General features: G+C 57.3%; 56 protein-coding genes (1 of these 56 cut by a window edge). 32 read left to right on the top strand and 24 right to left on the bottom strand.

What is annotated here, in order from left to right; translation table 11 throughout:
* The 3 genes from hrpA to AC0IXS_RS07635 all read left to right on the top strand — a co-directional run.
* On the top strand, positions 1–119 hold the final stretch of the coding sequence (gene hrpA, locus AC0IXS_RS07645; RefSeq protein ID WP_471824278.1) for an ATP-dependent RNA helicase HrpA. 3,793 nt of this gene lie to the left of the window's left edge; 119 of the gene's 3,912 nt are visible here — the last part of the coding sequence; the start codon falls outside the window, past its left edge; its stop codon occupies positions 117–119.
* A gap of 292 nt (positions 120–411) precedes the next feature.
* Positions 412–1,533: a beta-ketoacyl-ACP synthase III gene (locus AC0IXS_RS07640; RefSeq protein WP_471824276.1), complete on the top strand. Its 1,122-nt coding sequence runs from the start codon at positions 412–414 to the stop codon at positions 1,531–1,533.
* A gap of 145 nt (positions 1,534–1,678) precedes the next feature.
* Positions 1,679–2,803 carry a GNAT family N-acetyltransferase gene (locus AC0IXS_RS07635; protein ID WP_029241313.1) on the top strand — a complete coding sequence of 375 codons (1,125 nt, stop codon included), beginning with the start codon at positions 1,679–1,681 and terminating at the stop codon, positions 2,801–2,803.
* A gap of 430 nt (positions 2,804–3,233) precedes the next feature.
* Here AC0IXS_RS07635 and AC0IXS_RS07630 read toward each other — a convergent pair whose 3' ends face one another.
* The 4 genes from AC0IXS_RS07630 to AC0IXS_RS07615 form a co-directional block, all read right to left on the bottom strand.
* Positions 3,234–5,066 (bottom strand): ABC transporter ATP-binding protein, encoded by a 1,833-nt coding sequence (locus tag AC0IXS_RS07630; RefSeq protein WP_122572778.1) that lies wholly within the window; start codon positions 5,064–5,066, stop codon positions 3,234–3,236.
* A gap of 100 nt (positions 5,067–5,166) precedes the next feature.
* Positions 5,167–5,730, bottom strand: coding sequence for a peptidylprolyl isomerase (locus AC0IXS_RS07625; protein ID WP_025994791.1), 564 nt, complete (start codon positions 5,728–5,730; stop codon positions 5,167–5,169).
* 137 nt (positions 5,731–5,867) lie between these two features.
* Positions 5,868–6,656, bottom strand: coding sequence for an alpha/beta fold hydrolase (locus AC0IXS_RS07620; protein WP_057409546.1), 789 nt, complete (start codon positions 6,654–6,656; stop codon positions 5,868–5,870).
* Positions 6,657–6,670: 14 nt separating this feature from the next.
* On the bottom strand, positions 6,671–7,594 hold the full coding sequence (locus tag AC0IXS_RS07615) for a LysR family transcriptional regulator (RefSeq protein WP_004887517.1): 924 nt from the start codon (positions 7,592–7,594) through the stop codon (positions 6,671–6,673).
* A 67-nt stretch (positions 7,595–7,661) separates the two neighbouring features.
* Between AC0IXS_RS07615 and AC0IXS_RS07610 the strand changes: the two genes are divergently transcribed.
* Together AC0IXS_RS07610 and AC0IXS_RS07605 are read left to right on the top strand one after the other, a co-directional pair.
* A complete protein-coding gene (locus AC0IXS_RS07610; protein WP_057409548.1) occupies positions 7,662–7,976 on the top strand; it encodes a hypothetical protein in 315 nt (104 codons plus the stop codon).
* A gap of 140 nt (positions 7,977–8,116) precedes the next feature.
* Positions 8,117–8,716, top strand: coding sequence for an FMN-dependent NADH-azoreductase (locus AC0IXS_RS07605; RefSeq protein ID WP_057409549.1), 600 nt, complete (start codon positions 8,117–8,119; stop codon positions 8,714–8,716).
* A gap of 27 nt (positions 8,717–8,743) precedes the next feature.
* Here the strand turns inward: AC0IXS_RS07605 and AC0IXS_RS07600 are convergent, their stop codons facing one another.
* Entirely contained in the window at positions 8,744–9,478 is a 735-nt protein-coding gene (locus AC0IXS_RS07600; RefSeq protein WP_004887523.1) for an SDR family NAD(P)-dependent oxidoreductase, read from the bottom strand.
* 112 nt (positions 9,479–9,590) lie between these two features.
* Here AC0IXS_RS07600 and AC0IXS_RS07595 point away from each other — a divergent pair, with 112 nt between their 5' ends.
* Positions 9,591–10,163: a DUF1349 domain-containing protein gene (locus AC0IXS_RS07595; protein ID WP_122668364.1), complete on the top strand. Its 573-nt coding sequence runs from the start codon at positions 9,591–9,593 to the stop codon at positions 10,161–10,163.
* A 46-nt stretch (positions 10,164–10,209) separates the two neighbouring features.
* Here the strand turns inward: AC0IXS_RS07595 and AC0IXS_RS07590 are convergent, their stop codons facing one another.
* The 3 genes from AC0IXS_RS07590 to AC0IXS_RS07580 all read right to left on the bottom strand — a co-directional run bounded on the left by AC0IXS_RS07590 (position 10,210) and on the right by AC0IXS_RS07580 (position 11,397).
* Positions 10,210–10,773 carry an RNA 2'-phosphotransferase gene (locus AC0IXS_RS07590; RefSeq protein WP_471824271.1) on the bottom strand — a complete coding sequence of 188 codons (564 nt, stop codon included), beginning with the start codon at positions 10,771–10,773 and terminating at the stop codon, positions 10,210–10,212.
* 62 nt (positions 10,774–10,835) lie between these two features.
* The gene (locus AC0IXS_RS07585; RefSeq protein ID WP_057409552.1) at positions 10,836–11,144 is read right to left on the bottom strand and encodes a hypothetical protein; all 309 of its coding nucleotides are present in this window, start codon (positions 11,142–11,144) and stop codon (positions 10,836–10,838) included.
* A 13-nt stretch (positions 11,145–11,157) separates the two neighbouring features.
* On the bottom strand, positions 11,158–11,397 hold the full coding sequence (locus AC0IXS_RS07580; RefSeq protein WP_471824269.1) for a hypothetical protein: 240 nt from the start codon (positions 11,395–11,397) through the stop codon (positions 11,158–11,160).
* Positions 11,398–11,691: 294 nt separating this feature from the next.
* On the opposite strand from AC0IXS_RS07580, the gene AC0IXS_RS07575 reads away from it, so the two are divergent.
* The 19 genes from AC0IXS_RS07575 (at position 11,692) to AC0IXS_RS07485 (ending at position 34,386) form a co-directional block, all read left to right on the top strand.
* Entirely contained in the window at positions 11,692–13,353 is a 1,662-nt protein-coding gene (locus tag AC0IXS_RS07575; RefSeq protein WP_241151766.1) for a ShlB/FhaC/HecB family hemolysin secretion/activation protein, read from the top strand.
* A 23-nt stretch (positions 13,354–13,376) separates the two neighbouring features.
* A complete protein-coding gene (locus tag AC0IXS_RS07570) occupies positions 13,377–22,313 on the top strand; it encodes a two-partner secretion domain-containing protein (RefSeq protein WP_471824267.1) in 8,937 nt (2,978 codons plus the stop codon).
* Complete coding sequence (locus tag AC0IXS_RS07565) at positions 22,313–22,804, top strand: hypothetical protein (protein WP_057409785.1); 492 nt, start codon at positions 22,313–22,315, stop codon at positions 22,802–22,804. The genes AC0IXS_RS07570 and AC0IXS_RS07565 overlap by 1 nt, the downstream gene beginning before the upstream one ends.
* A 74-nt stretch (positions 22,805–22,878) precedes the next feature.
* On the top strand, positions 22,879–23,229 hold the full coding sequence (locus AC0IXS_RS07560) for a hypothetical protein (RefSeq protein ID WP_164672307.1): 351 nt from the start codon (positions 22,879–22,881) through the stop codon (positions 23,227–23,229).
* Between the two features lie 80 nt (positions 23,230–23,309).
* On the top strand, positions 23,310–23,618 hold the full coding sequence (gene tnpB, locus AC0IXS_RS07555; protein WP_056835473.1) for an IS66 family insertion sequence element accessory protein TnpB: 309 nt from the start codon (positions 23,310–23,312) through the stop codon (positions 23,616–23,618).
* Positions 23,619–24,024: 406 nt separating this feature from the next.
* Positions 24,025–25,293, top strand: a complete 1,269-nt coding sequence (ltrA, locus tag AC0IXS_RS07550; protein WP_096767612.1) for a group II intron reverse transcriptase/maturase — start codon at positions 24,025–24,027, stop codon at positions 25,291–25,293.
* 27 nt (positions 25,294–25,320) lie between these two features.
* Positions 25,321–25,530, top strand: coding sequence for an IS66 family insertion sequence element accessory protein TnpB (gene tnpB, locus AC0IXS_RS07545; protein ID WP_122460747.1), 210 nt, complete (start codon positions 25,321–25,323; stop codon positions 25,528–25,530).
* A 27-nt stretch (positions 25,531–25,557) separates the two neighbouring features.
* Positions 25,558–25,731 carry a hypothetical protein gene (locus AC0IXS_RS07540; RefSeq protein WP_471826309.1) on the top strand — a complete coding sequence of 58 codons (174 nt, stop codon included), beginning with the start codon at positions 25,558–25,560 and terminating at the stop codon, positions 25,729–25,731.
* Positions 25,728–26,759 carry a hypothetical protein gene (locus AC0IXS_RS07535; RefSeq protein WP_471824263.1) on the top strand — a complete coding sequence of 344 codons (1,032 nt, stop codon included), beginning with the start codon at positions 25,728–25,730 and terminating at the stop codon, positions 26,757–26,759. The genes AC0IXS_RS07540 and AC0IXS_RS07535 overlap by 4 nt, the downstream gene beginning before the upstream one ends.
* A 17-nt stretch (positions 26,760–26,776) precedes the next feature.
* A complete protein-coding gene (locus AC0IXS_RS07530) occupies positions 26,777–27,049 on the top strand; it encodes a CdiA family toxin C-terminal domain-containing protein (protein ID WP_471824261.1) in 273 nt (90 codons plus the stop codon).
* A 156-nt stretch (positions 27,050–27,205) separates the two neighbouring features.
* Positions 27,206–27,586, top strand: a complete 381-nt coding sequence (cdiI, locus tag AC0IXS_RS07525; RefSeq protein ID WP_471824259.1) for a ribonuclease toxin immunity protein CdiI — start codon at positions 27,206–27,208, stop codon at positions 27,584–27,586.
* A gap of 660 nt (positions 27,587–28,246) precedes the next feature.
* Positions 28,247–28,963 carry a hypothetical protein gene (locus tag AC0IXS_RS07520; protein ID WP_471824257.1) on the top strand — a complete coding sequence of 239 codons (717 nt, stop codon included), beginning with the start codon at positions 28,247–28,249 and terminating at the stop codon, positions 28,961–28,963.
* A gap of 109 nt (positions 28,964–29,072) precedes the next feature.
* Complete coding sequence (locus AC0IXS_RS07515) at positions 29,073–29,465, top strand: hypothetical protein (protein ID WP_471824255.1); 393 nt, start codon at positions 29,073–29,075, stop codon at positions 29,463–29,465.
* Between the two features lie 4 nt (positions 29,466–29,469).
* A complete protein-coding gene (locus AC0IXS_RS07510; protein WP_122689350.1) occupies positions 29,470–30,285 on the top strand; it encodes a hypothetical protein in 816 nt (271 codons plus the stop codon).
* Between the two features lie 123 nt (positions 30,286–30,408).
* Positions 30,409–30,762, top strand: coding sequence for a hypothetical protein (locus AC0IXS_RS07505; protein WP_471824253.1), 354 nt, complete (start codon positions 30,409–30,411; stop codon positions 30,760–30,762).
* A gap of 63 nt (positions 30,763–30,825) precedes the next feature.
* Positions 30,826–31,281, top strand: coding sequence for a hypothetical protein (locus tag AC0IXS_RS07500; RefSeq protein WP_471824251.1), 456 nt, complete (start codon positions 30,826–30,828; stop codon positions 31,279–31,281).
* Positions 31,282–31,775: 494 nt separating this feature from the next.
* On the top strand, positions 31,776–32,285 hold the full coding sequence (locus tag AC0IXS_RS07495; RefSeq protein ID WP_471824249.1) for a hypothetical protein: 510 nt from the start codon (positions 31,776–31,778) through the stop codon (positions 32,283–32,285).
* A gap of 1,095 nt (positions 32,286–33,380) precedes the next feature.
* Entirely contained in the window at positions 33,381–33,755 is a 375-nt protein-coding gene (locus tag AC0IXS_RS07490; RefSeq protein ID WP_471824247.1) for a hypothetical protein, read from the top strand.
* A gap of 175 nt (positions 33,756–33,930) precedes the next feature.
* On the top strand, positions 33,931–34,386 hold the full coding sequence (locus AC0IXS_RS07485; RefSeq protein ID WP_449125647.1) for a hypothetical protein: 456 nt from the start codon (positions 33,931–33,933) through the stop codon (positions 34,384–34,386).
* Between the two features lie 222 nt (positions 34,387–34,608).
* On the opposite strand, the gene AC0IXS_RS07480 is transcribed toward AC0IXS_RS07485, so the two are convergent.
* Positions 34,609–35,181, bottom strand: coding sequence for an NADAR family protein (locus tag AC0IXS_RS07480; RefSeq protein WP_449125646.1), 573 nt, complete (start codon positions 35,179–35,181; stop codon positions 34,609–34,611).
* 207 nt (positions 35,182–35,388) lie between these two features.
* On the opposite strand from AC0IXS_RS07480, the gene AC0IXS_RS07475 reads away from it, so the two are divergent.
* Positions 35,389–35,802 (top strand): hypothetical protein, encoded by a 414-nt coding sequence (locus AC0IXS_RS07475; RefSeq protein WP_235806288.1) that lies wholly within the window; start codon positions 35,389–35,391, stop codon positions 35,800–35,802.
* Positions 35,803–35,889: 87 nt separating this feature from the next.
* On the opposite strand, the gene AC0IXS_RS07470 is transcribed toward AC0IXS_RS07475, so the two are convergent.
* Entirely contained in the window at positions 35,890–37,146 is a 1,257-nt protein-coding gene (locus AC0IXS_RS07470) for a mechanosensitive ion channel family protein (RefSeq protein ID WP_449117769.1), read from the bottom strand.
* Between the two features lie 163 nt (positions 37,147–37,309).
* Between AC0IXS_RS07470 and AC0IXS_RS07465 the strand changes: the two genes are divergently transcribed.
* A complete protein-coding gene (locus tag AC0IXS_RS07465) occupies positions 37,310–38,428 on the top strand; it encodes an XAC2610-related protein (RefSeq protein ID WP_240045226.1) in 1,119 nt (372 codons plus the stop codon).
* 4 nt (positions 38,429–38,432) lie between these two features.
* On the opposite strand, the gene AC0IXS_RS07460 is transcribed toward AC0IXS_RS07465, so the two are convergent.
* Positions 38,433–39,326: a LysR family transcriptional regulator gene (locus AC0IXS_RS07460; protein WP_122413892.1), complete on the bottom strand. Its 894-nt coding sequence runs from the start codon at positions 39,324–39,326 to the stop codon at positions 38,433–38,435.
* Between the two features lie 137 nt (positions 39,327–39,463).
* Here AC0IXS_RS07460 and AC0IXS_RS07455 point away from each other — a divergent pair, with 137 nt between their 5' ends.
* Together AC0IXS_RS07455 and AC0IXS_RS07450 are read left to right on the top strand one after the other, a co-directional pair.
* A complete protein-coding gene (locus AC0IXS_RS07455) occupies positions 39,464–40,663 on the top strand; it encodes an MFS transporter (protein ID WP_122431799.1) in 1,200 nt (399 codons plus the stop codon).
* A 45-nt stretch (positions 40,664–40,708) separates the two neighbouring features.
* Complete coding sequence (locus AC0IXS_RS07450; RefSeq protein ID WP_057410355.1) at positions 40,709–41,737, top strand: alpha/beta hydrolase; 1,029 nt, start codon at positions 40,709–40,711, stop codon at positions 41,735–41,737.
* A 50-nt stretch (positions 41,738–41,787) separates the two neighbouring features.
* Here AC0IXS_RS07450 and AC0IXS_RS07445 read toward each other — a convergent pair whose 3' ends face one another.
* On the bottom strand, positions 41,788–42,276 hold the full coding sequence (locus tag AC0IXS_RS07445; protein ID WP_122667705.1) for a cyclophilin-like fold protein: 489 nt from the start codon (positions 42,274–42,276) through the stop codon (positions 41,788–41,790).
* A gap of 804 nt (positions 42,277–43,080) precedes the next feature.
* Here AC0IXS_RS07445 and AC0IXS_RS07440 point away from each other — a divergent pair.
* On the top strand, positions 43,081–43,956 hold the full coding sequence (locus tag AC0IXS_RS07440; protein WP_122572770.1) for a carboxylate/amino acid/amine transporter: 876 nt from the start codon (positions 43,081–43,083) through the stop codon (positions 43,954–43,956).
* Between the two features lie 67 nt (positions 43,957–44,023).
* Here the strand turns inward: AC0IXS_RS07440 and AC0IXS_RS07435 are convergent, their stop codons facing one another.
* The 8 genes from AC0IXS_RS07435 to AC0IXS_RS07400 all read right to left on the bottom strand — a co-directional run bounded on the left by AC0IXS_RS07435 (position 44,024) and on the right by AC0IXS_RS07400 (position 51,017).
* Entirely contained in the window at positions 44,024–44,461 is a 438-nt protein-coding gene (locus AC0IXS_RS07435; RefSeq protein ID WP_025994773.1) for a DUF3757 domain-containing protein, read from the bottom strand.
* Positions 44,462–44,693: 232 nt separating this feature from the next.
* Entirely contained in the window at positions 44,694–46,061 is a 1,368-nt protein-coding gene (locus AC0IXS_RS07430; RefSeq protein ID WP_471824242.1) for an ATP-binding protein, read from the bottom strand.
* Positions 46,058–46,720 carry a response regulator gene (locus tag AC0IXS_RS07425; RefSeq protein WP_057408066.1) on the bottom strand — a complete coding sequence of 221 codons (663 nt, stop codon included), beginning with the start codon at positions 46,718–46,720 and terminating at the stop codon, positions 46,058–46,060. Before AC0IXS_RS07425 ends, AC0IXS_RS07430 begins: the two co-directional genes overlap by 4 nt.
* A 10-nt stretch (positions 46,721–46,730) precedes the next feature.
* Positions 46,731–47,378: a tetratricopeptide repeat protein gene (locus AC0IXS_RS07420; protein ID WP_025994771.1), complete on the bottom strand. Its 648-nt coding sequence runs from the start codon at positions 47,376–47,378 to the stop codon at positions 46,731–46,733.
* Positions 47,375–48,184: an SDR family oxidoreductase gene (locus AC0IXS_RS07415; protein ID WP_069144833.1), complete on the bottom strand. Its 810-nt coding sequence runs from the start codon at positions 48,182–48,184 to the stop codon at positions 47,375–47,377. The genes AC0IXS_RS07420 and AC0IXS_RS07415 overlap by 4 nt, the downstream gene beginning before the upstream one ends.
* Positions 48,171–48,860 (bottom strand): TenA family transcriptional regulator, encoded by a 690-nt coding sequence (locus AC0IXS_RS07410; protein ID WP_058432462.1) that lies wholly within the window; start codon positions 48,858–48,860, stop codon positions 48,171–48,173. Before AC0IXS_RS07410 ends, AC0IXS_RS07415 begins: the two co-directional genes overlap by 14 nt.
* Positions 48,857–50,350, bottom strand: coding sequence for an AMP-binding protein (locus AC0IXS_RS07405; protein ID WP_122689374.1), 1,494 nt, complete (start codon positions 50,348–50,350; stop codon positions 48,857–48,859). The genes AC0IXS_RS07410 and AC0IXS_RS07405 overlap by 4 nt, the downstream gene beginning before the upstream one ends.
* Entirely contained in the window at positions 50,340–51,017 is a 678-nt protein-coding gene (locus AC0IXS_RS07400; protein ID WP_471824239.1) for a thermostable hemolysin, read from the bottom strand. Before AC0IXS_RS07400 ends, AC0IXS_RS07405 begins: the two co-directional genes overlap by 11 nt.
* Before the next feature lie 262 nt (positions 51,018–51,279).
* On the opposite strand from AC0IXS_RS07400, the gene AC0IXS_RS07395 reads away from it, so the two are divergent.
* Positions 51,280–52,617: a DEAD/DEAH box helicase gene (locus tag AC0IXS_RS07395; protein WP_122667709.1), complete on the top strand. Its 1,338-nt coding sequence runs from the start codon at positions 51,280–51,282 to the stop codon at positions 52,615–52,617.
* A gap of 505 nt (positions 52,618–53,122) precedes the next feature.
* Positions 53,123–53,497: a hypothetical protein gene (locus AC0IXS_RS07390; RefSeq protein ID WP_057408061.1), complete on the top strand. Its 375-nt coding sequence runs from the start codon at positions 53,123–53,125 to the stop codon at positions 53,495–53,497.
* Positions 53,498–53,557: 60 nt separating this feature from the next.
* On the opposite strand, the gene AC0IXS_RS07385 is transcribed toward AC0IXS_RS07390, so the two are convergent.
* From AC0IXS_RS07385 to AC0IXS_RS07370, 4 genes are all read right to left on the bottom strand, one after another.
* Positions 53,558–54,430: a DUF6279 family lipoprotein gene (locus AC0IXS_RS07385; RefSeq protein ID WP_025994765.1), complete on the bottom strand. Its 873-nt coding sequence runs from the start codon at positions 54,428–54,430 to the stop codon at positions 53,558–53,560.
* An 83-nt stretch (positions 54,431–54,513) separates the two neighbouring features.
* A complete protein-coding gene (locus AC0IXS_RS07380; protein WP_025994764.1) occupies positions 54,514–55,242 on the bottom strand; it encodes a TorF family putative porin in 729 nt (242 codons plus the stop codon).
* 147 nt (positions 55,243–55,389) lie between these two features.
* Positions 55,390–55,902 carry a hypothetical protein gene (locus tag AC0IXS_RS07375; RefSeq protein ID WP_025994763.1) on the bottom strand — a complete coding sequence of 171 codons (513 nt, stop codon included), beginning with the start codon at positions 55,900–55,902 and terminating at the stop codon, positions 55,390–55,392.
* A 168-nt stretch (positions 55,903–56,070) separates the two neighbouring features.
* Positions 56,071–56,259, bottom strand: a complete 189-nt coding sequence (locus AC0IXS_RS07370; RefSeq protein ID WP_025994762.1) for a hypothetical protein — start codon at positions 56,257–56,259, stop codon at positions 56,071–56,073.
* Positions 56,260–56,585 lie beyond the last annotated feature (326 nt).

Raw genomic sequence — 56,585 nt, 5'->3', positions numbered from 1 at the left:
CGGTCTATCGTTGGTGGATGGAGGAATATCGTGTGTCGCTGTTCGCCCAGCAGTTGGGTACGAAAATGCCGGTTTCTGACAAGCGGCTGAGCAAGCAGTGGGCGATGGTCGAAGGCTGATCCAAAGCCCGGCACCCCGTCGAAAAACTGCCTGAGCGGACTTCACAGGCGGCTAAGCGAGAAGGATCTCAGGGCCGATGTTCATTGGCCCGATAGCGCCAAAAACCGGGCGCTGTGGCACACTCCGCGTCTGTCTTCACAATGCCATGGACGCGGCTTGAGCCTTGCGCGTTTTTAGTCATGCGCATGTTTTATCTATGCATTGGTACGCTGGTCCCAGAAAAGTCTGGATTGCCGCCTACCGTGCCCTGGCAGGCCAACCCCTGCGACCTTCAATAAGAGAGGAACGACCGTGCACAACGTCGTCATCAGCGGCACAGGCCTGTACACCCCGGCCAACAGCATTTCCAACGAAGAGCTGGTGCAGTCCTTCAATGCCTATGTCAACCAGTTCAACAGCGAGAACGCTGCAGCCATCGAGCGTGGCGAGCTGGAAGCACTGAGCGAATCCAGCGCTGCGTTCATCGAAAAAGCCTCGGGCATCAAGAGCCGCTTCGTGATGGACAAGCAGGGCATCCTCGATCCCCAGCGCATGAAACCGAACCTGCCTGAGCGTTCCAACGATCAGTGGTCGATTCTGTGCGAAATGGGCGTCGCAGCGGCACAACAGGCGCTGGAACGAGCCGGCAAGACCACCGCTGACATCGACGGCGTTATCGTTGCCTGTTCCAACCTGCAGCGCGCCTACCCGGCGATCTCCATCGAGATCCAGGAAGCGCTGGGTATCGCAGGTTATGGTTTCGATATGAACGTGGCCTGCTCGTCGGCCACCTTCGGCATTCAGGCGGCGTGCAACAGCGTGCAATTGGGTCAGGCTCGCGCCATTCTGGTCATCAGCCCGGAAATCTGCACCGCCCACCTGAACTTCCGTGATCGCGACAGCCACTTCATCTTCGGTGACGGCGCAACCGCAGTCGTGGTGGAGCGTGCCGATCTGGCGACCTCGCCGTACCAGTTCGATATCGTCAGCACCCGCCTGCTGACCAAGTTCTCCAACAACATCCGCAACAACTTCGGCTTCCTCAACCGCACGTCAGATGAAGGTCAGGGTACGCCGGACAAGCTGTTCGTGCAGGAAGGCCGCAAGGTGTTCCGTGAAGTCTGTCCGATGGTGGCAGAACTGGTCGGCGCGCATCTGGACGACAACGGCCTGAACATCAGTGACGTACAGCGCTTCTGGCTGCATCAGGCCAACCTGAGCATGAACCACCTGATCGTCAAGAAACTGCTGGGCCGCGACGCCACGGTCGAAGAAGCGCCCGTGATCCTCGACACCTACGCCAACACCAGTTCGGCCGGTTCGGTCATCGCGTTCCACACCTACCAGGACGACCTGCCGAAAGGGGCGCTGGGCGTGTTGAGTTCGTTCGGTGCGGGTTATTCGATTGGCAGCGTGATCCTGCGCAAACGCTGATTACATCGGAGGTCGGCATCCAGATGCGCGGGGTGCCGACCTGTCGGTTGAAAGGCCTGATGTAGAGCGGTCTTCGATTCGCGGTCGTTTACATTCCCCCTCAATGAGTGATACTCGTCGCACGTTTACCTCCGAGGGAACCTGCATGCCGGTTCACGTCGTCGACAACCTGAGTACCGTCGCGCCTGCCCAATGGGATGCGCTTGTACCGGGCAATCAGCCGTTTCTGCGCCACGCCTTTCTGACTTCGCTGGAGGACAGCGGCAGCCTCGGGCCGCGCTCCGGGTGGCGTCCCGAACATGTGCTGCATTACGAAAACGAACAACTGGTGGCTGCGCTTCCGGCCTATCGAAAATGGCATTCCTACGGCGAATACGTGTTCGACCACGCGTGGGCCGACGCCTGCCGCCGCGCCGGCATCGCGTACTACCCCAAGCTGCTGGTGGCGGTGCCGTTCAGTCCGGTGGGTGGCTCGCGAATCTTGTCTGCGACTCCGCAGGGCGCGTCGGAGCTGGTGAGCGAGCTGCCGGCGTATTTGCAGAGCGAAGGCCTGTCGAGCGCGCACATCAACTTCACCGATCCCGCCGCCGACGCGGTGCTTGAAACCCAGGCGGGCTGGCTGTCGCGCATCGGCTGCCAGTTTCATTGGCACAACCGTGGCTATCGGGATTTTCAGGATTTTCTGGACGCGCTGAGTTCGCGCAAGCGCAAGCAGATGCGCAAGGAGCGTGAGCAGGTGGCGGGGCAGGGCATCGCCTTCGAATGGCTGGAAGGTTCGCAGATGACCGAGATTCTGTGGGACTTCGTCTACGCCTGCTATTCCAATACCTATGAGATACGTGGGCAGGCGCCGTACCTGACGCGCGAATTCTTCAGCCTGCTGGCCGAACGCATGCCCGAGTCGATCCGCGTGGTGCTGGCGCTGCAGGGCTCACGTCCGGTGGCCATGGCCTTCAGCCTGATCGGCGGCGACAGCTTTTATGGGCGTTATTGGGGCTGTCTGGCCGAGTTCGACCGCCTGCACTTCGAGACCTGTTTCTATCAAGGGATGGACTACGCGATTGCCAACGGACTGCAACGCTTCGACGCAGGTGCCCAAGGCGAGCACAAACTGATCCGCGGCTTCGAACCGCAGATCACCCGGTCATGGCACTACCTGATGCACCCCGGCCTGAAAGACGCCGTCAGCGATTTCCTCGAGCAGGAGCGGGTGGGCGTGATGGCGTATGCCGAGGAAGCGCGGGCCGCGTTGCCTTATCGGCAGGTTTGAGTCGATACCTTATCTGATCGCGCCCATGCTCCGCGCTTAGCGTTATACACAAGTCCTCTTGGAGGAATACGCTGATAATCGTTCCCACATTCCGTGGTCGCATCAAGACTCGGGTATAACGCTGAGCACAGGCATGGGCATGATCGGCGTGCCTGAGATCACTCTGATCGTTCCTCACGCTCCGCGTGGGAATGCCTCCCAGGACGCTCCGCGTCCGCTCTTGAATGTGGCGCAGATGCGCACCCAAGCTCCAGCGTTATCCACGTCATGCGCTCGGCTCACTGAGTCTTCAGTCTGTGCCATTTGTGACGCGGAGCGTCACAGGATGCATGCCCACGCGGAGCGATGGGCACGATCAGTGTTGAGGCGGACTTGTGTATAACGATGAGTGATTCGCGGGGCATGCATCCCGTGCACATTCAGCACAGAATCAATCCACCCCCACAAATCCACCTGTCTGGTGCTGCCACAGGCGTGCATACAGGCCGCCATGGGCCAGCAGTTCGGCGTGGGTGCCGGTCTCTGCGATCTGGCCTTTTTCCAGCACTACCAGCCGATCCATGCGTGCGATGGTCGAGAGGCGATGGGCGATGGCGATGACGGTCTTGCCTTCCATCAGGGTTTCCAGGCTTTCCTGAATCGCCGCTTCGACTTCCGAATCCAGCGCCGAGGTGGCTTCGTCCATGATCAGAATCGGCGCGTCCTTGAGCAGCACGCGAGTGATCGCGATGCGCTGGCGCTGCCCACCTGAAAGCTTGACCCCACGCTCGCCCACATGAGCGTCAAAACCGGTGCGGCCTTCGGAGTCCGACAGCAGTGGGATGAATTCGTCGGCCCGCGCCTTGCGGATGGCTTCCCACAATTGCTCATCCGTTGCGCCCGGATTGCCATACAGCAGGTTGTCACGGATCGAGCGGTGCAACAGCGACGTGTCCTGAGTGATCATGCCGATCTGTGCACGCAGGCTTTCCTGAGTGACATCGGCCACGTCCTGCCCGTCGATCAGGATTCTGCCGCCCTGCACGTCGTACATGCGCAGCAACAGGTTCACCAGCGTTGACTTGCCCGCGCCGGAAGGCCCGATCAGGCCAATCTTCTCACCCGGTCTGATGTCCAGATTCAGGTTGTGAATGATCCCGTTGCCATTGCCGTAGTGGAAGTCGACGCCATCGAATTTCACGCCGCCATTGGCAATCTTCAGTGGCTGCGCGGTTGGCTTGTCGTTGATCGAGACCGGTTGCGAGATGCTTTCCAGGCCATCCTGCACAGTGCCGATGTTCTCGAAGATGCCGTTGACCACCCACATGATCCAGCCGGACATGTTGACGATCCGAATTACCAGGCCGGTGGCCAGTGCGATGGCGCCTACCGAGATCATCGACTGGGTCCACAGCCACAGCGCAAGGCCTGTAGTGGTGACGATCAGGATGCCGTTCATCGTGGTGATGGTGGTGTCCATCGAGGTCACGACACGACCGGCCAACTGACTTTTCACCGTGTGATCGCGCATGGCCTCGCGAGCGTACTGCTGCTCGAAATTGGTGTGGGCGAACAGCTTGAGCGTGGTGATGTTGGTGTAGCCGTCGACGATCCGCCCCATGAGCTTGGAGCGTGCGTCCGACGAGTCCACCGAGCGCTGTTTGACCCTGGGCACGAAGTACATCAGCGCCAGAATGAACGCGAGAATCCAGCTGCCCAGCGGGATCATCAGTCGCCAGTCGGCTTCGGCGAACAGCACCATCGCACTGATCGCGTAGATCAACACATGCCAGAGCGCATCCACCGATTGCACCGCCGAGTCACGCAGCGAGTTGCCGGTCTGCATGATGCGCTGGGCGATACGCCCGGCGAAATCGTTCTGGAAGAAGTTTACGCTCTGCTTGAGCACGTAGCTGTGGTTCTGCCAGCGAATCAGGTTGGTCATGCCGGGGCTGATGGTCTGGTGCACCAGCAGGTCGTGCAGGCCGACGAAGATCGGGCGCAGCAGCAGCGTCACCACCACCATCCAGATCAGTTCCGGGCCGTGAAGACTGAAGAAGTCCCTGGGCTCGGTGGTCTGGGCCAGGTCGATGATGCGGCTGAGGTAACTGAACAGCGCCACTTCGATCAACGCGCCGATCAGACCCACCACCAGCAGGGCCGTGAACGTCGGCCAGACCTGACGCAGGTAGTAGATGTAAAACGCGAAAACGGTATTGGGCGGGGCAGGGGTGGGGGCGTCTTTGAAGATATCGATCAGCTTTTCAAAACGACGATAAAGCATTGGCTATCACACCCACTTGGCGTGGGTTCTCCCTTGATAAATAGAAGCGCTCCCGTCCGGACCGCGTGCAGCCCAAGGCTTCACGCGGTGCAGATTCCTGTCAGTCGACGCGCTTGGCGGACTTGATCAGGATCGGGTCGTTTGGCACGTTCTGCATGCCTTTCTGGTTGCCGGTCTGGACGTTGACGATCTGATCGACCACGTCCATGCCTTTGACAACTTTGCCGAACACCGCGTAGCCGTAGTCACGCACGCCGTTGTCGAGCATGGCATTGTCATTGGTGTTGATGAAGAACTGGCTGGTGGCCGAGTTCACATCCGAGGTCCGTGCCATGGCAATGGTGCCACGCACGTTATGCAGCCCGTTCTGTGCTTCGTTCTTGATCGGGTCCTTGGTCGGTTTCTGGACCATCTGCGCGGTGAAGCCGCCGCCCTGAACCATGAAGCCTGGAATCACCCGGTGGAAGATGGTGTTGCTGTAGAAGCCGCTGTCGACGTAGCCCAGGAAGTTCTGGGTGCTGATCGGTGCCTTGGCGTCTGCAAGTTCAATCTCGATGTCGCCGAAACTGGTGTTGAGCACAACGTGAGTCGGCTTGTCCGGCGCTGCCATCAGGTTGGCGGCGAACAGTACGGAGCAGGCGGCAAGAGCGATTTTTTTCAACATAGAGCAACAGGTCCTTCATTCAATGGAGATATCGACTGTGGCTGGCAAGGTAACCACGTTTGGCTTTTTTTGCCCAGCGTGATCGACCCGGAGTGACCGAAAGCATCGCCCGCGTGATATGACCTGCGTGAGGTTTCTCAGACCTTGCTGGCACCGATGAATTCCAGCAGCGTTCGATTGAACTGCTCGGGCTGGTCCAGCGGAGTGGCGTGGCGCGAATCCTTGATGACCGCCAGCCGGGCATTCGCAATGCGTTTGACGTAGGCTTCCTTGAGCGACACCGGAGTGTAGTCGTGATCGGCGGCAATGATCAGGGTAGGGCAAATGATGCGCTCCAGCTTGTGCTCCACGCCCCAGCCGACGATGGCATCGAAGCTGGCCAGATAGGCGCGTTTGTCGTTACGGCCCCAGCGTTCGGCCATCTTGCGTCGCAGTTCTGCCTGTTCCGTTTTGGGGAACAGCAGCTTGCCAAGCGCCTTGCCCATCGCCTCCATGCTGACCAGACGCGACAGCGTCCAGCGCCGCGCCCATTGCCAGACATCCCCGGGGCTTCTGATCTTGACCTGCGGCGCGCTGTTGACGATACACAGGCTCTTGAGCAGATGCGGATGATCGACCGCCAGCTGAAAACCGATCATCCCGCCCATCGACAGGCCGACCACATGCACCGGCCCCAGCCGCAGGTGTTCGATCAACGCTTCAACGTCGTCGCTCATGCCCTGGATGCTGTAGCGTTCCTGAGGCTTGTCCGAGCGACCATGGCCGCGCATGTCCATGACAATGACGCGGTACTGCGCGGCCAGTGTCGGGATCTGGTACTCCCAGTCCTGACAACTCGAACCCAGGCCGTGCAACAGCAGGACCGGGTCGCCCTGACCGTACTCTTCGTAGTGCAGTGAACAGTCGTCATGCTCGAAGAACGCCATGTGCCTACTCCGTGTCAGGCTTGCAAGGGTGCCGCAAATGCCGCGGTCAGCGGCGCCGTGTCGAACGTGCGAATCAGGTCGATCAGAATCTGTGTCGCCGGGCCCAGCGGTTTGTCTTTGCTGGAGTAAAGATAGAACGACGGGTTGCGACTGCCACCCCGATCCAGCGGTAATACCTTGAGCACGCCGTCCTTGAGCTCACGTTCGATCAGGTGGCGTGGCAGCCAGGCAAAGCCCAGTCCGCTGCTGACAAAGGTTGCCGCCGTGGCGAGGCTGCTGACCGTCCAGCGCTGTTCCGCGCCCAGCCAGCCGACATCGCGGGGTTGCTGGCGACCTGAGTCACGGATCACCACCTGCAGCTGGCTTTCCAGATCCTGAAACGTCAGCTCGCGGTTGGCTTGATGCAAGGCGTGTTCGGGATGGGCAACGGCGACGAATTCGACGGTGCTCATTTCTGCGCCCAGATAGCCGGGAATGCTCAGACCACTGATGGCCAGGTCTGCCACGCCTTCGAGCAGCACTTCCTCGACCCCTGACAGCACCTCTTCACGCAAACGAACCCGGCAGCCTCGGCTCTGTGGGATGAACGCGGTCAGCGCGCGTACCAGGCGAGCCGAAGGGTAGGCGGCATCGATCACCAGCCGCACCTCGGCCTCCCATCCCTGTTCCATGTGATGCGCCAGGTCTTCCAATTGACTGGCCTGTTTGACCAACTGGCGTGAGCGCCGCAACAACACGCCGCCCGCTTCGGTCAGCACGGCCTTGCGGCCATCGATACGCAACAGAGGAACGCCCAGTTGATCCTGCATGCGGGCCACGGTGTAGCTGACTGACGATTGCGAGCGATGCAGGGCTTCGGCGGCCTGGGCAAAACCGCCGTGATCGACCACTGCCTGCAGGGTGCGCCATTGGTCGAGCGTCACGCGGGGCGCTTTCATGCTGTAATTCCTCTTCTCTTTGTTATCCGTTGTTCTACTCTGACAACCCCGTTCCGGAGACTGCCCAATGAAACGAGTGTGTTGTGTGTTGCTGGCCCTGCTGCCACTGACGGCCTTTGCCTATCCCATTGAAGTGGAGAAGCAGTACGAGGGCGTGAAGATCGATTACGTTACCCACGACGTCGACCAGGACATCGGTTCCATCTCGGTGAGCAACTTCGGCGATGTAGACGCCAAGTGCGCAGTCGTATTCGTCAACGGTCCCGAGGCACCCCGTACGCGACGCGTTCAGGTTGGCGCAGGCAAGCGCGTGGAGGTGACGGCCAAATTCACGCGCAGCATTATCAAGCTGCGCATCAAGCTCGATTGCCAGCCCGCGTGAGCAAGGTGAGAGTAGAGCGCCGCCGTACATAAAACAAATTTATAGATGGGTTGAAGCAGTTTTTTGCGCTTTTTCATCGATAAGGTCACCTTTAACCTCGGCTCCATCGAATACACACATCGTTCAATGGAGCTCCACCCATGTCCCGCCTACTTGTCATCGAAAGCAGCGCCCGCCAGCAGGATTCGGTTTCGCGTCAATTGACGCAGCAGTTCCTCAGTCAGTGGCAGTCCGCACACCCGAATGATCAAGTGACTGTCCGCGACCTGGCCGTCAATCCTGTGCCGCACCTGGATGCCACGCTGCTGGGCGGCTGGATGAAGCCCGCCGATCAGCGCAGCGAGACCGAGCAGGCCGCTCTGGAACGCTCCAATGCCCTGACCGATGAACTGATTGCCGCCGACGTGCTGGTGCTGGGTGCGCCGATGTACAACTTCGCCATCCCCAGTACCCTCAAGGCCTGGTTCGACCACGTCCTGCGCGCCGGTGTGACTTTCAAATACACCGAAACCGGCCCGCAAGGCCTGTTGACCGGCAAGCGCGCTTTCGTGCTGACCGCTCGCGGCGGCATCTACACCGGCAGCGCCCTGGATCACCAGGAACCCTACGTACGCCAGGTGCTGGCGTTCGTGGGTATTCATGACGTCACCTTCATTCATGCCGAAGGCCTGAACATGGGCGGTGATTTTGTTGAGAAGGGGATGAACCAGGCGCTTGCGAAACTGGCTCAGGTGGCGTGATCAGTCATCAGGCTTAGAAAAGCGGGATCAGACGTGCTGCCCGCCATTGACGTGAATCTCCGCCCCGTTCACGTAGGACGCGCCACTGGTGCAGAGGAAGTAGATCAGGGACGCGACTTCCTCGGGTTTGCCCAGTCGGTGCATGGGCACCAGGCGTTCGACGATTTCGGCCGTGCCCGGCGACAGAATGGACGTGTCGATCTCACCCGGCGCTATCGCGTTGACCCGCACCCCATGCGGCCCGAAGTCATACGCCATCTCTCGCGTCAGGGCCGAGAGCGCGGCTTTGGAGGTTGAATACGCCACGCCCGCAAAGGGATGCACTTTGGAACCCGCGATTGAGGTGACGTTGATGATGCTGCCCTTGGCGGCCTTGAGTTCGTCGAACAGACCGCGTGCCAGTAGCGCCGTGGAGAACAGGTTGACGTTGAAGACCTTGATCCAGGTGCTGTAATCGGACTCCAGCACACCCATGCGCGCGCCCTCGGGGCCTTTGGGAGAAACGCCCGCATTATTGACCAGTGCATCCAGGCGACCACCCAGCTTTTCCTTGATAGCCGCCATGTTCGCAACGACGCTGTCGATGTCCTCCAGGTCGAGGTGGATATGATTGAGCAGGCCTTCCGCCCACGGGCATTCGGCGACCCAGTTCTGTCGGGAGGCCGTAAACACTTGCCATCCCGCTGCGTTGAAATGCTTGACCGTGGCATGGCCGATACCGCGGCTGGCGCCAGTCAGTAACAGCGTCTTTTTCTCGCTCATGAACGCATTCCGCCATTTGAAGGGTGATGCATCGTCTTTTTAGGCATGCCCGTCTGTCAAGGCTGCTGTTGAACTGTCACATTCCTCATCTCACCTCAGAAAGGAGCCAGTCATGTTCGAGAAGGGGCATTGGTACAACGAGCCAGCACAGTGGCAGGTACGCGATGAAAGACTGAGCGTAACCACTGATCCTGCCACCGACTTCTGGCGGGAAACCCACTACGGCTTTTGTCGCGACAGCGGCCACCTTCTCGGCGTACCCGTCACCGGTGCGTTCACCGCTCAGGTTCATGTGCAGGGCAACTTCAAGACGTTATACGACCAGGCCGGGCTGATGGTCCGCATCGACGAGCGCAACTGGATGAAAACCGGCGTTGAAGTCAGCGACGGCGCGCTCATGCTGGGCAGCGTACTGACCCGTGGCCAATCGGACTGGGCCACCGGGCTATTCGAAGGATCCGCATCCGGGCTATGGCTACGGGTGACCGTTGCCGAAGGCGTGATGCGGATTCAGCACTCAGTGGATGGCATGCGCTGGCCATTGCTGCGACTGGCACCGTTTCCAGTGGGCGAGTGCTTGGTAGGCCCAATGTGCTGCAGCCCGGAGCGGGGCGGGCTGGAGGTGGTGTTTTCCGGGTTTGAAGTGGGGCCTGCGCTGGGGAAGGGGTTGCATGATTTAGCGTGAGAGAGCGGCCCGAGGCACTTGATCGAACGCCTTGATCTCCTCAAGCTTAGGCTTGTGAATCATCTGCCTCGCTCAGATGCTTCGCAGGCACGGCGTCGACCAGCCAGACACCGTTGTCCGCCTGAAAGAACCGAGCACCGGCCGCTTGCATGCCTTGCACGTCAATCTCGAGCAGGACGGGTTTGCCGTAGCGCTTGCCGACGTCCATAGCGGTTTCAGGACTTTCAGTCAGATGAACATGGTGCCGGCTGCCCGGGATCAGGCCCTGGGTTTTGATAGAAGGCATAAAGCGTTCGGCCGTGCCGTGGTAAAGCCGATCGGGCGGGGTTTTCTCGACATGCTGCACGTCCACCTGCTCGGAGCTGTGCCCCTGTGCTGCGCGGATGCGCTGACCATCTTCTGACAGCGTGAAGCGTTTCTTTTCGTTGGTTTCGACGACTTCACAAAGCATTTCGCGATCAAAGTCGTGGCCGTGGTGCCTGGCGTTGCCGATCAAGGTATCGACGTCGGTCCAGCCATCACGATCCAGCGTGAGGTCCATGGATTCCGGCGCATGGCGCAACACATAGCTGAGCAGCTTGCTGATACCGTCGCGTTGCTTCTTGTTCAAGAAAATATCCTTTTAATGGCTGCAGTCACACGCCTCGAAAGGTATGACTCGCTACCGTCAATCTACAGCGACCGATACCACTGCGCATAAGGTGTGTTGTCCACTTTATGCCGGTTGTAGTCCGGCGCGCCATCCTTCCACCAGACCGGCCCGCGTTCCCCCAGGGCCACTTTGGCTGCGTCTACATCTGCTCTGGCCTGCTTGAGCTGGGTAGAGTCCTGAGTGGCCTTCGCTGATTTCACCGCCCGACGCGCATCCATCAGTTCGTTCACCAGGCGCTGACGTTCCTCTTCGGTAAGTGAGGGATTCGAGCAGCGCCACAGTTGTCCTTTGACCACGAAGTAGCGCCCGTCAGGGGTGGTCGGGTTCATGCGCCAAGTCCGTTCATTGAGCAGGTTGTCGGCTGACACGGATTTGCGTCAGCCCCAACAGCTCGGCCTTGGCCAGAACATCGTCGGGTGTTGCGTCGGCATTGGGCATCATCAGGCTGTTTTCAGCGTCGCCGAAGTGCAGCTCAAGCAGGTGGAGCGCTGCTTCGTGGGCCTGGAGTTCGGGCTGGTCGAGTTCCAGCGAATGGCTGCGGGATTCGTCGTTGACGCGGTAGTCAAGCAGGTAAACGGGCATGTGAGAGCCTCGAATCATGGCGGGCGGTTACACATGCTGACTGGTGAGAGGGTTGACGGTTCAGTGGCGTTTCTTCAGGCGCGCGGTGCCAAAATAAAGTCTCGGTGTGGGAATTTTCGCTTATTTGTGCGGTCTGTTTCACGACGGTTACACCTGATATCACTTGGCCTCCATCCAGCAGCATACATACCGTCAGCTTGTCCCACCCGTTCAGGTGTATCTCACACCTGCAGTGCTTTTAATGGAATATCTATGCTTGCCTCTAAAAGGACATGGCTGAGTTTGTGCGCGCTAATGCTGGCCACGGGGGCGTTGACACCCGTCCAGGCGGCAACGCCCGGCGAGCAGGATCTCATCAGAGATCGTCAGGATCGCCTGCTCGAAGAACAGCGTCGGCGTCTCGAACAGCTCAAGGAGCTGCCCGGCAAGCAGACCACCCCGACGGCGCCCGTTACGCCGACCGATACCCGGTGTTTCAACATCAATCGCATCGAGCTCAAAGGCGCTGATTCGCTGTCGGATTCCGAGCGAGCGGCGCTGGTCAAGCCTTATGAAGGCAAGTGCCTGGGCGTGGCGCAGCTCAATGACGTACTCAAGGCCATCACCGACCATTACATTGAGAAGGGTCTGGTAACGACTCGCGCGTACCTGCCGCAACAGGACCTGTCCAAAGGTGACCTGCAGGTCCTGGTCATCGAAGGCAAGCTGGAGAAACTGCGCAGCGACGCCGACAGCGGGCTGTCGGATCGTGAACTGGCGATGACCTTTCCCGGTCGCGAAGGCGACCTGGTCAACCTGCGCGAAATCGAACAGATGGTGGACCAGCTCAACCGGCTGCCGTCCAATCAGGCCGTGATGGAACTGACCCCCGGCCAGGCCGTTGGCGGCAGTGACGTCGTGGTCAAGAACACCCCGCAAAAACCCTGGCGCGCCAACCTGTCGCGCAACAACGACGGTCAGCGCAGCACCGGCGAACAGCAGTGGAACGTGGGCCTGGACTGGGACAACCCGCTGGGCCTTGCCGACCAGTTGAGCGTGCGCGGTGGTCATGACGCAGTCAGCGATCACCAGCAGGGCTCGCACAACGGCATGCTGTCTTACAGCCTGCCGTGGGGCTGGTGGACCTTCAGCTATCTGTACAGTGAAAGCGAATACCGCTCGCGGGCTGAAGCCGATGGCTTCAAGTTCAAGCAGGACGGTGACAGCCAGAACCACCAGTTTCGCGCCGAGCGCGTGATCCATCGCGATTCGGTCAGCAAGACCTCGCTCAATGCCGGTCTGGCCTACCTGCGCACCAACAACTACGTCGAAGACACCAAACTGGCCTTGAGCAGCAACCGTATCACCGAGGCTCAGTTCGGCATCAACCATGGTCGACGGGTCGGCTCGGCGTTCGTCAACATCGACCTGGGTATGCAACAGGGCATCGGTTTGCTCGATGCGCAGGGCAGCCACGATCCGGGTCCGGGTGAAGCAGATGCACGTTATCGCAAATACACCGGCACCATCAGCTACCTGCACCCGTTTCAACTGTGGGGCGAGAATCTGACGTTTACCAGCCTGGCCACCGGCCAACGCAGTGAAGACGTGCTGTTCAGCCCGCAGCGATTGAGCTTGGGCGGATCGTCTTCGGTACGCGGTTACAAGGATGAATTTCTGTCCGGCGACAGCGGCGGCTACTGGCGCAACGAAATACGCTGGGCTCGACCGGTCACCTTCGACTGGCTGCGTCCGGTGTTCGCCGAATACGGTGCCGCCGCTGGTTACGACCAGGGTGTGATCCGCAATAACCGCTACAACGGCGAAGAGCATGGTCGTCTGTCCAGCAACTCGCTTGAGCTGTTCACCCGCGGCCAGCACGTCGCCGCATCGGTGACCTTTGCCCATTCTCTGGAACGTCCTGACGTGATCGAGCGCGAAGCGCCGATCTATTTCCGCATGGACTTTTTCCTTTAATAACGTTTTACGAGGTCGCCCACATGGACGTTCATCAACTGGCTTTGCTGGCCCGTCAGCCCTCTGCGGCGATAGCCGAGCGCGCTCGCTTCATGGGCATGCCCAAGCGTCTGCTGGCACTGCTGCTTGCCAACGTCATGTTCTGGCAACCGATCTGGGCGCAGGCGGACGGCATTGCCGTCAGCGGCACCACCAACACTGCCGTAGGCCAGGCAGGCAACGGCGTGCCGGTGATCAACATCGCTGCTCCCAACGGGGCCGGGCTTTCGCACAACCAGTTTCAGCAGTACAACGTCGACAGCAAGGGCGTCATCCTCAACAACGCGACCAACGCGATTCAGTCCACCCAGTTGGGCGGCAACATTCTTGGCAACAGCCAATTGGGCGGACGTGCCGCTGGCACCATCCTCAACGAGGTAACCGGTGCCAACGCCAGCCAGCTCAACGGGTACACCGAAGTGGCCGGGCAGGCAGCGCGCGTCATCATCGCCAACCCTTATGGCGTGACCTGCAACGGTTGCGGCTTCATCAACACGCCGCGCGTCACGCTCAGTACCGGCAAGCCGGTGCTGGATGCCAATGGCAAACTGGACCACTTTGCCGTGGACGGCGGCAGCATCACCATCGATGGCAAGGGCCTGGATGCAAGCGCAGTCGATCAGTTCGACCTGATCACCCGTTCGGCAAAGATCAACGCCGACATCTATGCCAGACAGCTGAACATCGTCACCGGTGCCAACGACGTCAACGCCGACAACCTGACGACCACCGCGCGTGCGGCCAACGCTGCCGACAAGCCGCAACTGGCCATCGATTCCTCGGCACTGGGCGGCATGTACGCCAACGCGATCAAGCTGGTCGGCACCGAGCAGGGCGTCGGCGTACGAACCGCTGGCAACATGGCAGCCAGTGCCGGTGATATTCAGATCGATGCCAACGGCCATCTGAACATGGCCCAGGCGTCGGCGCAGGGTGCGCTCAACGTCAACGCCCCGAGTGTCGAGATGACCGGCAGGGCCTATGCGGCCAGCGTCAACGTGCGCACGCCCGGTGAGCTGGTCAACCAGCAAAGTCTGGCGGCGCGCGACCGTGTCGAGATCAACGCCGGCAAGATCACCAACGCCGGCACCATCGCGTCCGGTATCGAAGCCGACAACACACGCAACACGACGGGTGATGTGAGCATTACGGCCCCGGTGGTCACCAACACCGGTAACATTGAAGCCAGCCGTGCACTGACCGTCAACGCAGCTCAGACCCTGACCAACCAGAATGTGGTGCAGGGCGGCCAGGTCACCCTGAACAGCGGCAGAATCACCAACCAGGGGCTGGCAGCGCGGATTGTCGGCGAACAGTCGCTGTTCGTTTCCACGCCCGCCATCGTCAACCTGGCAGGCGTCATTCGTTTCGCTACGGGGCAGGCGGCCAACCTGCAACTCGACAGCCTCGACAACCGCGACGGCTTGATTCAGGCCGCAGGCGGCAGCCTGGCAATCAATGCGGGCTCGCTGGATAACAGCAACGGCCAGATCGACGCCAACAGCCTCAATGTCAGCGCAGAGACCCTGACCAACCGCACAGGTCTGCTGTCCGCACGCGCAGGCGATGCTCAGGTAACCGGACGCCGCACACTGGACAACACCGGCGGCACCGTTCAGGCCCAGAACCGGCTGACGGTCGCTGGCGGCGATGTGGTCAACCAGGGCGGTCGCCTGCTGGCGGTCACCGGCAATCTCGACCTCAACGCCACAGGCGTCGATAACCGCAGTGGCAGTGTGCTGGGTGCGGGCGTGAACATCACGGCGCCCAACGCATTGATCGACAACCGCGGTGGCAGGATCGTCGGCGACCGCATCGACCTGACGGCATCGGGCCTGGACAACCGCAATCAGGGATTGCTGGCCGCAGGCGCGCAAGGCATGGCCTTGAACTTTGGTCTGTCCGCAAACCAGGCGCAACTGCTCAACAGCAGTGGCCAGATTCAAAGCGATGGCGGCCTGCTGCTCAGCGGTGCCTGGCTGGACAACAGCGCTGGCACCTTGCTCGGCCGCAGCGTGCAGATCGATGCGCCGCGCCTGATCAATGACAACAAAGGCGCGGTGGTTAGCAATGGCGGCGACGTCACGCTGAAAGTCAGCAACGTCCTGAGTAACCTGACCGGCATCATCGATGCGGGCAGCAGTCTGGTGACCATCACGGGAACGGCCGACCTCAACAACCAGGGCGGCAGCATCCGGGGCAATCAGTTGGCCCTGCAGGCGACCACACTGCGCAACGGCCAGAAAGGCCAGTTGGTCGCCGGCTCCGGCGGCCTGACGTTCACGGGCAGTTCGCTGGACAACAACGGCGGCACGGTGCTGACCTCCGGCGGCCTGACGCGCCTGCAAGTGGGCGCAGGCAGCATCAGCAACATCGGCGGCACTGTGCAGGGCGATGCCGTGGACATCACGGCAGGTTCGCTGAACAACAGCAGCGACGGCACCCAGGCGGGCATGATCGCCAGCCTCAAGGACGGCCTGACCCTCACCGTCGACTCGCTGAGCAGTAACGCGGGCAAGCTGTTTGCCAAGACCGCGCTGCTGTTCAAAGGCACCACGCTGTCCAACACCAGCGGTGGCCAGCTCAGCGGCGACACCGTCGACATCACCGCCGACAACCTGATCAACCGTGGCGGCCTGATCGAGTCCAACACCTCACTTGCCCTGAAAGGCACGGCGCTGGATAACAGCGGCGCCGGACAGATTCGGGCGTTGAACACCCCGCCTGTCAGCGTTGCAGGTGCATCGCCTGCGCTTGCCAGTGCAACTGCAGGTGCACCTGCGGCCAATATCAGCACCCTCGACTTCACCGGTAGCGTCAATAACAGCGCGGGTCGCATCGAAGTCGGCAACACCCGTTTCGTCCTCAAAGCCGACGCTTTGGACAACCGTTCCGGTACCATCGAACACGCCAACACCGGCCTCATGACCCTGGATTTCAATCGGGTGACGGGGGCGGGCGGCAGCATCTCGGCGCTGGGCAGCGGTGACTGGAATTTCGGCACCGTCAACGGGCTGGGCAACGTGCAGCTCAACAACGCGCTGACCTACACCAGCGATTCACTGGCGCTGTTGGCCGGTGACCGACTGGCCAGCGGTTCAGGCCTGACCTTGAACCTGCGCAGCCTCAACAACGGCGGCCAATTGCTCAGTGATGGCGACCTGACCGTCAACCTGACCGGCGACATGATCAACAGCGGACGCTTGTCGGCCCAAAACCTGCTGACCGTCAATGCCAACAACCTCAGCCAGAACGGCGGCCGCATCGGTGGCGGCACGGATACACGCCTGAACCTCAACGGCACCCTCGACAACCTCGGCTTCCTGACCGCCCGCCAGAACCTGCGCATCGATGCAGCCCAGATCGACAACCGCGGCACACTGGGCGCACAGAACAACGTCAACCTCAACGCCCGCAACGGCATCACCAACGCTGCCGATTCTCTGCTGTTCAGCGGTGGCGCGATGGCCTTGCGCACCGGCACGTTCAGCAACCTGTACGGCGACGTCTACAGCCGTGGCGACCTGAGCGTGGCCAACCTGGACAACAGCGCTGCCCAGCGTTTCAGCAACCTCTCCGGCACGGTCGAAAGCGAAGGCTCGATCACCATCAGTGCAGCCGCCGTGGAAAACGCCAAGGCCGAGTTCGAGCTGGGCCAGAAAGTGGTTTCCGGTCGTCTGGACTGGCAGTGCGGCCAGCATTGCGGCGGCCATGACTCGTTCAAGCGTGGCCTGATCACCATCGACCAGACAATCCTTGAAACCGCCACCAAGGACTCGGCATCGGCGCGACTGGTCGCTGGCAAAGACCTCACCCTTCAGGCCGACAACGTCCAGAACCGCTACAGCCTGATCGCCGCCAACGGCAACCTGAACATCACTGCCAACGACTTGCTCAACCAGGGCGCGTCCGAGCGCACCGGGCAGAACAACATTCAGAAGGGCACGCCCGCTCGCATCGATACCGATTACTGGGACCAGATGGAGTTTGTCGACGTCCCGGCGTTCAACGCGGCCGTCGCTGCGGGCAATTTCGACCTGGCGCGTTTCGAAGTGCTCAAGGCGCGCTCATCGGACAGCCGCTTCAACGAGCTCAGCAACAGCACCGTCTGGACCGACAGCCCGCAGCCCAAATACGCCGCCACACTTCAGGCTGGCGGCACGGTCAACCTGAACGTCGCACGTACTGTGCAGAACGGCTCGCTGCGCGCCAACAACACGCCGGAAATACTCACCGGCACGCTGGGCGAGGACCAGACCGGCATCAAGGTCGGCGGCATCGACATCACCATCAACAAACAGGCCACCGACGTTAGCGCCGCAACCACCGCATCGGTGCAGCCGGTTCAACGCGTCGCCGCCGATGGCAGCGTACAGACCGTCTTCACGCCCGTGGATTACACCGGCATTCCGTTCGCCGCCGTCGACCCGACCGCAGGCGCGACCTTCCAGCTGCCCAAGGGCGACTACGGGCTGTTCATTCGCAACCCTGACCCGACCAGCAGCTACCTGATCGAAACCAACCCGAACCTGACCAACCTGTCGCAGTTCCTGGGTTCCGATTACATCCTCAGTCGCCTCAACATCAACCCCGACAACAACTGGCGTCGTCTGGGTGACGGTCTGTATGAACAGCGCCTGATCCGCGACGCCGTGCTGGCGCAAACCGGCCAGCGCTTCCTCGCCAACGGCCTGGCCAGCGACTACGACCAGTACCGCTACCTGATGGACAACGCCCTGGCCAGCAAGGACGCCCTCAACCTGAGCCTTGGCGTTGCGTTGACCGGCCAGCAGGTCAGCGCCCTGACCCACGACATCGTGTGGATGGAAAACCGCGTCGTCGATGGCCAGAAAGTCCTCGTCCCGGTCCTTTACCTGGCCCAGGCCGACTCGCGCAACCTGCGCGGCAACAGCCTGATCCAGGGTCGCGACCTGAACCTGATCACCGGCGGCGACCTGATCAACGTCGGCACCCTGCGCGCCAGTAACAACCTCAACGTCAGCAGCGGCGGCAGCATCTATCAGGGCGGCCTGGTGGATGCGGGCAATAACCTGCAGATGATCGCGCAGGACAGCATCCGCAACGCCATGGCGGGCGATATCCGTGGCGGGCAGGTGAGCCTCACCGCCGTCAAAGGCGACATTCTCAACGACCGCACCGCCATTCAGGTCCGCGACGGCGCAGGCCGACGCACCATCACCGACACCGGCAGCACCATCACGGCTCGTGAAAACCTCGCGGTCTCGGCCGGTCGCGATATCACCAACTACGGCGCGATGAGCGCAGGCGGCGACGTCGCCCTCAAGGCTGGCAACGACATCAACCTGCTGGCCAAGACCGACAGCAGCGAGAAACACCAACTGTTCGATGGCGGGCACAAGTCCGTCATCACCACCGACGTGAAGAACCTGGCCTCGACCGTGACGGCGGGTGGCAATGTCGAGGTGAATGCGGGGCGGGATATCAATGTGCTGGCCAGCCAGGCCAAGGCCGGTAACGACCTGAGGCTGATCGCCGGGCAAGACATCAACGTCAGCTCAGCGGGCGACGTGCACGACATCGCCACCAAAACCAAGGATGGCAAAAAACGCATCACCGAAGCCAACGACCGCACGACCCAGCTCGCCAGTGAACTGACCGCGGGCAACAACGTCAACGTCCAGGCCGGTCGCGACACCACTCTGGTTGCCAGCAAGATCACGGCGGGCAACGAAGCCTACCTGTACAGCGGCAACAACCTCAGCCTGCTCGCTGCGCAAGACAGCACCCACACCCTTTACGACATGAAGGAAAAAGGCAACTGGGGCGCGAAGAAAGCCCAGCGCGACGAAGTCACGAAAAACACCAACGTCGGCACCCGGATCACAACCGGCGGCGATCTCACACTGGCCAGCCAGCGTGACCAGCTGTATCAGGTTGCCAAACTCGACAGCGGCAAAGACCTGACCCTGCAAAGCGGCGGTGCCATCACCTTTGAAGGTGTGAAAGACCTGCACGACGAGAGCCATACCAAGAGCAAGAGTGATCTGGCGTGGACCAGTGCCAAAGGCAGAGGCAATACCGACGAAACCCTGCGCCAGAGCGCGCTGATTGCGAAGGGCAGTCTGGCGATCAACGCGGTGGAAGGTTTGAAGATCGATGTCAGGGAGATCGACCAGAACACCGTGAGCCAAAGCATTGATGCCATGGTCAAGGCCGACCCTCAGATGGCCTGGCTCAAAGAAGCAGAAAAACGTGGAGACGTTGACTGGCGGCAGGTCAAGGAGCTCCATGAATCCTTCAAGTACAGCAATTCCAGCCTTGGTCAGGGCGCGATGCTGGCAATCGTCATCATCGTGTCGATTGTGACCGCTGGCTCGGGGACCGCAGCTACTGCAGGGGCAGCAGCAGGTGCATCGGCCAGTTCGGCGATGACTGCGGCAGGTTATGCCGCCTATGCGGGCGCTGCGGCGAGTGCCGCCAACGCTGCCGTGATCGCCACGCTGTCTTCTCTGGCGTCGCAGACTGTTGTCAGTACGATCAACAACAAAGGCGACCTTGGAGGCGTATTCAAGGACACGTTCAGCAGCGCCAGCCTGAAAAACCTCGCGATCTCAGGCGTAACAGCCGGCTTTACCGCCGGAGTCATTGATCCTCAATTGGGCGGACAGACCAAACCCTTCAACAACGTGACCAAAGGTTTCGACTTGGGCACGGTTGAAGGCATTGGAGGCTTTGCAGTCCATGCAGGTGCGCAAGGTCTGGCTGCGGGTGCGATCAAGACGGCCATCAATGGCGGCAGCCTGGGGGACAACCTTGTTGATGGCGTGGTGCAGCAGGCAGGTGTCACAGCCGCTGCCATCGGTTTCAACTACGTAGGTAGCTTTGCCCAGACTCAATACCTGAAGGCAGAGGCCGCCGGTGACTCCTACACCATGGCCCTCTGGGCTGAAGGCGGTGCCGGGCGGACTGCGCTTCATGCTCTGATGGGGGGCGCGGTGTCTTCGGCTACAGGTGGGGACTTTGCAACCGGCGCCATCGCAGCCGGTGCCAGTCAGGCCTTGGCAGGTGTTCTGAACAAGGCGTTCGAAGAGAACCCTGAATACCGCCAGGCGGCGTCACAGATTGTCGGCCTGACTGCTGCGGATCTCGCAGGCAAGGATGTCGAGCAGGCAGCCTGGGTTTCGTTGATGGCGGACCAGTACAACCGGCAGCTACATCCGGATGAAATTCCCCTCCTCAAAAAACAGTCGGAGAGTCTGGCGCGGGAAGCCGGCATCAGTCCTCAAGAAGCCGAGAAACGGTTGGCGCAGGCACTGGTTTATTACACCGACAAGGACTGGAACGGGGTAGTCACTCGTGAAGGCAGCGCTCCGGAGGCGCTGACCACTCAGCATTTGGGCATGGCGCTGTCTTCGCGAGCGGACACCTTTGCGGCACCATCTTCATCAGACATACCTTCAACAGAGGAGCGGCGCTATACAGCGGCCGAAACCTCACAGTTGATCACTCAATACCGAGACACTCACGCGGCTGAATACGCGAACCCTTCGATCAACTCGGTCAACGTACAAGGGCGGTACGTGGGTGACTTCGGCTTTGAGTATGCCAACTTTTATCGTAACAACCTCGGCGTGCCGGTCAACGGCAGTGCCATGTTCTCTGAGGGCGCGGTAGGTGCTGCTCAAGGCGCAGGTACTGCGTTGTCCGATGCAGGTCGAGCTGCCTGGTCGCTGTTGAGCAGTCCGGTTCAAGGCAGCGAGCAAATAGTGAATGGTTTGATGTCGCTGTCCAAACATCCTGGCGACGCCATGATGGACAGTGTTGAGGCGAGCCAGACCAAGCAGGCGATGGCTTACATCTACAACCTGCAGGGTAACTACGCAGCCAGCGCGGCCATTACCACCCAAAGCGACGTCGAGTTCGCGCTGAGCATGATTCCGGCAAATCGTGCGAGTACGTTAGCTGAACTGAGCTCACTGGGGCGGCAGATAGACGACTTGTCACTGTCCGGGCTTGCATCCGGGGAGACCAAGGCCGTGGGGAACCGCGGCGCCGCTGCAAATGATGATTTTTTTGCGGCCAATCCTGTTGATGAGGCCGCCGGGCTTGAAGGCAAGGGGAAGGCCCTTTCAGAAGGTAGCACTGGTGAGCAACCGGCGCTTCCCTCGTACTACCGCGAAGACAGCTCTGCTGGAGCGATGCTCGTCAGGAACGCGGATCTGCCTGAAGGGTATAGGCAAGTCATCAATACCAGGACGGGTAACATAGAGGTCGTCAGTCCCGAGGGTGTCTTTTACCTCCAAACGCCAGACGGTGGACTCAAGCCCAAAGCGGGGGGTAATCTGGCTCAGTTGGTGAAGGCTGAGGGGGAGATTGCTGGTGCAAAAGGGGTTGTCACAAAAAATCCAAATGCAACTAGTGCTCTGACTGATTCGGAAGCTGGTACGCTGGTTGAGCGGAATGTTTTGGAGGGGAGTGCAAATAATGCAGCCGCAGAAATTGGAGTCCCCGTTTCCAGATCGAAAAACCCGCTCAGCCCTGTTCTGGAGCACGATGCGTACGGGAATGAAATCATGTATCGCACGATGTCTAAAGAACAGTATTTGCAGTTTACAGAATCTGGTAAGTTACCACCTACTACTGAAACTTCAATTTCTCCCTCTGTGCTATATTCGTCAAAATATGACGGTGTGACTGTAAAAATCACGGTGGCGCCGGGAACATCCGATGCTCTTCAAGAAATTGGAATTGCAGCAAATAAACCGGCAGCTATTCAGTTTCCCAATATGTCAACTCAGACAGGAAGTTGGATGCAAACAAATGCGCGCTTCAAAGTTGAGGGCGGACAGATGACGACGCAGCTTGGGCAAGGCAACGCTATCGATATCCTCAATCAGAACATTGTGGACTTTGCGTTGGTCCCTAAAGGAGGTCATTGATGTTGTTGTGCTTAGAAACGGCGAGCGGGCCGATGAAGTTGGTATATAATCACTCCGAAAAGCTAAAGGCTGACCCGGAGCGGGTTGCAGCGGCACAAGCGCTTACAGTCAATCAATCTAAACCCGCACTAGGACTTAAAGGCACATATGGGCTTTATGGGTCGCCAGAGTGGTGGGTAAATATCCAGCACAGAAAAATGCCGTTATTGTTCGTTTCGGGTATCGTTCACCGTGCGTATGTCGCAGGCCAGGACGGCGGCAACGAAAACAATGGTATCGATTTACTTTTGGATGATGGCTCAGTTCGTGCTGAAGGTATTTATGTCAACGATAAGGCGGATATTTCACTCTTCCGAGTTGGATGCCGAGTGCAGATTGTTTTTGCTCTAGATGAATTAAAAAAACAGCCTGCACCGGACGGCGGCATAAACTATTTGGAAGTTCCGTTAGAAATGGCGGTTTCATTGGAGCCTGTCACCACATCTGTCTAGAGTAAAAGGCAAAGGGTGCGTCCCTTGGTCCAAAAGATACAGCGAAGTTTTTTGAACTTGCTACTGCAGATGACTTGGCTTTAATTAGAGCAAAATATAATTTGCCAGATGGGAACACAATAGGTGTCGCTAGAACAGATATTCCTGGGTTTGAATCTGAGGTTGTCGAAGGCCTTTCACCAGTACTGCGTCGCAATTCTGGGCTGCCAAGCCTAGATGAACTATACGGAGAGGCAAGAGCGATCAAGTCACCTTATAATAATCCGTTATTTACTCGGCATGCGGAAGAAGATCTATTTAATAACGTGGCTAATAAAATTGACAGGCAAGGATTAACATCTGTCCAGTTAGATGGTCGCGTTGTGGATGTGAAAATTTCTAATGCAAGTGGTATCTGCAATAAGTGTAGCGCAGGCTTAACGTAACCGCTCCATGAACCCCACATTCAAAGCACTGAGCTAATGCCAGATGCTGGGCTCCCGATTTTCTCAGGAGCCCATCGACCATGATGCGACCCGACGCCAAAGTCGAAAAAGTGTACCTCTATCCCAAACCTGTGGACTTTCGAAAATCCATCGACGGACTGGCTGCTCTGGTCGAACTGGATATCAAGGTTGCCGTGTTCGACCCGGTACTTTTCGTTTTCCTCAACAAGCCGCGCAACCGAGTGAAAATCTTGTACTGGGGTGTGTCACGAACGCTGGCGTCAGCCAGCGATGCTGTATCAAAGATGGGAGTAGGCCTCCCGGAGTCTGCTTGCAGGAGCTGGCTTCAAACCGCCCGGTGCTGCTGCGTTCAAAAGGCGTGGTGGTGAGCGACCGCTGGAAAAGGCGCCGATAACGGCGTCAGGTACGTATTGAGAAGATGAGCGAAAGCAAACCGTCCGAAGACGCATCGTTAAGGATCCAAGTGCTGTCAAAACCGAGGTCGCCCAGTAGCCTCGGGATTAGTCTGGAAGATACCTGTCTACTGTCCAGATGGCAGCCGGTGTATAGGCGGCATGAGCTCAATACAGGCTTTGATATGGAACGTGAGAACCTCGTCTTTGATGCCAAGGGAAATGACAAGCGGCTACCACCGCAAGGAAGAATACCGATGCAAAGGCCGAGGGGCGGAGCCATTCGTAGTAGTGATGAAGTTCTTGTAATGAGAGTGGAGCGAAGGGATGGCGTTGCCCAGCTCGCTTATGTCGTCAACCGGCTTCGGCGGGGAAGAGCGGCATGAGCGCAGCAAAGTCGTACAGCATTTCCAAGCTGACAGTTTGGGAGGCCTTCCAGCGAGTGAAAGCCAATCGAGGAGCCGCTGGGATAGATGAACAATCTATTGCCCAGTTCGAGCAGAAGCTGCAACGGAACCTTTACAAGGTTTGGAACCGCATGTCGTCGGGTTCCTATTTTCCGCCACCGGTTCGGCAGGTGGAAATTCCGAAGCAATCAGGAGGCAAACGCAAGCTGGGTATTCCAACAGTAGCCGATCGGGTGGCTCAGACCGCCATCAAGTTGCTTATAGAGCCGAGTCTGGACTGTCTGTTCCATCCGGATTCCTATGGATACCGGCCGGGAAAGTCAGCCAAACAGGCAGTGGAGATCACTCGTAGGCGTTGCTGGAATATCAATTGGGTGGTGGAGTTCGATATCAAGGGAGCCTTTGATCACATTGATCATGAGCTGCTGCTCAAAGCGGTCAGGCATCACATAAAGGATGAATGGATTCTGTTGTATATCGAACGGTGGCTTAAAGCGCCGTTTGAGACTGCTGACGGCGTTCAGGTTCCGCGTGAAAGCGGTACACCCCAAGGTGGGGTTGTCAGTCCCTTATTGATGAATCTGTTTATGCACTATGCGTTCGATGCCTGGATGCAACGGACTTTTCCAGGTTGTCCATTTGCACGCTACGCCGACGATGCGGTGGTTCACTGCCGTAGCGAAAAGCAGGCGTGTGAGGTCATGGCGGCAATCAAGGCACGGTTGGAAGTATGTCTGCTGACCATGCACCCGGAAAAGTCGAAGATTGTGTATTGCAAAGACAGTAACCGCAAAGCAGCGTACCCAACGACGCAGTTCACGTTTCTGGGGTTCACCTTCCGGCCACGGGAGGCATGGGGCAATAATGGACGCCTGTTTACCAGCTTCCTGCCCGGGGCCAGTAATGAGGCGTTAAAAAGAATGCGTCAACGAACTCGTAGCTGGAATATCCAGCGGCAAACACCGGTCAGCCTTCTTGAGTTGTCACAGCAGTACAACGCTACCCTGCGCGGGTGGTGGAACTACTATGGGGCTTTCTACAAAACGGTCATGCGCAAGGTCTTCAATCACTTTGACTTGAAGCTGCAACGCTGGGCCCGTCAGAAGTACAAACCACTGGCGGGGCACAAGCGCCGCAGTGTTGATTGGCTCAACCGGATTAAGAAAGCCTGTCCATCGTTGTTCGTGCACTGGCATGTTTATGGAAATGAGTTTCGACCGGGCAACGGGAGCCGTATGAGTTGAGAGGCTCACGTACGGTTCTGCGAGAGGCTGAAGGTGAAACTCCTACGGCCTACTTACCAGCGCAACGGCTTCTGCCTTTGGCTCAAACGCCTGGAATCGGAGCGATTCAAAACATCGCCCGATGCCACCGACGAGGCGATTGTCCTGACCGTTCAGGAACTGAACTGGCTGCTCGACGGTTTTGACCTCTGGCGTAACCGTCCCCATCAGGTTTTGACGCCGCGATTCGTGGCCTGATTCGGTATAAGCCAGGGCATGAAATCCATGCCCGACAACCTTCCCGACGATCTCCAGCTGCTGAAGCAAATGCTTGCGAAGATGCAGTCGCGGGTCGGTTTTCTAGAAGAAGAGAACGCATTGCTGCGCCAGCGCTTGCAGGCGCGACAAAAAATGCGGTCGAGAACAACCAGCTTCGCGGTGCAGAAGCGATTACGTTGATCCAGAAGCAGAAGCAGTTCGCTGACTCCTGCAAGGGCGTGTCTTCGGCAGAATGCCAGAGTCTGTCCAAGGACATCGACGAGCTTATGAAGAAAGCGGGCTCGCTGCTTCCCGAGACACTGGCGGTTGAAGACGACTTCCTCAAATCGCCCGCCACGACCGTGGAGCCCGGCCAACTGGTCAACTGCGCGACATCAGGCAACGGTGTCTGCGTCGTGTCCAGCAAGATGATCCAGACCGACCTGGGACAGGAACGGGTACTCGAGCCTGCCAGCTACGAGCAGTCTGAAATCTACAAAGCAAAAACGGCGACCGAACTGGCCACTGCTAAAACCCAGCTGGACCAGACCTTTCAAAATCTCTACGCAGCAGGTTGCGGCGGCATGGGCCCGGCTGGCATTGCTTGCCAGGGTTACATGGCATTTGGCGGTAAGAACCCTGCAACCGGTCTAGAGGCGACAGCTGCGGAGCGCGTGATGTTTGGCGCACAAGCGGTGCTTAACGGGATGGGGGTGGTTGGTGTAATGTCTGCCGGGTCGGGGGTTGCGGTGAAGCCTTCGACGTCCGGGTTGGTTTCCGGGGAGACGAAGGTTGTCGGGACCGGTGCGGCGGCTGCGAATGATGAGAGTTTTGCGGTTCTTGCGTCTGGTGCATCGGGTGAGACGAAGGTTGTCGGGAACCGCGGCGCCGCTGCAAATGATGATTTTTTTGCGGCCAATCCTGTTGATGAGGCTGCCGGGCTTGAAGGCAAGGGGAAGGCCCTTTCAGAGGGTAGCACTGTTGAGCAACCGGCGCTTCCCTCGTACTACCGCGAAGACAGCTCTGCTGGAGCGATGCTCGTCAGGAACGCGGATCTGCCTGAAGGGTATAGGCAAGTCATCAATACCAGGACGGGTAACATAGAGGTCGTCAGTCCCGATGGTGTCTTTTACCTCCAAACGCCAGACGGTGGACTCAAGCCTAAGGCGGGGGGTAATCTGGCTCAGTTGGTGAAGGCTGAGGGGAGATTGCTGGTGCAAAAGGAGTAGCCACTTTCCCTGAGGGAATGAGTTTTAATCCAAATATCAAAAATTACTTGAGTGGTTTTGATGGGTTAACTCAAAGGAAAGGGATAAGTGGTACACACAATCTTGATGTTTTTTCTCAGGCTGCAACCCAGAACGGCGCCAAAGTTGTTAGTCAGACTCCGGGGGCGGTAAATGGGATATCCGAGATTAAATATCAAATTCCAGCTTATGACAGAGCTGGAAATGTAACCGGCTATAAGTCAGAGGTGTTCACTAAAACTGTTTATGATCCCAAGGTATTTACTGATTAAAAAATACTGGACCTTGGGCAGCAGGCCGCTGCTAGCGGATACAATTCAGCAATTTCACAGGGGTTGAGAGAGTACACGGCAGCCGCAGGCGGTGTGAGGTTTAGAGTCTACTTGGACGGTAAGAACGTGAGAAGCTTCTTTCCGGAGGCTAACTAAATGGCTAGTAATTCCACAGGTGGAGGGGTTTTAAGTGAATATATTTTTAAAGGCGTTGATTATGAAAATGACGAATTTTGGGTTGTTAAGGAGTTTTTTAATTCTATAAATATGAGTAAAAAAATTTTGTACGGGTTGTCTTTACTCACTGATGGTATTGGTTTTTGTTTTGATGAGGCTTACTTTCAGTTGCCGGACTTAGAAGGTTCAGGTGATGAGTTGAGATTTGATGGTTTAATGTTTGGTGTTTTTGATGGGGAAACTATTGTTTCTGAAGCAGATTGTTACAGTCTTGTGAGGCTGGCTTGCGAGAAATACCTTCAACTTCATCCAGAAGATACCACCAAAGTAAATAAACTATTAGCCAAGCTTCCTGCTTGAAGTCTTACTTGATGCTCACCCAACACCGGCTCCGCGCCGGTGTTGCTTTATATGCTTACTGCAAAACCTCCCTTCCTTTGCTGCTCGCCTTGGTCGTGGCCTGATCGCTCAGGGCATCGAGCATCTACGCAACAAATTTCTGCTGTCTCTTAGGTAGTTGATCGATGGCTTCCAATTGCTGTTGTTATTTTGAACGTGCGGTCGACTCAGAAGCTGTTTGTCGAGAGATGAAAAGCATGCTTAAATTCCCTAATCGTGGGCGACTGTTAGTCTTTTGAGATGGTTTTGATTTCATTCCAGTTTCTTATGTACGCAGAATAATTTCTGCGTTGATTGCAGGTGATCTATAAGCAGGGTGACCAGCATCATTCTCGCTTGATTAGCTTTTGAAAAGAAATGGGTAGCCACAGTTTTTCTTTCTAAAATACAGCAGGATCGCCCGTTAAAAATATATTTTATATTTTATATTTTATATTTTATATTATAGGTATTATTTTTTGTATAGTGATAGGCGGCTAAGCTGTACTATCTTGTCCAGTTAGGGGGGCTGCTACTCGCGGTCCTAGGGTTTTACTGCCGAATACCCCGTTGCATATTGTTCAGCGGGCGGATAATAGTGGTCTGACCCCCAATTTCTTCTTTAAGATATCGGGATTTCTCATGTTGCGTATATCGTTGCTCACGAATTGTGATACGTCCGACTGGAGTATAGGTAAGGAGATACTTGATGCTTTTTCAGGAAATTTGAGGCTTGTACCTGAAACATTATTTCAATGGGAAACTAAAATAGCTGAATATGAAAGCGTTTCTGGTTGTAAGCCTTATTGGGCGCAGGTGGCTAAAATTCAGGCGCAAGGAACAAAAATAGAAATTCCAATAGGGCTTCGTTGGAAAAGAAAGAAAGTGGCAAAATATGAATGTGAGGTCAGTCACACACATACTTCTATTAAGGGTGAGCTAATAAGCGGCGCAGTTAATGTTCGTGCGCAATTCAATAGTAAGGTTGATTGGTTTGAGCTCTTTAGTAAACTTTGCATAGCCACTAGGCCAAAATACGCAATGCTACATATTTTCTCTGGCTCTGAGTTGGAAGGCATAAAAGCTGGCACCCCTGAAAGCCTGTTTTTGTCTGGGGTTTTACAGAGTGGCAAAATATCAAACGCGAGTTGGAGTATGTTTCTAGGTACTGAATTTTTAGTGGGTCTAGATATTGATGTGTTGAGGGGAAATGGTTTCTTTGTCGATGAGTTGGATAGTGGTTGTATAATAAGAATAACTGATGATATTCAGGATGTGATCAACGATTTCTCGTCATTCTCAAAGTGCCGTGCGGATCTAAAATCTGTTTTTCAAGATGGATTTTTTCTTATGGATTGAGATGTGATACTTGATCGTAATTTTCAATGCGTGATTAGAGTCTGTTGCGCTTTTAAAGTGAGTGGCGTTGCCATGGGGGGGCAGGCCGCTCAGCTAGATCGGTCAGATCATGCTGCAGATGTGGAACGATGCAATGCGCTCGGCGCCCAGTGCTGAAAGCGCGATTGGCTATACGCGCTATTTGGATGCCTTGGCCAGCGGCCAGAATCCGAGCCAGAGAATCCTCGAAGAGTCCTTCAATGCCGTCAACAGCCGCTTTGTTAAGTCTTCTCGTGCGGCGGGCGAGGAAATTGCTGAGGTCAACCACTGGAACTTCGGTAAGACAGATTTTCCAACACAGATCGTTGACCCCCGGCATCTAGTACCCGTACCTTCGCGCGAAGCTCATCAACTGATACACCAGCAAACCAGTGCAACTTCCAAAATCTGGGTGGGGCCTATTTCTCCGTTGCACAGAATAGAGATCCCCGATTGGTCGACGCCCCTGGCGCCAAAACGGTGAAGGTATGAATCTCAAGAAGACATTTCAGGTACTAGGATTGCCGGCGGTGCTGGGTGCATGTGCGGATGGAAGCATCCGTCCGCCCATCTGCACGCTGGACGCTCCGGCGCAGTGGTACGGGTTTCCACCAGCGTTGATCCCGCTGTGGAGCGATGGATCGAGGCCTACTTATATCGGCTATTGGAAGCACTGGTTTGTCGACCGCGAACCCTGCTTCGTTAAGATGTATGTAGCCTCCGAGCATATGACGATCGAGATTGCCCGCACTCCCGCCCAGTTGATGGGTGTTATGGCAATGATGTCCATCAGTGTCGAAGACGGTGCCACCCCAAAGCTTGAGCAATTTGCCCAAGCGGTTGGACTTGATTGTCTCGAAGCGCTGGAGGCGCAGTCACTGAATACCGGTGACGATCCCCAAGGTTTCGCCAACGTCGAATTGTTCAGCAAGCAGACGCCGCTGGACAGCATTGCTGAAGGCTCTGGATCCTACAGCGGAGACTTTCCCAACCCGTCCGACCCCGGGCCATGGTGGGAAAGCAGTTGCTCCTTCGAAATCATCGACAGGGATATGCCCGCGCCGAAAGGTGGCCAATTACCGGCGTGGTTTGATCCTGATCGAGAGAAAAAGTCGTTGTTTGAGAGCTTCTTGCAAGCCGGACGCTTGGACCATGCGTGGCTGACCCTGAACTCCACAGGTTGGTCGATAACTGATGCGCGGCAGGCGCTTGTGGCGTTGCAGACACGGAGCAACGACAAAGGCTTCGATGCAGTAGTGGAGTATTGGTTGTCGGTTGCGGATGTCAGCGCCGGTGGATACTGAGCCCCATGTCCAACCGGTCCAAAAGATATTGCACTAATAAAGCGAGAGGGCAACGGTGAAAGAGTATTTGAAAAGACGCATTCCAACCTTATACCCCGAATAGTCCTGTGTTAGGTCAAGCAAATGAAGCTTCTTGCGCAGCTGGAAGTTGCCGAATGGCAGCAAAATCTGGGTGATGTTCCAGAGGCCTATGTTAGAGAAGCAATTGGTACGACGAGTGAAAGTACTGCTTTGTCAAATATACCGAATGGGTTGAAGGAGCTTGGGTTTGGAAGGCAGGCGAATTATATGTCGAGCTTTGATGTGGAAGTTATACAAAGTTCATTTGAAAGTGGTGCCTCAATTACAGCAAGTGTTAGAGCGGGAGCTAGCCCCATGCAGTTGTTAATGAAACAATTCAGAGTGGTTGAATATTCATCAAAAATCCTTGGCCTGTTGGTGGGTGATGGCCTCACTCAGCACCAGTGGAAAGTCTGAAGTCAATCTTGACCGGTGGAGGTGTTATAATTTTTTTGTAGTTGCGGTGTAGGCGGAAATGAAATGAAATGTGATTTGTTTCTATTGAATGAATATAAAGGTTCTGAACTTGGGCCCTTGCATGTCTTTGACAAGAGTTTCGTGTGTGAGCCTGAAAAAAAATACTCTGGTTTTTTGGGATTGAATGTTAACAGGATTAAAATGGTCTCAATAGTTGTTGAGTTGAGGCGTAGGGGGGTGGAGGTATTTAGTTCAGCTGTGCAGTATAGGGATCTAAGTAATATTGGCATCGAGCAGGCGACTAAGTTGGCATGTGGTTATGCTGTGGCGAAAGGACTCCATGTTTTTTTTGATCCTCTGTGGACTATGAAATCTCCTCCGGTATTTTGGAGTTTTAGGGTTGTGGGTAACGGTGAGGTTAGGGTTGGTTGGACAGTGATGATTGATAAGCTGGATGGTCACGTGTGGAGCAACGATGAATATTTAGCGTACCTATATGATTTTAATAATATTTTGTGATTTATTTAAAAGAGACCAAAAGGAAAAGGGGGCGGATTTAAATAGTACTTAATTCATCCTGACCTCAAGAAGGTCCAAAAGGCAGTTCCGAGTACTCGGAACTTTTTCAGTCGGGAGGGCTAATGGCAACTGACGGTGCGCAGATAGTAAAGCCTAATGGCAAGTTTACGAATACTACGCACCCTCTTGAACGACATGGTCCACACGTCACAGATACGCATCTAAAAGACTGAGTAGTAACAGAGCTTGCGGACAAAGGCTGCCCTCCAGCGGCGCAAAGTCAGAAAGACTAGCTGGCAGTATGCCTAGGCATGCACTTAATAAAAAAGTTATACTGAAACTGCAATTCAGATTTTAGATTATATGAGTGGAAGTTTACCAATCAATAAATTGCAAAAGCAGGTTTACGACTTGCAGCTTGAGCTGAGAGATGTAAATAAATCAGGCATACTTGTAAGGAATATTGACGGTGCTAAAATAGGCGTATGGTTGAGATGGATAAAAAAATAGAAGTTGGTGAGAACGCAGGCTTAGTCGCTGAGGTTCTAGATTTTGTAAGTGGCGGTAACCTTTTGAAGGTGTCTGGTAGGGCCTATCCAAGTGGCGAGGTTATCAATAACATTGAGGTTGCGAAGAAATTTGCTTGGGATGAGGTTTATGGCAGTGATGAGTATACTTGGGCGGATTTGCGCTCAGATAAAATGAGTGAGATTTGGAGCGTTATCTACGATGGCGAGAGTAAGTATGCTGATGTTGATAATAAGCTTTCAGGTGTGCTGAGTGAGATGTCTCGAGAGATTTTAAGTCAACTCGATCAGCAGCATAAAGAGTTTTTTGATGATATTGTATCTGACTTAAAAGGATGTTTATACAGTCGGGCGGTTCTAGGAAGAAGTAATAAGTTTTTCGAGAATATTTTTAATATCTATCAGAGCGGTGGTTGGCCATGTGGCTGGAAAGGTGAGTGGCCGAACGGGCACATGATTTCTTATTACATTAATTAGGTGGGGAGAAAACACTTGGAAGTTGTGAGGAATAAGATTAAGCAATATATAATGCTTGTAAAAAGTGTGCGTGAAACAATGATTATCTGTTTTCGGTTGCAGTGTTGTCGTCTATATCAAAGTGTACTAAAGTACTCGGCGGCGTCATAAGTTATTCGCAGCGATTGTTCCCGTTGATGGAAGGTTGACTGGGGAATGGACGTCAGGCCAAGGTTTTGCTTTGTTAATGATGTAGTGGTTTGCTCCCTGTTTCTGCTATTTCTACGCTATTCGATGATAGAGCGGGAAGTGTCGTTGGTGTTTCAATATGAGGTCTTCCCAAAACCGTTTATGATGCGAGCATATTTTAACGATCAGAAAATGCTTGATCTAGGGCAGCAGGTCGCAACCAGTGGCTATAAGCAAGCACTATCTAAAGGGTTGAGTCAATATGACTCTATTGCAGGGAAAGTCACCTTTAGGGTCACTTATTTCTAACACCTTTATTTTCGCCTGCCTCGCATACAGGCGCACCGATCCCTATTTCCTATACCAGGCCGTGAAGCGGCCCCTGCCGAGCGCGTGATGTTTAGCGCGCAAGCGGTGCTTAACGGGATGGGGCTGGTTGGTGTAATGTCCGCCGGGGCCGGAGGCGGATATTGCGCTGATGGCACCAAGGAGCCCAGTATCGACTCAGAATTTATACCAGAAAAACACGCCCCGGGAGTTCCGCATGTACATTTTGGCGTTAAAGACCCTTTGACTGGAAAATGTATTTCTAACAATCATGTTACCTACGCGAATTAGGATATGAATGTGTCTATCGCTCGGAAGGGTATTATTGTCAATGGCGAATATTCTGGCTGGGAAATTGTTGTTGCGGCCGACCGTGATGGCGACACTGGCGGGTATTATCTTTACTTGAATAAAAGTGATGTTGAAGGGTTTGACTACTGGTTCGAGCATGAGGCAGGGCTCCAGGCTCAGCTAGTTGATTGTGAGGTGAGGTGGGTAGTTTGGTAAGCTAATGAGCATGGCTTTTAATTTGCCGTCGGCGCGAAAGCAATAGGTGGTGCAGTAGATCTAAAATTTGACAAGGTTATCCTGACTTAGACAATGGGGGCTAAAAAGAATGATATCATCAGTCAGTTTGACTTACTTTGCGATGTGGCTGTGGCGGCTTTTGGGGAAGAACTGAAAATCTCTTATGAGATGTCGTTGTTACATATTTTAGACTTTATAAAACAACACCCAGGCCACAAGCAGGAGTTTATAAATAGGTTTAAACAAATTTTGATATCTCAAATCTCTCCATTTGAAGCTGTCGCATTTTGCATGCGTGACCTCCAATGGCCCGAAATCACAGAGTTTGTGATTTTAAAGATGAACCCTTTGGAAGATCCTCGTACCGAAGCATTAAGAAGCACGTTGACCGCCTACGAAGAATTTTGGCCTGACGCTGATCTTTACACCTATTACAATATCAAATAATTTTAAGGTGTAGGCATGCTGCGGCGAGGGTGATGGATGTTTTTCTACACCATGCCGCTCGGGCAGCGTAGTCGAGGTATACGTAAGGCTTGGTGCAGCAATCAAATGAGAGGTGCGACGTGATGCTCCATTGCGTACGCTACACATGTTGTGCAAATAAATGTTGAGGTGGGTGATGGATGATGCTGACGAAAAGCTGCAAAACTTATTGGCGCTAAGGGTCGCTGGATTTGACTCATTCAAAGCTGAACGTTTGCCGGTTCTTCACGAATTTTGCAAAAATCTAGGTTTGGATGAACCGCACGAAGTGCTGAATCATCCTGAAAGGTTTTTGTCTACTCTGGACAGCGGATTCAAGAATGCTGTGGTGAGTGAAAATAATAGAGTCTGGCTGATTACTCGCCTTGGTTATTACATCGGAGAATACCTAGTCTGTGTCTACGATGGGCTCTGGTTGGTTGATAAAGATCCCTCTTCACCTACATTTGCTAAGTATGTCGTAGGGGATTTTTCGTTTGACGGAGTGATTGCTTCAATTGTTGATCCCTTTGAGATGGCTCGGTGTTATGTTGATACACCTATTCCTCGCTTTTTGAGAAAAGAGATTGAGAAAAAAACGGGTCATAGTTAACGGCGATAGGCTTTATAAAGGCTCGATTTTTTGAACGAGAATTTCTGTCGGCGGGGAGTTGCAGTTGGCGAGTTTTTGCTCTTTAATGAATTGAATTTTTTATGCCGGCGTGTCAACTTAGGGGCTCGTTTATGAGTTATGAGCACAAAGCGTTTATTTTTGATGTCGACGGATTTGATCTTGAGCTAAAACCGTTGTTGGAGGACTGTCTGCGCTCGTGAGTCAGCCCACAGACCCTTCGCCTCCGACATTTCCCCCATCCCGCACCTGCATCAACGCAAACCCCAACAGATTCAAGCCCTTCCAAAGATTCGGATTGTTCACATCCGGGTTGTCCTGTGCCAGTCCAATTCCCCAGATGTTGTCTACCGGGCTGGCTTCGACGATAACGCGTGAGCCGGTTTGCATAAGGTAATCGTTCAGTTCCGGGTTCTGAAAAAACTTGGCTTGGTTCGCCTGGACGACGATACCGTAACGGTGTTTCAGCCAAAGCTTGTCATTGAATCCACGCACGTTGCGGCCGAGTGCTTTGGCTGCATTGGGAGTAGGGGCCTGAAGGATTTGCGTACGGATTTCTTGATCGTCAAACAGGGCCGCTTTCTCGGCCATCATGAAATGCTCGGCGGTTGGGTAACGTTGCCCATCAACAATGAACTCGGCTTCGAACCACTGGCTGAAGCACGAAGCCGTGACGGCGGCTTTGTTGCGCTGGTGCCCCCAGAAAAATGTGAACGCCAGAGACTCCCCAGCGTTGAAACGGGCGCACAGTTCTTCGAGATGTTTGGAGTCGCTCACTGGGATGTCCTCGGTTACTGGGGCTCGACGTTACAGTGACTCTGCTGATCAAGGCAACAGCACAACTGTCAGGCTGAACATAGGACGAGGCAGCGGGTGGGCTGTGCGCCCGTTACTTCTCGTGCTCAATATGGACCGAGTCTGAGAAAGACGGTAAAACCTTTGCAGCCAAAACCCTGGCCAGCCACTTGATAAGGAATTACGTCCATGATGGAAAACCTGCTGCTCGCGGCCTTACCCGTTATTGCTGCCAATGGCACGGCTATTGATCCGCAGCGCTGGGCTGCAATTGAGCCTGCGGTGAGGTCTGCAGTGGAGTGTCGTCAGGCGATGCCGAAAGCTAAGCTCAAAGACATTGCCGCCGAGTCGCCTGGCAGTTGGACGCTGGTCCCGCCCACCCGCTTTATCGTGTTCGGTTTGCCGGTGGCGCGTGTCGAGGTGTTTGTCGATCCCACAGGCGAACTGGGTGCCAGTTACACCGCTGTGATCGAGAAGACCAGTTTGAAGAACGTTCAGCAGCAGTTGAACAAAGCCAGTAAAAACGGGGTGGTTGGGGACTTGGCTGCAGGGCAGGCGCACGGGCCGGAGCAGGTGGAAGTGAGCTGTACGATTGCAGAGTAGATCCGGAGGTGACGGGGATTTGCGAGTGGCTCGAATCAGCGTGACCATCCCTGATGGTCACGCTGCCGAAGGCTGGCCGGCTGCTTACTATTCGCTCCTGCCTAACGCCACCCGCATATCCGCACCACTCGGCTGCTGATAAAGCCCCAAGCCAAACTCCGGCATCACCGCGATCAGGTAATCAAAAATATCCCCCTGAATCCGCTCGTAATCCACCCACACCGTCGTGCGTGTGAAGCAGTAGATCTCCAACGGAATACCCTGTGATGTGGCTTCCAGCTGCCGGACCATGCAGGTCATACCTGGGTTTATCTCGGCGTGGCTTTTCAGATAGGCGACGGCGTAGGCGCGGAAAGTGCCGATGTTGGTCATGCGGCGGCGGTTGGATGAGAGTTCGGCAACATTGCCCTGAGCCTGATTCCAGGCGCGAAGCTCTGCCTGTTTACGGCCGATGTAGTCGGTCAGCAGGTGCACCTGCATCAGGCGTTGTTCTTCATCGTCGCGCACAAAGCGCACGGCGCTGGCGTCGATGAACAGGCTGCGTTTGATGCGTCGGCCTCCGGACTGTTGCATGCCGCGCCAGTTGCGGAACGACTCGGACATCAAGCGCCAGGTCGGGATAGAAACGATGGTCTTGTCGAAGTTTTGCACCTTGACCGTGTGCAGGGTGATGTCGACCACGTCGCCATCGGCCCCGACCTGCGGCATCTCGATCCAGTCGCCGACGCGCAGCATGTCGTTGCTGGTCAGTTGCACGCTGGCAACGAAGGACAGCAGGGTGTCCTTGTAGACCAACAGAATGACCGCCGACATGGCGCCCAGACCGGACAACAGCAACAACGGTGAACGGTCGATCAGGGTGGCGACGATGATGATGGCGGCGAAGATGTAGAGGATCATTTTCGCCAGTTGCACGTAGCCCTTGATGGAGCGCGTACGGGCGTGCTCGGTGCGGGCGTAGATGTCCAGCAGGGCGTTGAGCAGTGTGCCGATGGTCAGGGTCATGAACAGGATGGTGAACGCCAGGGTGATATTGGCGATCACGCCTTTACCGGTTGCGCTGAGACCGGGGACAAGGTTCAGGCCGAACTGGATGACCACCGACGGCACGATCTGCGCCAGTCGGTGGAAGACCTTGTTATGACGAAAGTCGTTGAGCCAGTGCAGGGCAGGCTGTCGGCCCAGCATCTTCATCGCGTAGAGAATCAGAAAGCGCGCCACGCGGCCAAGTACCAGTGCGGTGGTCAGCAGCAGGAACAGCGCCAGACCGGTACGCACCCAGGGATGCTGATCGAGCATGCCCCAGAGTTCCTGGGTTCTGAGCCAGAGCGATTCAATGTCCATACACTTTCAGATCCCGTGAACGAAGAGGGGCCGCGATTAAAGCATTAACGGAGGTCGGGCGGGCAGGGGGCGGCAAATGAAGAAACGTCACCTCCGCGATATGACGCTAACCATCAAAAAAATCTGAAGTAGACTCGCGGCATTATCAAACAGGATGCACTTCATGCTGATATTGAAACCTCAACACGCCAGTTCATCGCGTGCGCTGTGGGCGTTGGCGATGTTGTCCGGGCTGATGCTGTCGACACTGGCCAGCGCTGCCGAGACGCAGAAGACTTATGGCGAGATGGACGCGGCGGCTTTCGACAAGGCTGCCCGCAAGACCTACGCCTTGCAGGACTTTTCCGACCAGTACCGCGCCACGGTGGAAGTTGCGGCCACGGACGAGACCTTTCGGCCCGGTGTGATCAGCGTCTACGGCAAAGCCAGTGACAAGCCGCTGATCCGCGTGCAGTCCGACGAGATGGTGCTCGACACCGATGCGAAGACCGGCAAGGTCAAAGCGAACGTGCAAGAGCTGCCGTATGGCGAGCAGAGTGTATTGATCTATCAGGATTTCAACTTCGACGGCATCAAGGATCTTGCGTTGATGGACGGCCAGAACAGCTGCTATCACGGGCCGTCGTTTCAGGTGTTCCTCGGCACGGCGAATGGTTTCAAGCACAGTGACTCATTCACCCAACTGGCGCAGGAGAACTGCGGCATGTTCGGGATCGATGAGAAGAAACGTGAAATCAGCACCATGACCAAAAGCGGTTGCTGCTGGCACCAGATGGCCACGTACAGCGTACGCAATGGCGAGCCCGTCCTGGAAACAGAGACCGTCATCGATCACAGCGGAAATAGAGGGTTTCTCCCCGAAGAAACAGTGGGTGTTAACAAGAACGGCAAGATGACCTACACGACCCGTATCGTGTGGGAAGAGGATGATCAGCGCGAGGTACTGCTCTCGTTCAAGCTCGCGCCTTCGGGCAAGCGCATTGTGTTGTTTCGCCCTTCAGCGTCGGAACCCGTTGCTTACGCTGCCATCGACGCGAAGGACGAGGTCGGACTGGTTTATCCGCAGGCTGAAGGCGAGCGCTTCGATTACGACGCCGCCCGTCATACATTGAGCTTCGTACGCGGCGACACAACCTATCGAATTCTGGCTGATGCGAAGGGGGCTCCCCTGAGCATGCAGGTGGTGATTCGCGGCAAGGCCACCGAACTGAAACTTCTGCCTGAACCTGCGCAGGGCTCGCTCGACAAGGTGGCGCAAGCTTTGAAGGACGCCGGCGAGTAACCCTTCAGCCCCGATACCTGATCGCCTCCACAAACGCCGTGAATGCGGGGGATGCCTGGCGGCGATTGGGGTAGTACAGGTGAAAGCCTTCGAAGTACGGACTCCAGTCGGTGAGCACTTCCTTGAGGCGTCCGCTGGCCAGATGCGGCTTGGCGAGAAAGTCCGGCACATAAGCCAGACCGACACCGTCCAGCACCGCGTTCATCACGTGGATCATGCTGTTGGAGGTGAACTGGCCGTTGACCCTCGTGTTCAGCTTGCGTCCGTCCTTTTCGAACTCCCAAGCGTAACAGTTGCCGTTCGGTGAGTGGCGGATGTTGATGCAGGTGTGTTGCGTCAGGTCCTGAGGCAACTGCGGCGCAGCATGCTTTTCGAAGTACTCGGGTGTGCCGACAACGGACAGACGCCAGTCCGGGCCGAGGCGCACGGCGATCATGTCCTTGCTGATCGATTCGCCCAGACGTATGCCCGCATCGAAGCGCTCGCTGACGATGTTGGTGAAGCCGTAATCGATGCAGACCTCGACCTGAATATCGGGGTATTGCGCCAGAAAGCCCGCCAGCATCGGGCGGATGATGTTTTCGGCAGCGTCATCGGAGCAGGTCACGCGGATCGTGCCGGCTGGCTTGTCGCGCATCTCGCCCAGCACTGCCACTTCCGTTGCGATCTGGTCCAGCAGCGGCCCGATGGTGTTCATCAGTTTTTCGCCCGCTTCGGTCGGCGCTACGTTGCGCGTGGTGCGAGCCAGCAGACGCACGCCCATTTTTTCCTCAAGCCCACGAATGGTATGGCTCAAGGCTGACGCCGTGACGCCAAGCTTTACGGCGGCTTTGGTAAAACTCTGATCCCGCGCGACGGCGAGGAAGGCTTGCAGGTCATTCAGTCTGGGTGTGCTCATTGCTGAGTTTCTCTCACAATCGCATGGAAATTGCGGCGTCTAATCATCCTAATCCCTTTGCCCTAACCTGTGCTTCACATTTTTACAGTCGTCAGGCTCAGCGTCGTGACGGCATCGTTCAAGCAGGTCAGGGGTACATGAAAACATTTGAATCAACCATAGAACACAAAGCGGCAGCGGCCCATCCGCCCGCGTGGGGCGCGGTCTTTTCGATGGCGCTGTGCGTGGTCGTGCTGATTGCCTCGGAGTTCATGCCGGTCAGCCTGCTGACGCCCATCGCGCAGGACCTGGGCATCAGCCAGGGGCAGGCGGGCCAGGCGATTTCCATTTCCGGTTTCTTCGCGGTACTCACCAGTTTGCTCAATACGCCGCTGACCGGGCGTTTCGATCGCAAAAAGGTGCTGCTGGGTTTCAGTTTCCTGCTGTTGTTGTCGGGCATGACGGTGACGTTCGCGCCCAACGGTGTGGTGTTCATGACCGGTCGTGCCTTGCTGGGTGTTGCCATCGGTGGCTTCTGGTCGATGTCGACGGCCACGGTCATGCGTCTGGTGCCGAAGGATTCGGTCGCCAAGGGGCTGGCGCTGATCAATGGCGGTAACGCGTTGGCCGCGACTGTCGCCGCGCCGCTGGGTAGTTTTCTGGGTCAGTACATCGGCTGGCGTGGCGCGTTCTTCCTGGTGATCCCGCTCGCGGTGCTGGCCTTCGCGTGGCAGTGGTTGAGCCTCCCGGCGATGAGCAGCCCGCAGAACACTCGGGCGACCAATCCTTTCAAGCTGCTGCGCAATTCGCAGGTGGCCATCGGCATGCTCGCGATCATGTTGCTGTTCATGGGCCAGTTCGCGGTCTTCACCTACTTGCGGCCGTTTCTCGAAAGCATCACCGGCGTGAGCGTGACCACGTTGTCGCTGATGTTGCTGCTGCTGGGCCTCTGCGGTCTGGCCGGGACCTGGATGATCGGAGGACTGCTGCAAAAACGCATTTACGCCTACCTGATCGCAATCCCGCTGGCGATGGCCGTGCTGGCTGCTGTGTTAATCGCGCTGGGGCATTCGCCTGTGGCCGTTGCCGTCGTGCTCGGTGTCTGGGGATTGGTGGCCACGCCTGCGCCGGTGGCCTGGGGCCTGTGGCTCAGCCGCACGCTGCCCGACGACGCTGAAGCCGGTGGCGGACTGATGGTCGCGACCATTCAGATGGCGATCACCGTGGGTGCCGGCTTGGGCGGTGAGTTGTTCGACCACCTGGGTTGGTGGAGCCCCTTTGTGTTTGGCGCCGTGGTGTTGCTCGGTTCGGCAGTCTTTGCCCATGCCGCGATGCGCCACGCTCGATTCAGTGAATGAAGCAATAAAAAACCTTTGTTGATCACTCGATTCAGGAAGACCGCGATGAAGAGATTTCTATTAATGCTTGGGCTTTTAGTGGGCTCATATTCGGCAGTGGGAGCAGACATGTCCAACGGTGCAGACAACTTCTACAAGAGCGATAAGCTCATTCAGCAGAAGGTCACGTTCAACAACCAGTACAAAATGAGAGTGGCCGGGAACCTGTTCATTCCCAAAGGCTGGGACCCCGACAACAAGGCTCCTGCGATTATCGTCGGCCACCCGATGGGCGCGGTGAAAGAGCAGAGCGCCAACCTGTATGCGCAGAAACTGGCGGAACAGGGTTTTGTGACGCTGTCACTGGACCTGTCCTTCTGGGGCGAAAGTGAAGGCCGACCACGCAATGCCGTATCACCGGACATCTACGCCGAAGACTTCAGCGCGGCAGTGGACTTCCTCGGCACCCAGACCTTCGTCGACAAGAACCGTATCGGCGTCCTGGGCATCTGTGGCAGCGGCAGTTTTGTGATCAGCGCGGCCAAGATCGACCCGCGCATGAAAGCCATCGCCACTGTCAGCATGTATGACATGGGCGCTGCCAATCGTAACGGGCTCAAGCACTCGCAGACGCTGGAGCAGAGAAAGAAAATCATTGCCGAAGCGGCGGCTCAGCGCGACGTGGAATTTGCAGGTGGCGAGACCAGGTACACCAGCGGTACGGTGCACGAGATCACTGAAAAATCGCACCCGATCGAGCGTGAGTTCTACGACTTTTATCGCACACCGCGTGGCGAGTACACCCCCGAAGGCCAGTCGCCCAAGCTGACCACACACCCGACGCTGACCAGCAACGTCAAGTTCATGAACTTCTACCCGTTCAATGACATTGCCTCGATCTCGCCGCGTCCGATGCTGTTCATCGCAGGCTCCGAAGCGCACTCGCTCGAATTCAGTGAAGAGGCGTACAAGCTGGCCGGTGAACCCAAGCAACTGGTGATTGTGCCGGGTGCCGGTCACGTCGATCTGTACGATCGGGTCAAACTGATCCCCTTCGACAAACTGACCGACTTCTTCAGGAAGAGCCTGAAGTAACTGGCTCGACGCACAAAAAAAGCCCTGCCGGGAAGCAGGGCTTTTTGCGTTCAGTCCTTGATCAGTTCGAACCTGACGTTCAACGGCCCCGGCTGGCGGATCAGGTCCAGATCCGATTCGAGCGTGCCAAGCTTGATCAGCCCTGGCGAATACTTGAAGCCCTTGTGGAAGATCGCGATGTTGCCCCAGGGCGCGTAATAGGCAAAGTCTTTTGTGGCAGGGGTGTAGCCGGACGGTGCGCCTTCGGTGGTCAGCTTGCGTGACAGCGTGCTGATCTTCTCGGTCGAGGCGTAATCCTCCAACGCCAGGTCGAGGGGCAAGAGGGCAACGAAGTCTCTTGACGTCTGATTGTCTTCAAGCTGAAACGTCAGGGTCTTGCCATTGGCGAGCATTGCAATGCGCATGGGGTGTTCTCGGGTGGTGTTTTGGCTTGTCTGGGCATCGGCCCGATGCGGCATCAGCGCAGGTAGCGCGCTGATGCACAGCAGGGCAGTCAGCAGTTTTTCAGAGCAGCAGGTGCGCAGGGTTTTTCGAGGCATCGGGTTTACACCTGTAACGACTGAAGCGTGAGCAAGGGGAGTGGCGCCAAGCATAGGTCACTCGTCGTCGTTCATTACCCGGCTGGCCTTGCATGTGGATGTGAGCGTTGCTCAGTAATCGGCCCACGCCCGGCCCTCATCGTCATACACAAGTCCGCCTCTACACTGATCGTGCCCATCGCGTGGGCATGTATCCCGTGACGCTCTGCGTCACAAATGGCACAGATTGCGGATTCAGTGAGCCGAGCGCATGACGTGGATAACGCTGGAGCTTGTCCACGCATCTGCGCCACATTCGAGAGCGGACGCGGAGCGTCCTGAGAGGCGTTACCACGCAGAGCGCTCATCGTTATACACAAGTCTGCCTCAACACTGATCGTGCCCATCGCTCCGCGTGGGCATGCCTCCCGTGACGCTCCGCGTCACAAATGGCACAGACTGCGGATTCAGTGAGCCGAGCGCATGACGTGGGTAACGCTGGAGCTTGGACTAGCATCTGCGCCATATTCGAGAGCGGACGCGGAGCGTCCTGGGAGGCATTCCCACGCAGAGCGTAGGAACGATCACCGTTGCATTCCTCCAAGAGGACTTGTGTATAACGATGAGCGCAGAGCGTGGGAACGATCATCGTCGCAGTCATCCAAGAAGATTTGTGTATAACGCTGAGCGCGGAGCGATGGGCACGATCAGGGTTGAGTCTTGCAGCATCACCGGACTGTGGTAGCGCCTTGACCTGCCGTTCTCCGCTGTGGACAGCCCCGTCCGCAACCGGCTATGGTCGCGCCCTTCAAAAAAGGGGCGAGCATGGGCTATCTACTTTTCGTGACGCTGATCCAGGCGTTTTCCTTCAGCCTGATCGGCGTTTATCTGGCAGGCCATGTCGACAGTTATTTCGCGGTGCTGATCCGCGTCGTGCTGGCCGGGCTGGTGTTCATTCCGCTGACCCGCTGGCGTCAGGTCGAACCGGCGTTCATGCGCGGCATGCTGCTCATCGGTGCGCTGCAGTTCGGCATCACGTACGTCTGCCTGTACCTGAGCTTCAAGGTGCTGACGGTGCCGGAAGTGTTGCTGTTCACCATCCTCACGCCCCTGCACGTGACGCTGATCGAAGACGCCTTGAACCGGCGCTTCAATCCATGGGCGTTGCTGGCCGCGTTGGTTGCCGTGCTGGGTGCTGGCGTCATCCGTTATGACGGTCTGGACGGTGACTTCCTTGGCGGTTTCCTGCTGCTGCAACTGGCCAACTTCACCTACGCCGCCGGGCAGGTGCTGTACCGGCGTTTAGTAGTGCGCTACCCCAGCGACCTGCCGCACTATCGCCGCTTCGGCTATTTCTACCTCGGCGCGCTGGCCGTGGTGCTGCCTGCGTTCCTGGCGTTCGGCAACCCACAACGCTTGCCCGAAGACCCGACCCAATGGAGCGTGCTGCTGTTCCTCGGCCTGTGTTCGACTGCGCTGGGTATGTACTGGTGGAATAAGGGCGCCTGCATGGTTTCCGGTGCCACGCTCGCGGTGTTCAACGTCTTGCATGTGCCGGTCGGCCTGCTGATCAACCTGCTGATCTGGAACCAGCACGAGCCGTTGAGCCGGTTGTTGATTGGCGGGGTGCTTATTCTGGTGTCGCTGTGGATCAGTCGGTTGGGTTCGCGGCGTGAATTGAATATCGCAGCAGGTCACTGACAACAACACCGAAAGGCTCTCTATCCAGGCGGTGTCAGCTGGTTAAAGAGCCTTGAGAACCTGCGAGTTACTGAACAATCGTGAATCTGCAATTTTCGGGTGTCGTGTTCTCGCAGACGTTATTAATAGAGCCAAAATAGCCGGGCTCTGCTTTCCACGATGCGCCTTGGATATTTACAGTGAATTCTTTTTTGTTTGTCGTGATGAAATACAGGTCGAGGCTCATGCCGTCCTGTGTTTTATAGATGCATTTCTGGAGTTCCTGAGGTGATTTTTCATCGGCCTGCAAGACCGTCGCGTTTAGAAAAGTAATGTTTGGTCCAAGATTCAACTTGTTGACGGGGGTCTTGCTGGTCCACTCGCCCTGTTCCCCTTTCGCTGTGTAGATACCGGCAGAGTCCTGTGTGATTGTCGAGGCAGCCGGACAGCTTTCCATAGCCTGCGATGCAGTGGAAAGGCCCATGAGCAGCGTTGCGGCTGCCAGGCCTGAAAGTATGATGTTCATAGACAGTCCCTTATCTATAACTAATGTGTTTACTTGATTTCACTATAAGCCGTCATCGTATCGGCCTGCCTGCAACCTTCACGGAAAAAAGCGAATGGCTATAACAACGATCATCTTAAGTGTTAATGGAACGTATTGATCAAGAAGCGATTGATCATCGCTCCATTAACTATAGACCGGCGTTTACGAGGCGTAAACGCTCTTTCAGACAAGGAGTCGTGCGAGGTCCATATCAGCCCAGCGGCGCTCTCAGGCTGGCTCTGAGCCCGCCACCCGTCCGGTTCTGCAGGTTGACGCCACCGCCCATCAAGAGCGCAACTTTCTGCACAATAGCCAGCCCGAGTCCCACGCCCTGATCGCTGCCACGGCTGTAGAAGGGTTCGAACAAGCGCTCACGTTCCTGCTCATCAATGCCGGGTCCCTGATCGTCGACTGTCAATTCGAAGTGCTGGGCTGTAAATGACAGGCCCACCGTGATCTGCCCGCCTGCGGGCGAGAAGTTGACGGCATTGGTGATGAGGTTGTGCAGGGCGATGTCGAGGGCGGAGAAATCCACGTTCGCCTCGCGCCCGGCTTCGCTGCAGTCGAAAGACAGTTCCAGACCCTTATTTAGTACCCATGGCGTCAACTGAACCAGGCTGTCGCGCACGGCACTGACCAATTCCACGGGAGATCTGCCTGCCCTTGAAGACTCAGGCTCCAGGCGCGCGATGGTCAGCAACTGATTGACCAGCCGCGTGGTGCGATCGACGCCGATGATCAGATAGCCCAGCGATTCTTTGCGCTGTTCTTCGTTGTGCGCTTCCAGCACATTCTGCGCATGCACCCTGAGCACCGCGAGCGGCGTACGCATCTCGTGGGCCGCGTCGGCGATGAAGCGGCGCTCGCGTTTGAGCAACTCCTGGATCTGCCCCAGCATCCGGTTCAACGCCGCTTGCATGGGCTCCAGTTCACTCGGCAGCGGTGCGAGATCAAGGGGTTGCAGCGACCCGGCATGGCGCCCCCTGAGCGTACGGGCAAAGTTGGCCAATGGCCGAAGGCCCCAGCCGATGGCCAGCCAGATGGCAAGCACCAGCAGCAGGCTGCCGATCAGATTGGGCAGCACGGTGTGGCGAACGATCCGGTTGACCAGGTCCGAGCGCACGTCGTCACGCTCGCCCACCCAGATGCGCAGACCGGCATGGGCATCATCGAGCACGAAGGCTCGCCAGTGGTGTTGGTTCAGGTCGGGAAAGTCACTGAAACCGGCCCTGTCCGGCGGGTGGGTAAAGGTCGGAGCGCTCGCGGTGCGCACCAGTGAGCGACCGTCCTTGTCCCAGACCTGAAAGGCGATCTTGCTTTCGTAAGGATGGCCATCGATACGCGGCTCGGCCTGCGCCAGCGCCAGATTGAATGCCTCGTAGAGTTGGGCGTGTTCCTTGCGCTCCAGCGGCATGCGCATGATGCCTTCCAGCAAGCGCGCGTTCTGCGCCAGTTGAGCGTCGTAGATTTCGGCGATTTCGTGATTGCTGTCATGCACGTTGAACAGCGTCAGAACCAGCAGACCGGCCAGCAGCAGGCCGATGATGAGCGTCAGGGTACGGCGGCGGATCGACTTCAAGAACGTTCCTCCACCAGATACCCGACGCCACGGATCGTGCGGATCAGGTCGCTGGAGAATTTCTTGCGTAAGTGGTGGATATGCACTTCAAGGGTGTTGCTCTCGGCCCCTTCGTTCCAACCGTAAAGCAACTGCATCAACCGCTCGCGGGTCATGACCCGGCCCGGTGGCGAAAGCAGTTCGTACAGCAACTGGTATTCCTTGGGCGTCAGCGCAACGGGCTCGCCGTGATAGCTGACCTGCTGGGTACCGGGGTCCAGACTGATGCCTGCATGCTCGATCAGCACCTTGGCGCGTCCGGCACTGCGACGCAGCAGGGCGCGTAGACGGGCCTTGAGTTCAGAGACGTCGAAAGGCTTGATCAGGTAATCGTCAGCGCCGGTGTCCAGCCCGGTGATGCGGTCTTCGGTGGAATCGCGTGCGGTCAGGATCATCACCGGCAGCGTCGAGCCGCTGTGACGCAGCCGCCGCAACACCTCGAAACCGTCCAGCCTCGGCAGGCCGAGGTCGAGAATCGCCAGATCGAACGTTTCACTGAGCAGTGCATGCAGCGCGCTGCTGCCGTCACGAATCCAGTCGACGGTATAGCCTTCACGGCTCAATGCCTGATGGATACCTTCGCCCAGGGCGGCGTCGTCTTCGATAAGCAGCAGGCGCATGGTCGCTCCGTCAGTCGAGCTTCTTGTTTACATCGACCAACAGGGTCTGGATGTCTTTTTTGCGTGAAGCGTCTGCCAGCTCGCGGCCGGGGCGGGGTGGCGCTTTCAAGGCTTTGTTCAAGGCATCGCGGGCTTCGGCGTATTTGCCCTGACGGTACTGATGATCGCCCCAGAAGTAGAGCGGGTCGATGCCGTCCGGGTTGATTTTCAGCGCCTTCTGCAACAATTCGCCGGCCTTGTCCGAATCACCGAAAGCCAGCGGCCAGCCTGGCACGCGGTCGTAAAGCACGGCGAGGCTGGTGTAGGCCGAGCCCTGCAGGGCGTTAGGATCAATACTCAGCGCCTTTTCCAGATCGGCCTTGGCCAGCTTGGCTTTTTCCAGTGCGCCCAGCCCCGGACCCTGGGCGCTGGCCCAGCTGCTATTGACGATACCGGACCAGATCCAGGCCTCGGCTGCGGTCGGCCGATCCTTGACGAAGGCTGTGGACTGGGTCGCCAGCTTCTCGAACGCCGCGACACGCTGATCCTTGGGAAGGTCGTACTGAATGCGCCGCCAGTCCTGCTGGATGGTATCCAGGCGTTTCTGGTCAGGTGCATCCAGTGCTGCCCACACGGGCAGGCTGATCAGGCCGACGAAGGCCAACACGATTCTTTTCATAAAGTCTGTTTCTCTTCCGGGTGAGTACTGCTCAGACGACGAATCAAGGGTAGGTGTTTACGCAGGCCGCGGTCGACCAACATGGGCAAAAGGCTGTTGAGGCGTACAAAAAAACGCTCCGGCCAGCCCAGGTACAAGTCTCGCCGGTCACCGGCAATGGCATGCACCACCGCTTGCGCCACGTACGCCGGATCATCGACACCGGATTTCAGCGCCTCGTTCAATGCCTGCGCCGCCGGGCTGTTCATCGTGGTGCGGGTGGCCCTTGGCGCAACGTACAGGACGCCGACATGTGTGTCCGCGAGCTCGCGGCGCAGCGCTTCAGAGAACCCGCGCAAGGCGAACTTGCTCGCGCAATAGGTCGCATAACCCGCGTGGCCGATGGAACCGTAGGTCGAGCCGACATTCACCACCATGGCCTGCCCGGCGCTCCTGAGCAGCGGCAACATTGCGCGGGTCAGCAGAATCGGTGCGTGCAGGTTGATCATCAGCATAGCGTTGATGTCGTCGGTCGAAAGCTGCTCCAGCATCGCAAAGTGATTGGCGCCTGCCGCATTGATCAGCAGGTTCACGCCCGCCGTTGCCTGCGCCCTTGCCACCACCTGTTTGCGGCCTTCCTGGCTGCACAGATCGGCTTCGACCCAGTGCAGGTTGTCGGGGTACGCGGCAAGCAGCGAGCGCAACGGCTGCCCGTTGCGCGACACCGCCAGCACCTGCGCGCCATGGCTGCACAGCGCCTCGGCAATCGCCAGGCCGATTCCGCCACTGGCACCGGTCAGCACGACGCGGGTATCAGACAGTCGCATGAGCGTTTTCCTTGTGGTCGTGTGCCAGCACGCCCGGCAACTCGCGGAACATGTCGGTGTAAAGGCGATAGACGATCTTCGAGGTGTGAATCACGGCGGCCTGATCCTGTGGGTCGTCGAGGCGGTCCATCAGCGTGCGAAAGGTCTCCATGTGGCCGACGTCCAGACTGCCATGCGAACTCAGGTAACTGAACGCGGCAGCGGGCAGTTCCAGATGTTCGCGGATGCTGTCGGCGGCATGGGTCGCCAACGCGATGCTGGTGCCTTCCAGCACATTGACCATGCCGAACAGTCCGACCGGATTGCCGCGTGCGATCAGGTCGTAGAGGTAGGCGACCATCAGCTCGATGGGCGTGGCAGGCGATCCGTCACGCACGGCGTCCGCATTGCCACCGCAGGCGCGCAGGTCGTCGAGGATCCAGCGTTCGTGGCCGTATTCATCCTCGATGTACTCGCACACCGCCGCACGCAACCATTCCAGTCGGGAGGGCAGCCGGGCGCCGCAGGCCATCATCAGCGGCACGGTGTGGCGCACGTGGTAGTAGGCCTGGGACAGAAAGGCCCGGTAGCTCTCCAGGCTGACCTGGCCCTTCAATGCCTGGCGGATAATCGGCAGGTTGAACAGCGTTTCGCGCTCCTGCTGCGTGGCGTCCTGCAGGGTCTGGAAGAAGCTCATGATGAAATACCTTCGGCTGGGTTCGACGAAATGAACAGGGAGCGGTAATGATCGAGAATGGCGTTGCGGCGTGGTCGGCCATTGGCGGTAGCCAGCCCGTTGGCCGGGCTGAATGGTTGTGGCAGGCGGGTCCAGTCGCTCACTTGGGCGTAATCGGGCAAGCGTTGATTGGCCTGGGCGACGGCCTCGGCAAGTTGAAAGTCGGTCATCTCGGGGCGTTGCGGCCAGAGCAGGGCATGGTTGTGCGCCATGGCCTCGCCGTAAACGAACGCCTGGGCGATGTGCCCGCTTTGGGTGAGTTCGGCCTCGACCCATTCCGGGTTGACGTTGCGCCCGAAGCTGGTGACGAACTGGTGCTTCTTTCGGCCTTTCAGGTACAGATAGCCGTCGGCATCGAACTCGCCCAGATCGCCCGTCGGCCACCAGACGTTGGTGGGCGGCGTTTCACCCAGATAACCCAGCATTGGAACGTTGCCGATCAGCACCTCGCCATCTTCAGCCAGGCGAACATGAACATGAGGCAGCGGTTTGCCCACGCTGCCGACACGCTGCGTGTCGGGCCGGTTCAGCGCCACCACCGATGCGCACTCCGACAAGCCGTAACCTTCGTAGACCGGAATGCCTGCCGCCTGGGCGCGAACCAGCAGTTCCTGACTGACGCGTGCGCCGCCCACTGCCACGAAGCGCAGCATTGAGGCGTCGAACGCAGCCATTTCACAGGCCGTGACCAGCAACAGCAGCAGTTGTGGCACCAGAATCATGCTGTCGGCGCATTGCTGATTCAGACAGCTCAGCAGGCGCCGGGCGTCGACGCCGCTGGCGCCTTGGATGCCGAGGGTCTGCTGGCTCGGCAGACTGAGGCTGCCCCCTGCGTACAGCGCCGCATAGCAGCCAATGTTTTCCAGCAGAATCGCCAGCGGCAGCAGGGTCAGGTAGTTCTCCGGTTGCAGCGGGCGACTGGCTTCGTACAGCTCACGGGCAACGGTCAGCACGCTGTTGGCACTCAGGCACACGCCTTTGGGCGTCCCTGTGGTGCCTGAGGTGAACGTGAGCTTGGCGGTGCCCGACGGCATGAGGGAATGCGTCTTGAAAGCGCGACGCCAGAACAGCGGACCGTTTTCCGCGCGAGCTTCGTAGTGCGCAGCCTGAAGATGTGCGTGATACGCAGGCTCGGCGATGACCAGATCCGCCTGGCTTTGCTCCAGACAGTGCAATTGCTGGCTGACGCTGAAGAACGGCGGCAGGGTTACGCAGCCCAAACCTTCGAACAGAACGGCGAGGTCCCACAGCAATGCATCGGGGCTGTTGTCCAGCATCAGCGCCACTACTCGGGTGCCTGCCTGTCGCAACTGCTGTCGACGCTGGTCGATCTCGACGATCAGTGCCGCGTAACTCACCTCCACAGTGTCGCCCTTGAGCGCGATCCGGTGAGGCTGCTCGTAGGCAAAACTTTCCAGTCGCTGCCAGAACTGTTCACGTTCATGCGACATGGCAATGTTCCTCCAGCGCCAATGGCAAGCCAAAGCGTTCGAACACCCCCGTGTTGCTCAAGTGGCGGAAGCCTGCGCCGATGTCGCCCACATGGACGTTGGGCTGAGTCTGGTAGTAATTGCCCCACGCGTGTCGGTCGTCACCCAGACGCAGCGGATCGGCCGGGCCGAGCGTGACCGGGCACAGGCCCAGCCGGTTGAAGCTGTTGACCAGCGCGTTGTTGCCGGTGAACGTCACCCATTCCAGCCCGCACATGGCCAGCAGCCAGGTGACGGTGATGATGCTGAGCCGAGCGCTGCCCAGGTTGCTGGCCGCCAGATTGCCGACCTCGACAATGGCCTGTCGCTCGACCGGACGGCCAGCGGCCCTGTGCACCTGATGCTCGATCGGCTCGTCCAGATATCGCTCGAGAAACAGTGCCCCGGCTGTCGCCAGTCTGGCACCAGCCACGGCGCAGAGTGCTCCGCTTCCATCGCTGAGCCCGAACAGCTCAGGCATGAACTGCTTGATGTTCGCGCCGTGGGCTTTCTGGAAACGGGTCTGAATAAAGGCTTCGAACGCAGTGCGCTGAGGGGCGTCGGTTGGTGCGTGGGAGAGGGTCAGTGGTGCAGCGTCATGACTGCCGAAGTGCAGCGGCAGGCAGATGTTCCAGTCGATTTCAGGCATTGATGAGGTCCCAGTCAGCGAGTGAAGGGGAGTATCCGAGCGGTTTCTTAACGGAATCTGAAGGTAGCGGGGGAAACTGTGACCCGCGTCCCGAAATCGCCGGAATGCCTTGTGCCGCCAGCGTTCGTTCAGGTTCGACGCCAACGTTTGATGCCCTCGTCGCCAAACAAAATCAGCCGTTGGTGGTAAAGAAACTCGGCCCCGGCGCTCGAAACCGTTACGCTATGCAGCTGTATTTTTGTTTTTCGTCGAGGTAACACCCGTGTTTTCCGAATTCGCCCTGCACGAACGCCTGCTTAAAGCTGTGGCCGAGCTTAAATTTGTCGAGCCTACGCCTGTGCAGGCAGCGGCCATTCCGCTGGCACTGCAAGGGCGCGACCTGCGGGTGACTGCGCAAACCGGTAGCGGCAAGACAGCAGCTTTCGTCCTGCCGATCCTCAATCGCCTGATCGGCCCGGCCAAGGTTCGCGTGGACATCCGCGCCGTAATCCTGCTGCCGACCCGCGAGCTGGCCCAGCAGACCTTGAAGGAAGTTGAACGCTTCTCGCAGTTCACCTTCGTCAAGGCGGGTCTGGTCACGGGTGGTGAAGACTTCAAGGCCCAGGCCGCGATGCTGCGCAAGGTGCCGGACATTCTGATCGGCACGCCTGGTCGTCTGCTGGAACAACTCAACGCAGGCAACCTGGACCTCAAGCACGTTGAAGTGCTGGTGCTGGACGAGGCCGACCGCATGCTGGACATGGGTTTCTCCGAAGACGTCGAGCGTCTGGCTGGTGAATGTGCCGGTCGCGAGCAGACCATGCTGTTCTCCGCCACCACCGGTGGTGCGGGCCTGCGCGAGATGATTGGCAAGGTTCTGAAGGATCCGCAGCATCTGCAATTGAACAACGTCAGCGAACTGGCTTCCGGCACACGTCACCAGATCGTCATGGCTGACCATAACGTGCACAAAGAGCAGGTCCTGAACTGGTTGCTGACCAACGAGACCTATCAGAAAGCGATCATCTTTACCAATACCAAGGCCATGGCTGACCGTCTGTACGGCCGTCTGGTGGCGCTGGAATACAAAGCCTTCGTGCTGCACGGCGACAAGGACCAGAAAGACCGCAAGGCAGCCATCGACCGTCTGAAGCAGGGCGGCGCCAAGGTTATGGTCGCAACCGACGTTGCGGCCCGTGGTCTGGACGTTGAAGGTCTGGACATGGTCATCAACTTCGACATGCCACGCAGCGGCGACGACTACGTGCACCGTGTGGGCCGTACCGGTCGTGCCGGCAGCGAAGGCCTGGCGATCTCGCTGATCTGCCATGGCGACTGGAACCTGATGTCGAGCATCGAGCGCTACCTCAAGCAGAGCTTCGAGCGCCGTGTCATCAAGGAAGTCAAAGGTACCTACGGCGGACCGAAGAAGGTCAAGGCGTCGGGCAAGGCTGTTGGTGTGAAGAAGAAAAAGACCGACGCCAAGGGCGACAAGAAAAAAGTCGCCGCCAAAGGCCCGACCAAGCGCAAGACCGCCAACCGTCCCAAGTCCGATCTGGTCAGCCAGGACGGCATGGCACCCCTGAAAAAACGCACCACCCCGGCGCCATCGGCTGAGTAAGCCTGAGCGGGTCCCGGCTTGCACACCCGTAAGAGCTGCGTGAGCGATCAGTCAAAGGCTTCAGCCCTCACACTGATCGTTCCTCACGCTCTGCGTGGGAATGCCTCTCAGGACGCTCCGCGTCCCGGCGTACACCCCCGTAAGACCTGCGTAAGCTGATCAGTTACAGCCTCACACTGATCGTTCCTCACGCTCTGCGTGGGAATGCCTCTCAGGACGCTCCGCGTCCCGGAGTACACCCCCGTGAGGCCTGCGTGAGCTGATCGGTTACAGCCTCACACTGATCGTTCCTCACGCTCCGCGTGGGAATGCCTCTCAGGACGCTCCGCGTCCCGGCGTACGCACCCGTAAGACCTGCGTGAGCTGATCAGTTCTTGCGCGTTCCCTCCTGCCACCCGGCACCCTCGGCTGAACGGCTGCACACCCCGCAGGTCACAACGTTGAGACAGGCGCTTGTGACCGGATGTCACGAGCCGTTCATCCATGCAGGACGGAGGGTTTTACAATGAATTACAACTGGGACCTTATCGAACGTCTGCTTCATGACGTGCAGAACAGCGGCGGTTCGTTTGACTCGAGGGAATACACCACGGCTAAAGCCTCGGAAGGCGAGGCGGTGGCTGACGCTGGAAGCCTTCAGGCCGAAGCCGCACAGCTCAAGGAGCTGTTGACCAACCGTGGCTTTATTCAGTCGCGCCCGCCAGAAGAAGACAGTGGGCGTTCGAAGCTCATCCTCACCCCGCGTGGTTCAAGCCTGCTGGCGCTGATCGACAGCAGTATCCCCGGCAACGACCATCCGCGTGAGGTCTTGGACAGACAAGAGGATGGGCTGGATCCGGCCACGTTCGATGAAGTGGCGTCCAAGGCTCAGGTTGCCTGATCCCCGTTGACTGTACGCGCTGCCAGCGTGCAGCGCGTCTTTGCTCCTCGCCCACTACGACTATTGGGCTGCACCCGCCGCTTTCAGGCAGTTCAGATCGGTGAAATCCTTGCGCATGTCAGCGATCCGGCTCAGCAGGCGGTCTCGTTGCTCCTGAGTGCTTTGCGCGGTGATGTCGACAATCAGGGAGATCGCCGCTTTCTCGGTCTGGTCGTAAGCCTTGCGGTATTCCGGGGTCCAGAACGTCTCACGATCCTGCAACAACGCGGCAATGCGCTGCGGGAAGTCGCTGGACTGGCGCTGCTGCACCGTGGTCAGAAACAGGTTCTGCCAGTGCGTGCGGTTTTCGATCCACGCCTTGTTCTGTTCACCCAATGAAGCGGACCACACCTGAATGCGGTCTTTCTGAGGCTGGTTGAGTTTGCCGATCCACGGTGTCAGACGCTTTTCCATACGGTCGGCGCGCTCGGCGATCTGGCGTTCCAGAGGCTGATCCAGGTATTTGTTCTCGCGCTTACGCTGGTCCTTGGCGAAGGCGTTCTGCATTTCCTCGACCTGCTTGTCATCGAAGCGGCTCAGCAATTCGACAGCAGACGGTGTGATCTCGCGAGAAATCTTGGCGATGGCGTCCTTGGCCTCACGGGTGCGTGCTTCCAGACCCTCGTAGGTGACCTGATCGTTTTTCACCATCTCTTCCAGCTTGTCCAGCCAGGTCAGGTACTCCGGCAGCTGGGTGCTGCAATGCCAGCTCAGGTGCTGCTTGAGGCGCACGTTGAGCCAGTCTTTCTGAGCGGAGTTCATGTCCAGATAGTCGCTGAGCGTCCATGGAATGATCACATCGAGATTGCGATAAGCCAGACCTACCTGATTGCACCCGGCAAGCAGCGACACGGCCATCAACATCGTAATGAAGGCTTTGAACAGAGACTGCATGAACGCTCCTCGGGGGCACTGACCTGCATGGATGCTGTGCAGTAGAGGAGTGTAGCGCCAAGGGGTTCAACCGGGATGCGGTATCAGAAAAACGAACGCACGGCCTTGAGGGTGAAGGTGCCGTCGCAGCGCGCATTGTGGCCGCTGTAGACGCTGCAATCGCCACCGCTGAGGCTCGACCCGCTGTAGATCAGGTTCATGTCGATGCCCAGCCAGGGACGTGAGAGATTCAGGGACCAGTCATTGAAACCATTGATCTGTCCGCCGTCATCAGAGGTCTGCGGCGTGTCGAACTGATGGTTGGCGTACTGCATGCGCACGCCGATGCCGAGCCGTTCGATGGCACCCAGATCGATGAACACTGTGCTGTCACGCGAGCCCACGTCGTTGCTGAAAGCAGCGCCCACCCGACTGTCGAGCATCCGCAATCCGGCATAGAACTCGTGGCTGTCGATCTGGCTGGTGTCCGGGTAGCTGTAGCGAATCATGCCCAGCTCGTAGCCCAGCGTATTGTCGAAGGGTTTCTTGAAGCCCATGTAGGAGTCGACTTCCAGCGCGCTGTCGGGCGTGAACCCCATGTTGGGTGCCCACTGGCCGAAGTAGAAACCGCTGTCGTGAGTCAGGTCCATACCGCCATGAAACGAGCCTGAGCCGCCACTGGGTGTGACCAGGCCCTGCGCCATGCTGCGCGTCGGGGTCGTAGCCAGTTTCAGGTCGAAGTCGCCCAAGTCCCGCTCCAGAACCTGGGCAGATATGGACTGACTTATGAACAGGGCGCTGAAGGTCAACGCATGTAAGCGATGGCTGAGCATGGCTCACTCCTTAATGTGTCGAGGAGTGTGGTCAGGAATGGCGTATCGAGAAATGGCCCGGAAGCCCGACACAAGCCGCGTGCTAGAGCCTCGCAAGGATACCGTCGAAATCGTGGCGCAGGGCGCCGTTCGTCGATTCGCCGTGTGTCAGTTGGACGCAGTCGCCTGTGCAGAGGGAATGACCAGTCCGCGAATCACCACAAGCGCCTGTTCGAAAGACGGGTAGCCGCTCTTGGCAACATCCAGTTCCGCGTACTCGTTGCGGTAGTGCTCGGAGCGTTTCGGATCGCTGATGCTCAGTTGCTGGGAGAGCAGGGCAATGGCCAGCGGGTGCTTGTGTGCGGCGGCAGTCTGCAGCAGATCGATGATCTGTTGGTGGTCGGCCTGCTGGCGTATCAGCAGAACGGCCTGATAGAACTCCGCTTCGCCCGACGCGTCATCCAAAGCGGCACGGCGCAGCATGGCTTCAGCCAACTCGTAGTTTTCGCGGTTGTCTTCGCTGATCAGCAGCTTGGCCTGCAGCATGTCGTTCTGATACAGCAGGTGACCGGCCCGGCAGGGGCTGTCGGTGAGCTGACTGTCATTGGGACCGTTCTCGCAGTGATGCGATGCGCAGCCACCCAGGTACAAAAGAGCGCCGAAAAGCATCCAGTTCTTCATTCGAGCATTCCGCAAATGAGACAACTACCCGAGCAGGATCCAGCTCGTGGTCATAGTGATATCAGACAAGAGAGTAGCAGCGTGACAGGAGGAATATCCAGCGAAGGATGGTCAATCTAGCGCCCTGAAGGTCAAGGCGCATAGAGATCGACGAGCAAGGCGGGGGTGTTACTTCTTGCCGAGGTTGATCTGCTTGGATGGTGTGAAAGTCTGGCCACTCACGCCTTTGGCGATTTGCTGGATTTCGCCGCCGGACTTCAGGAAAGCCGCAATCTGTGCGTTGATCGAGTCGCTCGTTTCAACGGCTGGTGCGGGCTTGGCTTTCGAGTGGGATGCTTTGATACGCATGGCTGCCATTTACCTTCATAAACGTAATACGGCCAGCCATCGTACAGGAAACCCTCGGTCATTGCTTGGCGAATCTGGCAGCCAAAAGAAGGGACGCCCGCGTCAAAACAGCTTTTTTCTGTTTATAGAACCGCCAAGCGATTGTTTTGCCTGATGAAGTTCATGACCTTGTTTGCTGGCTACCCGATATCATGTGCGCCAGATCGGTGCATCCAACTGACGAGTGGAGAGCCACGTTCCCGTCTGGAATTTCATTTGTCTGCCCGCAGTGTTGGCGTCCTGCCTTGCAGCGCGAACGTCGGCGTAAAGTCGGGTAGAATGCGCCCCACGTAATG

This window comes from Pseudomonas sp. AC016 (genome assembly GCF_979253365.1).
The sequence above is the reverse complement of the archived record's forward strand: the minus strand, read 5'-3'. Positions and strand labels throughout refer to the sequence as shown.

Coding starts and splice junctions, on each gene's coding strand:
- AC0IXS_RS07635 (WP_029241313.1), top strand. CDS start 1,679: ATGCCGGTTCACGTCGTCGACAACCTGAGTACCGTCGCGCCTGCCCAA.
- AC0IXS_RS07630 (WP_122572778.1), bottom strand. CDS start 5,066: ATGCTTTATCGTCGTTTTGAAAAGCTGATCGATATCTTCAAAGACGCC.
- AC0IXS_RS07625 (WP_025994791.1), bottom strand. CDS start 5,730: ATGTTGAAAAAAATCGCTCTTGCCGCCTGCTCCGTACTGTTCGCCGCC.
- AC0IXS_RS07620 (WP_057409546.1), bottom strand. CDS start 6,656: ATGGCGTTCTTCGAGCATGACGACTGTTCACTGCACTACGAAGAGTAC.
- AC0IXS_RS07615 (WP_004887517.1), bottom strand. CDS start 7,594: ATGAAAGCGCCCCGCGTGACGCTCGACCAATGGCGCACCCTGCAGGCA.
- AC0IXS_RS07610 (WP_057409548.1), top strand. CDS start 7,662: ATGAAACGAGTGTGTTGTGTGTTGCTGGCCCTGCTGCCACTGACGGCC.
- AC0IXS_RS07605 (WP_057409549.1), top strand. CDS start 8,117: ATGTCCCGCCTACTTGTCATCGAAAGCAGCGCCCGCCAGCAGGATTCG.
- AC0IXS_RS07600 (WP_004887523.1), bottom strand. CDS start 9,478: ATGAGCGAGAAAAAGACGCTGTTACTGACTGGCGCCAGCCGCGGTATC.
- AC0IXS_RS07595 (WP_122668364.1), top strand. CDS start 9,591: ATGTTCGAGAAGGGGCATTGGTACAACGAGCCAGCACAGTGGCAGGTA.
- AC0IXS_RS07585 (WP_057409552.1), bottom strand. CDS start 11,144: ATGAACCCGACCACCCCTGACGGGCGCTACTTCGTGGTCAAAGGACAA.
- AC0IXS_RS07580 (WP_471824269.1), bottom strand. CDS start 11,397: ATGCCCGTTTACCTGCTTGACTACCGCGTCAACGACGAATCCCGCAGC.
- AC0IXS_RS07575 (WP_241151766.1), top strand. CDS start 11,692: ATGCTGGCCACGGGGGCGTTGACACCCGTCCAGGCGGCAACGCCCGGC.
- AC0IXS_RS07570 (WP_471824267.1), top strand. CDS start 13,377: ATGGACGTTCATCAACTGGCTTTGCTGGCCCGTCAGCCCTCTGCGGCG.
- AC0IXS_RS07565 (WP_057409785.1), top strand. CDS start 22,313: ATGTTGTTGTGCTTAGAAACGGCGAGCGGGCCGATGAAGTTGGTATAT.
- tnpB (WP_056835473.1), top strand. CDS start 23,310: ATGATGCGACCCGACGCCAAAGTCGAAAAAGTGTACCTCTATCCCAAA.
- ltrA (WP_096767612.1), top strand. CDS start 24,025: ATGAGCGCAGCAAAGTCGTACAGCATTTCCAAGCTGACAGTTTGGGAG.
- AC0IXS_RS07540 (WP_471826309.1), top strand. CDS start 25,558: ATGCCCGACAACCTTCCCGACGATCTCCAGCTGCTGAAGCAAATGCTT.
- AC0IXS_RS07530 (WP_471824261.1), top strand. CDS start 26,777: ATGAGTTTTAATCCAAATATCAAAAATTACTTGAGTGGTTTTGATGGG.
- cdiI (WP_471824259.1), top strand. CDS start 27,206: ATGGCTAGTAATTCCACAGGTGGAGGGGTTTTAAGTGAATATATTTTT.
- AC0IXS_RS07520 (WP_471824257.1), top strand. CDS start 28,247: ATGTTGCGTATATCGTTGCTCACGAATTGTGATACGTCCGACTGGAGT.
- AC0IXS_RS07515 (WP_471824255.1), top strand. CDS start 29,073: ATGCTGCAGATGTGGAACGATGCAATGCGCTCGGCGCCCAGTGCTGAA.
- AC0IXS_RS07510 (WP_122689350.1), top strand. CDS start 29,470: ATGAATCTCAAGAAGACATTTCAGGTACTAGGATTGCCGGCGGTGCTG.
- AC0IXS_RS07505 (WP_471824253.1), top strand. CDS start 30,409: ATGAAGCTTCTTGCGCAGCTGGAAGTTGCCGAATGGCAGCAAAATCTG.
- AC0IXS_RS07500 (WP_471824251.1), top strand. CDS start 30,826: ATGAAATGTGATTTGTTTCTATTGAATGAATATAAAGGTTCTGAACTT.
- AC0IXS_RS07495 (WP_471824249.1), top strand. CDS start 31,776: ATGGATAAAAAAATAGAAGTTGGTGAGAACGCAGGCTTAGTCGCTGAG.
- AC0IXS_RS07490 (WP_471824247.1), top strand. CDS start 33,381: ATGGGGGCTAAAAAGAATGATATCATCAGTCAGTTTGACTTACTTTGC.
- AC0IXS_RS07485 (WP_449125647.1), top strand. CDS start 33,931: ATGGATGATGCTGACGAAAAGCTGCAAAACTTATTGGCGCTAAGGGTC.
- AC0IXS_RS07475 (WP_235806288.1), top strand. CDS start 35,389: ATGATGGAAAACCTGCTGCTCGCGGCCTTACCCGTTATTGCTGCCAAT.
- AC0IXS_RS07470 (WP_449117769.1), bottom strand. CDS start 37,146: ATGGACATTGAATCGCTCTGGCTCAGAACCCAGGAACTCTGGGGCATG.
- AC0IXS_RS07465 (WP_240045226.1), top strand. CDS start 37,310: ATGCTGATATTGAAACCTCAACACGCCAGTTCATCGCGTGCGCTGTGG.
- AC0IXS_RS07460 (WP_122413892.1), bottom strand. CDS start 39,326: ATGAGCACACCCAGACTGAATGACCTGCAAGCCTTCCTCGCCGTCGCG.
- AC0IXS_RS07455 (WP_122431799.1), top strand. CDS start 39,464: ATGAAAACATTTGAATCAACCATAGAACACAAAGCGGCAGCGGCCCAT.
- AC0IXS_RS07450 (WP_057410355.1), top strand. CDS start 40,709: ATGAAGAGATTTCTATTAATGCTTGGGCTTTTAGTGGGCTCATATTCG.
- AC0IXS_RS07445 (WP_122667705.1), bottom strand. CDS start 42,276: ATGCCTCGAAAAACCCTGCGCACCTGCTGCTCTGAAAAACTGCTGACT.
- AC0IXS_RS07440 (WP_122572770.1), top strand. CDS start 43,081: ATGGGCTATCTACTTTTCGTGACGCTGATCCAGGCGTTTTCCTTCAGC.
- AC0IXS_RS07435 (WP_025994773.1), bottom strand. CDS start 44,461: ATGAACATCATACTTTCAGGCCTGGCAGCCGCAACGCTGCTCATGGGC.
- AC0IXS_RS07425 (WP_057408066.1), bottom strand. CDS start 46,720: ATGCGCCTGCTGCTTATCGAAGACGACGCCGCCCTGGGCGAAGGTATC.
- AC0IXS_RS07420 (WP_025994771.1), bottom strand. CDS start 47,378: ATGAAAAGAATCGTGTTGGCCTTCGTCGGCCTGATCAGCCTGCCCGTG.
- AC0IXS_RS07415 (WP_069144833.1), bottom strand. CDS start 48,184: ATGCGACTGTCTGATACCCGCGTCGTGCTGACCGGTGCCAGTGGCGGA.
- AC0IXS_RS07410 (WP_058432462.1), bottom strand. CDS start 48,860: ATGAGCTTCTTCCAGACCCTGCAGGACGCCACGCAGCAGGAGCGCGAA.
- AC0IXS_RS07405 (WP_122689374.1), bottom strand. CDS start 50,350: ATGTCGCATGAACGTGAACAGTTCTGGCAGCGACTGGAAAGTTTTGCC.
- AC0IXS_RS07400 (WP_471824239.1), bottom strand. CDS start 51,017: ATGCCTGAAATCGACTGGAACATCTGCCTGCCGCTGCACTTCGGCAGT.
- AC0IXS_RS07390 (WP_057408061.1), top strand. CDS start 53,123: ATGAATTACAACTGGGACCTTATCGAACGTCTGCTTCATGACGTGCAG.
- AC0IXS_RS07385 (WP_025994765.1), bottom strand. CDS start 54,430: ATGCAGTCTCTGTTCAAAGCCTTCATTACGATGTTGATGGCCGTGTCG.
- AC0IXS_RS07380 (WP_025994764.1), bottom strand. CDS start 55,242: ATGCTCAGCCATCGCTTACATGCGTTGACCTTCAGCGCCCTGTTCATA.
- AC0IXS_RS07375 (WP_025994763.1), bottom strand. CDS start 55,902: ATGAAGAACTGGATGCTTTTCGGCGCTCTTTTGTACCTGGGTGGCTGC.
- AC0IXS_RS07370 (WP_025994762.1), bottom strand. CDS start 56,259: ATGGCAGCCATGCGTATCAAAGCATCCCACTCGAAAGCCAAGCCCGCA.